Here is a 57671-nt window from a genome sequence, read left to right on the forward strand (position 1 = left end):
TGTCGGAATGAGGCAGTGTGGCGACCAACGGTAGAAGGCAAGCCGACCGCGCCGCCCCGGCGACCATCTACGATGTCGCGCGGATGGCGGGGGTCAGCCCTTCCACGGTGTCACGTGCCCTGAACAAGCCGGGCCGGATCAACGCGAGCACGGAGCATCGGATCCGCGAGATCGCGGAGGCGATCGGGTACCGGTTGAACCCGCTGGCGCGCGCTCTGCCGACCGGCCGGACACAGACACTCGCGCTGACCCTCTCGGACATCACGAACCCGGTCTACTTCGAACTCATTCGTGGCGCGGAACGCGTCGCCGCGAGCCGTGGCTACATACTCATCCTCGCGGAGAGCCAGGAGTCGGCTGATCTGGAGAACGAAACCGCCCAGCGCTTGCTGAGCTCTGTCGATGGACTGATTCTCGTCGCCGCACGCCTGGACAATTCTGACATCGTCGAACTCGGGAAACGCAAACCGATTCTGACCGTGAACCGCAAGGTGCGCGGTATCGGCAGCGTTGTGGCGGATGTCCGGCCGGGCATTCGGGACGCCCTTGACCATCTGCAGCGGCTCGGCCACAAGAAGCTGGCCTACATTGCGGGGCCTTCGTCCTCCTGGATGAACCGGCTGCGAGATCGTACGATCTCTTCGGAGGCCGGAGACCGCGGGATGAAGGTCGTCACCTTGGGTCCTCACGTTCCTACCGTGGCGGGAGGCGCCGCCGCGCTCGAAGCCGTCCGCGAGAGCGGTGCCACCGCCGCACTGGCCTACAACGACCTCATGGCCATCGGGCTCCTCAAGGCGGGACACGAGGTCGGCATGAGAATACCCGAGCAGTTGAGCCTGGTCGGCTTCGACGACATCTTCGGATCCGACTTCACGTCCCCGCCCATCACCACGATTCGCACTCCCCACGCGCTTCTCGGAGAACAGGCGGCGCTGCGGCTCATCGCAGAGCTGAACAACGAGGCGGCGCACAGGCACACCGTGCCCAGAACCGAGTTCCTGCAGCGATCTTCGACCGATCGCGCACGCCTAGGCCGTTTCTGACAATCCGCTGGCGAGCGAGCGGGGATCAGCGTGGTGGCTCGCCAGGCGGAGGAAGGCCCTCGCAGGCGGACCGTACTTGGGCCTTCCGACGACGCATGCCCCGGGCGCGGGTTCCCCGCACGAACCGAGCGCCGCGCTGGCCCTGCGCAGCCGGCAACGGGATTGTCAGACACGGCCTAGACACGGCCTGGCGGGCAGGTCTCGCTGGCCCGCACTACCTTCCGGGCCGCAGACGGCTACGGCCCAGCGATCACGTGGGCGTGACGACGACTACTTCGAACAGTCCGAGAGGCGGCAGTTCGACGATCAGATCGTCCCCGTCGGCGGTGCTGGCGAGCGATTCGCCCGCGAGCAGGGCCTCCGCCTTGAGGGCATCACCGGCTCGTCCGGCGAGGCGGAGCCGCCCGCCCGTGACCGGAATGTGGGGACCGTAGGAACGGCGGCGCGCACCACTGTGGTTGATCACGTGGACGACGGTCTGATCGTGGTTTCGGCCGGTGACGATCTCCGCGGAGTCGTGCAGGTCCGCGGAGATCGACGGCTGGACGATGGAGCGAACGATGTCCACGGCGTGGTCGCGCACATCGGTCTTCGCGTATTCACGGTAGGTGCGCCCGATCGTCCATGGCACCTGCACGACCTGTCCCTTGCCATGGGAGAAGCGCACGGCGTCCGGGTCGCCGCTGGTGACGTGACCGTAGGCGACTTCGGGTGGAGCGAACGGCGCACGAGGCAGCACTGTTCCTTGCTTCGCGGCACCCGGTTTCCAGACGAACTGCTGGTATCGCCCGGAGACGGGGATGAGCGGGCCGGCGTAGTGGAACTCGTCGATGCGCGGCTGCGCTCGCAAGGCCACGTAGGTCGAGCGCAGAGCGGCGCCTTCGAGGGCGGGCGCGGACACGCGGAGCGCCGGCGAGCATGCCAACTCGATTGCCCCGTCTCGGCTCAGCCCGGCCGACCCGGTCAGCAGAAGGTTCCCACTGTCTCGAACGTAGTCGTCGACCGTGGAGGCCTGCCCATCGATCCCGCCCACATCGGGCAGGATCAGTAGCGAGTAACGCGCGAGTGCGCCCTGCCCCGCGAGCGTGCGGAGCCGATCGATCGGCACGACGTCGAACGGGACATGCTTCTCCAGCAGCGCAAGGTAGAGACCGCGGAACTCTTCGAGGACGTCCCAGTACTTCCCAGGGGCCGCCGAGCCGTGGTCTGGGCGCACGAGGGCTACCTGCGCGGCCGGCCGCAGGCCCTGGTAGAGCTCGCGGTGTCGTGCCCGAAACCGCATCACCTCACGGCCGAGCGAGATCGCCGGTTCCACGGGCAAGCGCCCCGGGGCGCCGAAGTAGTAGGCCGACGGGCTGCCACCCCGCGCGATCGCCTGCACCAGATACTGAGCGAAGTGCTCGGGTTGCTCGTTGGCCATCCGGTAGCCGCTGTCGATGAACGCGCAGCAGTTGACCAGCACCGCCGAGTCCGGGCGCGTGGATGCGTGGGCGCTCACCGCCTCGGCCGTCGCATGTGGCCAGAGCTCCTTGCCCGGCATTGCCCGGTAGGCGTTGTTTCCCTCGACGTACTCGATCGGCGCACCGCGCCGCAGTACGACACCGACATCCCGTCCTCGGCCCTCGACGTGGTCGACGATCCTCGCCGTGAGGTCGGCAAGCGTCGTCGACACGTACTGGCGCCACCGGCCGAATGCCGGCGAGGTCATGTCCCGCGGCAGCTCGTCGCCACCGCTGAACTTCGCGAAGCCCTCCACGCAGGCCCCGCAGTGACACGGGCCGTGCACGACCTCGTCGTAATCGCGCTCGTTGAAGTTGAACCAGTTGAGGAAGATGCCGTCGACCTCGTACCGGTCGAGGACCTCGTCGAGGACGTCGAAGACTCGCGCCTGGTAGTACTCCCCCGAGGGACACACGCTGTAGAGGGTGTTGTACACCTGCGGATCACCGTCAGGTGAGCGGTACAGCCATTCGGGGTGTTCCGCCGCGATTCGCGACGAGACCTTCGACATGTCGAACCGGGCGATCACTTTGAGGCCACGGCGCTTTGCCGCGGACATCGCGTCCCCGAGCAGATCACCGGACGCGCGCCGGCCGAGCATGGGGTTGCGGGTCTGGAACGGCAGATCTGTCGGGTAGAAGGACAGGATCCCGCCGGCGTTCAGGAGCCAGGTGTCGGCGCCGTACTCGACGACCGCGTCGGCGGCGGCCTCCACATCCATCAGCGCGTCGATGTCCTGAAGGTTGGTCTGCACAGCGCCGAATGGCTCCCGCCACTTGCTGTGAGGCGGCAGGTCGCGCTCTGGGGTCGATGGCCTCGTGGACATGGTTCACCTATCGGTCGTGAAGTCCGCTTGTTTGCTTGCTGGTGGAGAAGTACGTGTCAACGCACGCCGGCTCCGGTCTCCATCGAACCGTTCTCCGCGAGTCGTTTGCGTTCCTCGCGTCGCCGACGCTGTTCGATCGGGTCCGCGACCGGGGCCGCAAGCAGCAGTCGCCTGCTGTACGAATGCTCGGGACGGGACGTGACGATCTCGGCCGGACCGGTCTCCACGATCTCTCCCTGGTAGATGACGGCGACGCGGTGGCTGATGTGCCGAACGACTGCGAGATCGTGCGAGATGAAAAGGAACGCCACACCCGTCTCGCGCTGGATGTCGATCAGCAGTTTCAGCACGAGTGCCTGAGTGGAGAGATCGAGCGCCGAGACGGGCTCGTCGCACACGATGAGCTTCGGCTGAGGGGCGAGCGCCCGCGCGATCGCGACGCGCTGCCGCTGTCCGCCGCTGAACTCACGAGGCAGTCGTTCCGCCGCGTCGGCCGGCAGGCCGACCTGGTCCAGGAGCGCCTTCACCCTGGCACGGGCATCGCGCGTGGTGGAGCCCTGTATGACGAGCGGTTCGCTGAGGATGTCGCCCACCGTGAGCGCGGGGTTCAGCGACGAGTACGGGTCCTGGAACACGACTTGGATGTCACGTGCCAGCTCACGTCGGCGCCGCGGACCGACGTGGGTGATGTTCTCGCCCTGGAATCGGATCTCTCCGCCGCTGGCCTTGACCAGGCCGAGGATCGCGCGTCCGATCGTCGTCTTGCCCGATCCGGACTCGCCCACGAGCCCCAGCACCTCTCCGTCATCAATGGTCAGGGAAACCCCGTGAAGGACTTCGTGAGGCTTGGCGCGAAATCCCCGTCCGGGGAACTCGACGTGGAGGCTCTCGACCTCGAGCAGCTTCTCGGCCATCAGTTGATGCCCTCCGACGATTCGCCTGCCAGGACACGGTCGTCGTCGCGGACGACGCTCTCGTCGAGGATCGAGGCGAGGAGCTTCTGCGTGTAGGGGTGCTGGGGATTCCGGAAGACCTCTGCGACGTCACCTGTTTCCACGACGCGCCCGTCCTGCATGACGGCCATTCGCTCGCAGATGTCCGCGACCACTCCGAAGTTGTGGGTGACCAGCAGAATCGCCATGCCCATCTCCGCCTGGAGGTCGCGCAGGAGGTCGAGAATCTCGGCCTGGATGGTCACGTCCAGAGCGGTGGTGGGCTCGTCGGCGATGAGGACACGGGGACGGCAGGCGACCGCGGTCGCGATCAGCACACGCTGTGCCATACCGCCGGAGATCTGATGGGGATACAGGCGCATCGTTCGCTCCGGATCCGCGATGCCGACGTGGCCGAGCAGCTCGATGGCTCGCTTGCGCGCGGCCGACCGGGACACGGAGGAGGCCGCACGGAGACTCTCGACCATCTGCGCGCCGATCGTGAACGACGGGTCCAGGTTCGACATCGGCTCCTGGGGCACGTACGCGATGTCGCGCCCCCGGATGCCCCGCAGCTGACGCTCCGACAAGCCGATGAGCTCGCGTCCGTCAAGTTTGATCGAGCCCTCGGGGATGGAAGCCTCGCCTGGCAGGACGCCGAGCGCGGCGAAGGCCGTCTGGGTCTTGCCGGATCCCGATTCCCCGACAAGGCCCATGGTCTCTCCTGGCCGCACGGCCAGCGAGACACCGTTCAGCACGGGCTTCGGCGTTCCGCTCGGGTCCGGATACGTGAGGTGCAGGTTCTCGATGCTGAGCAGGGCGTCGGCATCGCCGGGGTTCTTCGGTGCCTGCTCGTGCCGGGCCGGACCCTTCGAGCCGGCGGACTTGCTCACCGAGGACGCCTTGGGCCGTGCTCCCTCGAGCGCGTCTCGCAGCGAGTTGCCGAAGAGCACGAACGACGCGGTCATGACACCGAGCATCAGCGCCGGCCAGACGAACTGCAGTGAGTCCACGTACAGGTTCGTGAAGCCATAGGCGATCATCGCGCCGAAGCTCGGCACCTCGGTCGAGCCGACACCGAGGAACGCGAGGCCGGATTGCACGCCGATCGCCGACCCCATGAGGAACGCGGTCGAGATGATCACCGGCCCTTGCACGACCGGCATCACGTGGCGGCCGAGGATCCTGAGGGTGGAGAGCCCGGAGACCCTCGCCGCGTCCACGTACAGTTCGTTGCGCACACCGACGGTGACGTTTCGCACCAGCCGGTAGATGCCGGGTGCGAGCAGGACACCGTAGATCAGCATCGTCACGCGGAAGTCGCCCTTGGTGAGCGGCATGAGCACGATCAGCAGGAGGATGCCGGGCAACGTCATGATCAGGTTGAAGACCCACTCGATGCCACCTCGGATCCGTCCACCGAAGTATCCACCGATGAGACCACACGTCAGGCCGATGCTGATGGCGACCGCAGCGCCGATCAGCGCGGAGACCACACTCGTGTTGATCGAGTAGAGCAGCCTGGAGAAGATGTCCCGGCCGTTCTGATCAGCGCCCAGTGGATAGTCCGGTGCGCCGACGGGGGCGTTCACCGCGGAAAGCGCGGCGTCGTTCGGTCCGTGTTCGGCGATCCACGGCGCGAAAATCCCGAGCAACACGATGATCAACAGCACCGCGGCGGAGATCACCGCCTGGGGGTCCTTGAGCAGACGCCGGAACGACGAACGACGTGCTGGGACCGTTGTCGGTTCGGATTCGGCGCCCGCCGCTTCGGTACTCAATAGATCCTCGCCTTCGGGTTGAGCCATCCGTTGATCAGGTCCGTCAGCAGGTTCACGCCGACGACAAGCATGACGCTGAACACCGTGACACCCATGATCACAGGGATGTCTCCCTGAATGGAGGAGTTGAACGCGAACGAGCCGAAACCGGGCAGTGCGAACACGTTCTCGATGATCAACGCTCCGCCGAACATCGCGATGAACTCCAGCGACAGCACCACAAGTGCCGGAGCGGCGGCGTTGCGCAGGGCGTGCTTGTAGACGATCGACCACGTCGGCACCCCACGGGTGCGCAACGTCCGGACGTAGTCCTTGCGCAGCTCACCGATCATCGTGCCGCGGATCTGTGCCGACATGTTGGACACGCCGTTGATCACCAGCACGATGACGGGGATCGTGATCGACGCCGCCCACCGGAGCGGGCTCTCACCGAACGGGGTGTACCCCGTGGCGGGAAGCAGCCGGAGATTGATGGCAAAGACCACGACCAGCACGATCGCGATGAGCAGGTTGGGCAGCAGCAGGCCCAGCAGGGACACTCCCTGCGAGACGCGGTCGATGACGCCGGCCCGGCTCGCCGCGAGCACTCCGAGGATGATGCTCACGACGACACTCAGGGCGAGGGCGATGAGCACGATGGACAGGGTGACGCCGAGCCGGGACACGACCGCATCCGTCACCGGTTCGCTCGTGAAGAAGGAAACGCCGAAATCACCGCCGAAGACGCCGCCCAACCAGTCCAGGTACTGCACGATGAGCGGCCGGTCGAGCCCGAGGTCGGCCTTCAACGCCGCCACCGCTGACGGCGACGCCGCCGGCCCGAGCACGTTGGCGACCACGCCGTCGAAGGAAAAGCTCAGCAACCAGAAGGTCAGGAAGGTGACCAGCACGCCGAGCACGGCGCCGGTGAGGACGCGTCGAAGGATGTAGGCGAGCATCAGCCCACCTCGACCGTGCGGGACAGATCGTCAGCGAACACCGGGTCGCTATCTGGGAGGGGTGGCCCTTCGTCCCAGCGGACCTGCTGCGGCGTCTGCCTCGTTGCAGAGCAATCGTGCATCGCGTTGACCCCTTTGTCGACCAGCCGGGCATCGCGCACTCCGATGCTGCGTGAAGTCGGGCTTTGGCCCGGATCCATCAGTCGTCGGGCCGCGGACCCCGGTCAGTAAAGCACAGCTCCACCAGTCCGACAACCGGTTGCCGAGAGTTGCGATTCGCGCGAGCAGCCGTCGCGGCAACCGATTGTCGTCCGGAGGGTCCAGCGACCTTCGACAGCGGAGGCGAAGCAGCAAATCAGTCAGTTCCGGGCGGCGTCGATCGGCGCGATCAATGCCGGCGGAGTCCAGCAGCCGGTGGTCAGGCTCCGCGTCGGCCTCGACGTCGATCGACCAATCGCCCTCGCATCCGCGCGGAGTCGGCGACGCCATCCCCACAGGGATTCCCCACGTTCGGCCACGCGGGCACGTCACCCGCTTCCGGCCCATACCCGGCGCGATACTGCGCAGAACATTCAGCAACCGGTTGACACGCGGTCGCCGATCAGCGCATCGTATTCACGCTGTCGTGCTGAGCGCCCGGCAGTGGATACGAAGGAGTCCACACCGATGTCCCAAACGCAGCGGCCCCGCGAGATTCGCAGCGTCCTGTCCACGGTCCTCTATCGACCGGAGGACGTGGAGCAGCTGCGGAATGCGTTCGCGCCCGCGGAGTTCGTTCACCTGCACCCGGGTGACAACGCCGGGATCGAGGCCGCGCTGCGGCACGCGGACGTCGCTGTCCTCCCACTCGACCTCGACGAGCGGTTTCTTTCGGCCCCCCATCTTCGCTGGGTGCATTGCGACCATTCCGGACTGACTCGCTCCGCGCGTCCCGAGACCTTCGAGCGCGGGCTCATCGTCACCGGGTCCGCCGGACGTTCTGCCCCCGCTCTCGCGCAGCACGGCTTCTTCTTCGCGCTCAGCCTCACGTTCGCCGCGCGACAGCTCTTCGAGATGCAGGACGCGCACCTCTGGCGCGGCATCCCCGACTACCACAATCGCCTCGCCCTGTGGGGAAAAACGCTCGGCATTGTCGGGTTCGGACACACCGGTCAGGCCATGGCGGAGCTCGGAAAAGCCTTCGGGATGAAGGTCATCGCCTCGCGCCGCAAGGCCGGTGACGCGCACCCGTCGGTCGACGTGATGCTCTCCACCGACGCCGGCGACTCGCTGGACCCGCTCATTCTCGAATCCGATGTCATCATGATCGCCGCCGCGTTGACGGACGAGACCTACCACCTGTTCTCGACGGAGCAGTTCGCGGCTATGAAAGACGGCGCTTACGTCATCAACATGGCGCGGGGACCGCTCATCGACCAGGACGCTCTGATCGAGGCGCTGCGCGCGGGGCAGATCGCCGGCGCGGGTCTCGACGTCACGGACCCGGAACCGCTACCGGAGGACTCGCCGCTGTGGGACATGCCGAACGTCGTGATCACCCCGCACATGACCCCGATGCTGCCCGATCGCACGCAGCGCTCCATCGACCTGATCACGGAGAACATCGCCCGGTACCGTCGCGGCGAACCACTGCTGAACATGATCACCCCACGCGATGTGTTCACCAAGAGCAGGCCGGCGTGATCTCCCCCATCCCCCATCAAGGCACTGCAAGGCAAAGGAGCCTGACATGCCAGGCAAAGTCCACGTCACCGTGGGCGCCATCGCCGGCGCGATAGCGCTCACCGTCTCCGGTTGCGGCACCGCCGGCGACTCCTCCACCGGGAGAACCCAAGGCGATGCGACGCTGGCGTTCGCGGTGCAGAGCGCGCCGAACTCGCTCGATCCCGCCCAGCTCCACGACGGCACCCAGCGGTACGTGTGGGCGTCGTTGTACGACACGCTGCTCTACATCGACAACGACGGCGAGATCCAGCCCAGCGCCGCGAAGAGCTGGGAGTATTCCGACGATGCGCGCACTCTGACCCTGAACCTGCGCGACGACCTGACCTTCAGCGACGGCGATCCGGTGACCTCGGACGCGGTGAAGACAACACTGGAACGGACACGCGACACCCCGGGACCTCAACAGGGCAACCTCAGCGCGATCGAGTCGGTCGGCACTCCCGACGAGCACACTGCCGTGCTCAAGCTGAGCCAACCGGATCCCAACCTGCTGGTCTCCCTCGCCTACGGCTCCGGTGTCATCGGTGATCCGGACACGATCAACGACAAGCGGACCGCGCTCAACCCGATCGGTTCGGGCCCCTATGTGCTGAACCGCGAGGAAACGGTCGATGGGTCCAAGTACGTTCTCGAACGGCGGGACGACTACTGGAACGTCGACGCCTACCCCATGAAGACAGTCACGGTCAAGGTGATCCAGGATCGGACGGCACTGTTCAACGCACTGCTCACGGGTGAACTGGACGCCGGCACCGTTGACCCGACACAGGCGAAGCAAGTGTCCGGGTCGGGCTTCACGCTCACCAAGGTCGACGGCGTCACCGTCGGAGGGATCGTCATCGCCGACCGCGAAGGCGTCGTGGCGCCGCCTCTCGCCGACGTCCGGGTCCGCAGGGCCATCAACCTCGCGATCGACCGTCAGGGCATCGTCGACGCGATCCTCCGCGGACAGGGACAGCCCACGACGCAGCCCTTCAACCCGAGTTCCCCCGCCTATCAGGCCGATCTCAACGACGACTACCCATATGACCCAGGCAAAGCGCGGCGGTTGCTCGCCGAGGCGGGGTACCCCAACGGCTTCTCGATCACCATGCCGGCCACCGTGTACGTACAGCCGCTTCAGCCCACGCTCACGCAGGCGCTCGCCGACGTCGGGATCAAGGTCGACTGGGAGCCCGTGCCCGCGCAGCAGTCCGGACAGACCACGCGCTGGGGCATGTACTTCAACCTGGGCGGCGTGGCACCTCCGTCCCGGACCACCGAGCTCTACTTCTCCGAGTCCGGGTCGCAGAACCCCTTCGGCACTCGTGATCCCGAACTCGACGCCCTGCTGAGGAAACTCGCTCCCGAAACCGACCTGGACAAGGCGAACCAGCTCTACCGCGAGATCAACGACTTCGCGGTGAAGGACGCTTGGCTCGCACCCTTCTTCCTGCAGAGCACGACGTGGGCGACGGCAAGCGGCATCAAGTACGTCGGCGGGCCCGAGTCGCTCAACGACATCCGGGTGTTCGGTGTCGGCGACTAGTGCCCCCCGCCGGAAGTGCGCCACATAATTCGGCGGCCCATCTTCCTGCTGGCTGCGTTGCCGGTCCGCCCAAGTACGGCCCAGTACGAGGACGGACCGGCGCCTTGCCAGCGGAAACCTGGATCCACCGACTCAAGCAACAGACTTCCGGCCTAGTGCCCACAAGTACTCGAGATCGCCGGAGCACGGCGCTGGTGAAGGGAACCGATACCGTGACAAGGCGTAAGCCTGACGTGGTCCGGACGTGGACGGGAGACGAGCGGCGCGCAGGTGCGGACATCATCTTCGTCAACTCACTCGCCACGACCACCAGCATGTGGGACGGCGTGGTCAGATCGTTGCCCCCTGGTATCGCGACCATCAGGTACGACCAGCGGGATCGCGATCTACCGGCAGGGCAGCCCTTCACCCTGGACGATCTGGTCGACGACATGTTCGCCGCCATGGACGTAGCGGAGGTGGAGACCGCACACGTCGTCGGGGTCTCACTGGGTGGTCTCGTCGCCCTGCGGGCGGCCGCGGTCGCACCGACCCGGGTGCACCGGCTCACCGCGATCTGCTGCGCGGCCAGATTCCGGCGCGACGTCTGGGTCGAGCGCGGCCGGCTCGTCCGGGACGGAGGCTTCCAGTCGCTGGTTCCCGGGATCATCGACCGATGGTTCACCCCAGAGTTTCAGCAGGCACACCCTGACACCGTCGCGAGCTTCCGCGCTGAACTGGAGTCGACCGATCAGGCGGGCTATGCGGCCGCCTGCGACGTACTCGCGACGGCCGACGTGAACGAGGACCTCGCAGCGATCCGGGCACCGACCGTCGTGGTCAGCGGCGAAGCCGACACGGCCAATCCGGTGGCTGATCTCGAGAACATCGCGCGAGCGGTGCCCGGATCGCGTCACGTGGTGCTCCCGGGCACCGCACACCTGGCACCCGTCGAGCAACCTGAGGCGATCGCCGCTCTCCTCCAGTAATCACCAAACGCACGCCACCGAGACAATGAGGTCACACGTGAACACCCTGGAACAGATCAGCAACAAACAGTTCTCCCGACGAGGATTCGTCGCGATTGCCGGCACCGCGGTTCTCGCGTTGAGCGCGTGCGGCTCCCCCACGGGGGACCCCTCGACCGGTGACAGTGCGAAGCTGACCATCGGCATCCTGGCGGCACCGCGCTCGCTCGATCCGGCGCAGCTGGACGGTGGAACGCAGTCCTACGTCTGGGGCGCCATTTACGACACGTTGGTGTACTACGACAACGCGGGAAAGCTGCAGCCGAACGCGGCCGAGAGCTGGGAGTACAGCGACGATGCGCGCACGCTGACGTTCACCCTGCGCAAGGGGATGAAGTTCAGTACAGGTGCCCCCGTCACCGCGGACGCCGTCGTTGCGAACCTCAAGCGGAACAAGGCGACTCCCGGGCAGCAACAGTCCAAGATGAGCGCCGTCGATTCCGTCGAGGCACCGGACGCGAACACGGTCGTCGTGCGCTTCTCCACACCCGATCAGTCGTTCATCTACAACATGGCGTTGGAGGCCGGAGTGATCGCCGACCCGGCGACCGTCGACGAGTCGCGCACGCCGACCAATCCCGTGGGTTCGGGCCCGTACGTCCTCGACACGTCGGCCACCGTCAACGGATCCTCTTATGTGCTGAAACGAAGGGACGACTACTGGAACGCCGACGCCTATCCCTTCGCGACCATCACCGTACGCGTCATCGCCGACCAGGCGGCGACGATGAACGCGTTGCGCTCGGGTGAGATCGACGCCTCCGTCGTCCCGGCCAGCCAGGTCGACTCCTTCAGTCCCACCGAGTTCAACGTCGTGTCGAATTCCGCTTCGTCGGCGGGCTATCTCAATCTGGCCGACCGCGAGGGCACACGCCTCAAGCCACTCGGCGACGTGCGTGTCCGGCAGGCGATCAACATGGCGTTCGACCGGGAAGAGATCGTGGACAAGCTGCTTGCCGGCGCCGGTTCTCCGACGAACCAGCAGTTCGGCCGCGCAGGCGAAGCATACGATCCCGAACTCGAGCGCCTGTACGAGTACAACCCGCAGCAGGCAAAGAAGTTGCTGGCCGACGCTGGATACCCGAACGGATTCAGCGTGAACATGCCCAGCACTCCCATGTCGCTGCCGTTCCAACCGACGATCAGTCAGGCACTCGGCGACATCGGTATCCGGGTCAGCTGGGATCCCGCACCGGCGCAGAACGCGACCGCCTCGGTCGCGGAGGGCAAGTACCCGATGTACTTCTTCCTGGTCGGGAACGATGTGGCGCCTCGCGAGCTGCAGCGGCAGTTCCACAGTTCCTCGCAGAACCCCTTCAACTGGTCGTCGCCCGAGTTCGAACGTTTGGAGAAGGAGGCCCACGCGGAGACGGATCCGGACCGTCGAGCCGAGATCTTCAAGGAGCTGAACGCCTACGTCGTCGAGCAGGCGCTCTTCGCTCCCATCTTCTTCCTGCACTCGACCATGGTGACGACGAAGGACGTCAAGTTCCTCGGCGACGGTACGAACGGGTTCCCCAGCATCAGGACGTTCGGCGTCGCCGGAGGATGACCTGGCGCCCAGATAAGGAACAGAAGTCCGCATGACCCCTGACCGACACCACGTCGACGTGCACTGTGCCGACGCTCGCGTCGTGGACCAGGCGCCCGTCCCGTGGGCCCTCGCTCAGTTGACCGATGCCGCGCGACGCGCGTTCGGGACAGGTTCGAACGCTGATCTCCTCCGGGTACTGCTCGTCTCCGCGGACGATCACGCCACGCTCCGGAGGGAGGGGCTGGACAACCCGCCGGGCGTGTCCGAGGCGTTCACGTTCGCCGTTCAACCTCAGCCGGATGGCGTACCGCGGATCACGGTTGCCGCGAACGACGCCCGTGGGTACGCCTACGCTCTCACGGAAGTGGCGGAGCGCCTTCGACATGAGGGCGCTTCCGCGCTCGAGCGGGCTCAGGTTCAGACGGACCGGCCCGCTGTGCCGGTCCGCGGCATCCAGCGCTCGTTCTCCAGTGCGCACGAGGACACTCCGTGGTTCCACGATCGCGCGTTCTGGACCGCGTACCTGGACCACCTGGCCCTGCAGCGGTTCAACCGGTTCCAGCTCGCGCTGGGAATGCAGTACAACTACGGCACCGGAACGGAAAGCCGGACAGCGACCGACAACTACCTGTGCTTCCCGTACCCCTTCCTGCTGGACGTGCCGGGCTACGAGGTTCGCGCGCAAGGGGTCACCGACGCGGAGCGCGATCGCAACCTGGAGTCGCTCGCGTACATCGCGCAGGAGACGCGGCGGCGCGGGATGACGTTCCAGCTCGGGCTGTGGAACCACGCGTACGACTTCGGTTACGACTCGCCCCACTGGTATCCGATCCTCGGGATCAGCAGACAGATCCATGCCTCCTACTCCGCCGCGGCGCTCGCGAAGCTCCTTCGGCTGGTTCCCGAGATCGACGGGCTGACGTTCCGGGTACACCACGAGGGCGGCGTTCACGAGGAAGGACACGAGCACTTCTGGAACGAGGTCTTCCAGGCCGTCTCCGACATCGGCCGTCCCATCGAGGTCGACATGCATGCGAAAGGGGTCGACAGCGCACTGTTGCGGGCCGTGGACAAGCCCAACATTCGCCCGGTGATCTCGGCGAAGTACTGGGCCGAGCACATGGGGCTGCCCTACCATCAGGCCTCCATCCGCGAACGAGAGCTGACTCCCCTCACGTGGGCGGGCATGGACCGGTCTGTCACCGGGGTGACGAACGGGGAACGAAGGTTCACCCGCTACGGCTATGCCGACTACCTCTCCGAGGACCGCACGGTCGACGTGATGTTCCGCATGTGGCCGGGAACCCAGAAGCTCCTGCTCTGGGGCGACCCGGAGATCGCCGCGGGATTCGGCCGATACGCGACCCTGGGCGGCTCCCGCGGACTGGAGTTCTGCGAGCCGCTGTACTTCAAAGGCCGAAAAGGCACCGGGCGGCCGTACGGTCGTGACCCGTACCTCCGAAGCGACCTGCGGCTCGACGTGCATGACTGGCGCAAGTACCGGTACACCTACCTCCTGTGGGGCCGGCTCCTCTACAACCCCGACGCGCACCCGGACACGTGGCGGCGATTTCTCAGCAGCGAGTACGGCGTGGCAGCCCCGCACATCGAGCGCGCGCTGAGTGCGCTGAGCAAGATCCTGCCCCTCGTCACGGTCGTGCACGGGGTCTCGGGCGCCAACAACTTCTACTGGCCCGAAATGTATGTGGACCTCGCGATCTCCTACTGGAAGCAGGCGACCCACTATGCGTTCGACACGGCGGAGCCGCGCACCTGGGAGGGCGTGAGCCCGTTCGATCCGACCATGTTCTACGCGGTCGGGGAGTTCGTTGACGACCTGCTGAGCGGCCAGGTGAGCGGGAAGTACACGCCTGTCGAGGTCGCGGCATGGATCGACTCCTTCGTGGCGGACGGTGAGCGCGGGCTCACCGCGACAGCGGAGGCGGGAAGCCAGGCCCCCCAGACCGAACGGACTCTGGTCGATCTGCGCGTGCTCGCCGAGCTCGGGCGCTTCTTCGCCGGCAAGCTGCGAGCCGCGGTGGACTACGCGATATTCCGGCGCACTGCCGATCCGACGGCGCTGGAGCGCGCTGTCGAGGTGCTGGGCGAGGCTCACGCCGCGTACGCACGGATACCCTCCGCGGTCGCGGGCGTCTACCAGGACGACATGGCGTTCGGAGTCGGTGTGTCGGAGCGCGGCCACTGGTCGGATCGGCTCATGGCGATGAGGGAGGACCTGCATCTGCTGAAGCTCGAGCTGAGCCAGGCTCGATCGGCGGCGTCCGCGAGTAGTACGAAAGCCCAGCCGGTTCCGGCCGCGGCGCTCGTGCGAAGCAGCACCCGGGCACGCGTCGAGACAGCGGACAGGTTCGAGCGCGGCAGTGCCTTCCCGGTGCGCCTGCGCGATGCGGAGGGATCGGTCGACCGGGCAACGCTGCACTACCGGCGGCTGAATCAGGGCGAGCGCTTCCAGACCGCCGAGATGCGGCGGTGCGACGGCGGCTTCACGGCGTCGATTCCCGCCGAGTACACCGCCGGCTCGTTCCCGCTCGTGCTCTTCGTGGAGGCGCAGACCGCCGGCGATCCGCCCGTGATCCTCCCGGGCCTCGAGCCGGGTCTGGCCAATCAGCCCTACATCCTGGTGCACAGCACCTCATGGAAAGGAGCCTGAACCGCTCCGGACTCGCATGACCTCGCCCATGACGCGAGCCGGATCCGGCCCCGGTGACGGCGAGAGGTCGCGCGATGACCAGGTCCTCAACCTGACCGGCGGCGGGATCGACAGCGATCGGCTGCTGTCCCTGCCGAGCCCGTCCGCCGGCCCAACCGAACCAGAAAGCATGCCTTCATGACCTCCGTCGTCTGCAACCCGATGGACCTTTCCTACCGCTACCAGGACCTGCGCCCCATGGCCGGCGGCCGGACCGTGCACCGTGAGGCCGCCGACCCGTCGGTGATCCGGTACGGCGGCCGGTTCTACCTCTTCGCGTCCATGTCGGCCGGCTTCTGGCACTCCGCGGACCTGCGCACCTGGGAGTACCGGGCCAGCACCAAACTCGCGCCGCTCGACTACGCCCCCGACGTCCGCGAGATCAACGGCGCCCTCTACGTCTCGGCGTCCCGGCAGACCGACAGCCCGTTCTACCGCAGCGAAAACCCCCTTGCCGACGACTTCACCCTGGTGAACGGGGGTTTCCCCTTCTGGGACCCGCACCTGTTCCAGGACGACGACGGCGCCGTCTACTTCTACTGGGGCTGCTCGAACAGGCAACCCATCACCGGTGTCCGGGTCGACCCGGACACGATGGACCGCATCGGCGAACCGGTCCCGCTCTTCGGCGGCGACCCCGACCGGCACGGCTGGGAACAGGTCGGCGAGAACCACGTCAAAGCCGAACCCACGACGGAGCTGGCCAGAAGGATCGCCGAGCACCTCGGCGACGGCCCCTTCATCGAAGGGGCCTGGATGACCCGGCACGCCGGAACCTACTACCTGCAGTACGCCGCACCCGGCACCCAATGGAACACCTACGCGGACGGCTACTACACCGCATCCTCGCCCCTGGGTCCCTTCGAGTACGCGCCGGACAGCCCGTTCTCCTCGAAGCCAGGCGGGTTCGCCACCGGCGCCGGCCACGGCAGTACCTTCCAGGACGAGCACGGCAACTGGTGGCACGCCTCGACTATGCGCGTCTCGGTGCACCACAAATTCGAACGGCGCGTCGGGCTCTTCCCCGCCGGGTTCGACACCGATGGAATCCTGTTCTGCAACCAGAACTTCGGGGACTACCCGACAATCGTGCCGGACCGCCGCGCCGATCCCTGGACCGAAACCTTCGCCGGATGGATGCTGCAGTCCTTCCGCGCGAAGACCATCGCCTCCTCATCCGCCGAAGGACACGGACCCGAACTCGCCGTCAACGAGGACATCCGTACCTGGTGGACCGCCGCAACGACGCAGCCGGGCGAATGGCTCCGCGTCGACCTCGGCGAAGAACGCACCATCAACGCGATCCAGCTCAACCTCGCCGACCAGGACCTGGCCGCGCACGCCCCCGAACTCCCCGATGTCGCGGAAGCCGCCGGAGAGCGGCGCGCGATCTACCCCGATGCCCACCCGACCGAGACCCTCATCGAGATCTCCCCGGACGGCGAGCAGTGGCACACGGTCTCGGACAACCGCGGATCGAACGAAGACGCTCCACACGCCTTCGTAGTGCTCGAACCCTCGCAGCGAGCCCGATACGTCCGGGTCACCGCCGGGCGAATGCCCTTCGACGGCCCGTTCTCGATCAGTGGGCTGCGCGTGTTCGGCATCGGTGACGGTCAAGCGCCCGAAGCCGTCACCGCGCGAGCGAACCGAGTCGACGACCGGACGGCACGCATCGAATGGGAGGCCAGCGCAACCGCGCAGGGCTACAACGTCCGCTACGGCATCGCGCCCGACAAGCTCTACCACAGCTGGCTGGTCTACGAACAGAACGACCTCGACCTGCGAACCCTCAACGCGGGAGCCGACTACTGGGTCGCCATCGACTCCTTCAACGAGAACGGCATCACCGCGGGCCCGGTCACGAAGATCGCCTGACTCGCCCCGATCCCGCCCTACGCCTCGTTGAAGTCGGGAAGCAGACCGCGACACCGCCTCAGCGCAGTCGCGGCTGCGTCACCGACTACGGTTCGATCCACAGTTCCTCGGGCAGCGGTGAGCCGGAAGCCGTACATCGCGGCACCGTGCACGCCTGGCGCCAGCTCGACCGCGGGCGAGGCGCGTGTAGAAGATGACGGGGACGAGCTCGGCCAGCCGCTCCTGCACCACCCGGTCGGCGGCCTTGCGCTACTCGGCGGACTCCAACGTCCTCCCGTTCTGCAGTGCGTCATTCAGCTTGCCGGTCGTCGATCCCGGACGCATTCGCCGGGGACCGGCCGTGAAAGGCCGCCCACAATTGAGGTCGGAATCCAACCCTTGCCGTTGTACACGCTGCGTCGGTGGCGTTCAGGTCCAGCGCCGCAGCCACGGCCTGGCGGGCCCGAGCACCGCGTCCGGTCCGACCCGGGAACTCACGCGGTCACGCCGGGCCGGGTACCGCGCAGCCAGCCCTGGACGATGTCGATGAACGTGCCCGGGTACTCGTCGGGCAGGCGTGTCGCCTCGTCGAGCCGCTCCAGCACGTCCGGCGGGATGGTCACGTCCAGCGAGGCCAGGTTGTCATCGAGCTGGGCGAGGGTCCGGGCGCCGATGATCACCGAGGTCACCGGGCGCGTCCGCTGCCACGCGAGCGCCAGTTGCGCCGGCGTGCAGCCGATCTCGGCCGCCGCCTTGCGCACCTGTCCGGCCACCCGGAACCCGTGCTCGTTCTTGACCAGCGCGTCGAAGGCGACCTCGCGCTGCCCGAGCCGGGTGCCCTCGGGCCGCTCCCCCGGCGTGATCTTGCCGGTGAGCATGCCGGCGGCCAGCGGGCTCCAGGAGACGAGGCCGAGTCCTTCCTCCGCCAGCAGCGGGAGGTGTTCGCGCTCGAGGGTGCGCACGATGAGGTTGTACTGACCCTGCAACCCGACGAACCTGGCGGCGCCGAGCCGGTCGGCGACCGACAGCGCCTTCATCAGCCGGTAGGCGCGGAAGTTGGACGCGCCGACGTGCCGCACCTTGCCTTCCCGCACGAGCTCGTCCAGCGCCTCGACCGTCTCCTCCAGCGGTGTGGCCTCGTCGTCGACGTGCACCCAGTACACGTCGATGTAGTCCGTGCCCAGCCTGCGGAGACTGCCCTCGCACGCCGACCGCAGGTGAGCACGGCCGCTGCCCCGGTCGTGCCGGCCGGGCCCCACCGGGAGCCCGGCCTTGGTGGCGAGCACCACCCGCGACCGGTGTCCCCGCACCGCCTTGCCGCAGATCTCCTCGGACCGGCCGTAGGCGTTGGCGGTGTCGAGGAAGTTCCCTCCCGCGTCGAGGTAGCGGTGCACCAGCGCGATCGCTGTGTCCTCGTCGCAGCCCCAGTCCTTCATGCCGAAGGTCATCGTGCCGAGCGCCAGCTGGGAGACGGAAAGGCCGCCGGGGCCGAGACTTCTAATGTCCATTGTGGTCACACCGGGTCCACGGACTGGTCGATGACCCAGCGGACGCTGCGGCGCATCGGTTCGGTCCCGTCGTGGGGGAGGCCGACGGTCTGATCGGGATCGGCGGCGGCCTGCGCCGAAAGCGACGCGCCGAGCGGCAGGGTGCGCTGCACGCCGTGCAGGGCCAGGTCGTCGCGCAACCGTTCGCGCAGCCGCTCCGGGTAGATGCCGACAGTCTGGGTCGCCTCACTCACCCAGCGCGGCACCCGGCTGATGTCGGCGATCGGCACGAGGTTGACCACGCGGTTGGTGAGGCTGTCGGCGAACTCCACCGGCTCGTCCGTGCGGGAGACCACCACACCGGCGCTCGCGGTGTCGCCGATGACGCGGTAGAACTCGTCGTCGAGGGCGACGGCCCGCAACTCGTCCTCCAGGCCGGGATCCGGACGTTTCGGCGCGGTGGACTCGTGCGGGGGCAGGCCAAGGAACGCCTTGTGTACGGCGATGCCGAACTCCTCGAGCCGGTCCAGGTCGTCCGGGTCCGTGCCGCACTCCACGTAGACGACGCGGGTGCTGGAACAGGCGGTCTGGTTCATCCGTCCCGCCATCAGCGCGACCCCCAGCGCCGCTTCCTCCCGTGCGGCAGGGTTCTCGAGCGCCTCGTGACCGACGATGGAGATCGACAGCTTCGGGTTGGCACTGATGAGCTCGATCCCGGGAACCAGGTACCTCTGGATGTGCTTCATCGACGACATGCCGCCCCACGCCGTCAGCTTCTCGATCCGCGAAGGGCGGTAGATCTGCCGCTCGACCTGCTCGTCGCCGCCCTTCCAGTAGGCGACCGCGAAATGCCGGGTCACCGGATGGTCCGGATCGAGGTCGATCATCGCGCGGACGATGGCCGCCGCGGTGAACGGGTCGTTGGACGGTGTCTTGATCAGGCAGTCACCCTTGGTCAGAGCGGCGCGCTGCACGGTGAGGGCCGCCACGATCGGCACGTTGCCCGCGATCACGTGGACCTGCCGCGTGCCGATGGCCCGCATGCGCATCGTGGACGCGCCCCGCCGTCCCAGCTCCACCCAGCCGTCCAGATAGGACTTTCCGAGCATCTTCTCGACCTGGGCGCTCATGCGGGAACGCCGGAACATGCCGGGCAGCTGTTCGTAGACCGGCCGCAGCACCGGCTCGGTCAGCTCCCCCGCGTCCAGGCAGAGCCGGAAAGCCGTCTGCAGCAGCGGGTTGCGGTCCAGGTCGAGACGTGGACCGAGTTCGGCGAGGAAGTCGATGATCTCGTCGATCGGGGTCTCGTGCAGGTCGGTGAGGTCACTGGCGTCCCGGAGGACGAGATCGGCGGCATGGTTGCGGGCGTCCGGGCAGCGGAACCGCGCCCCGCCGCGACCGCCGAACTCGATCGCGTCGTCGCCCGGCTCGATGACGCGGCCACGGATGATGATCGGGATGTCGATGACGGACGTTCCGGGCTCGGCGGTCACGGTCATGTCAGGCCTCGCTCACGTAGTCCATGAAGTCGTTGTACGCCTTGGCGGTACCGGCGCAGGTGATCTTGTCGTCGCAGCCGTCGAGCTCGCCGAACCGCACGATGTGCCGTTCGATGCGCGGCCCCTTCCAGCCGCACTGGCAGTCCTCGTCCCAGTGCATGGTGACGCGGTCGCCGGAGATGAATCCGCCCCAGTAGGTTTCGGCCAGCAGGTCGAACAGCGCGAGCCGTCCCGTTTGGACACCCTGGCGTGGGAGCGGGCGGGCGTCGGCGTCGAGCACGATCGGGATCGTGTAGGGCAGGAAGTGGAAGAAGCCCATCTCACACAACGGCGCCGTGCCCATGCACTCCGACATGCCGTACATGCTGCGGATCCGGTCGATGCCGAAGAACTCCTTCAGCAGCTCCTCCCAGTTCGAGGGCGCGTCCTTGAAGCCCTTCATGCCGCCCCCGGCCATCAGGATCGAATCGGGGGCGAAGTCGCACACGATGCCGGCCTCTCGGCCCTTCAGCGCGATCCGCACCAGGTCCGCGGAGGTGCCGCCGATCCGCACGCGCTGGCCACGGAACTCCTCGGCCAGCTCGGCAAACCAGCGCCGCAGGTCGTCGTCACGGTGCCGGCTCGCCTCGATCAGCTGCTTGCGCTCGTCGAGAATGCGCGGGTCGATCTGCAGCTCGTCCAGCTCGCCGCGCTCCTCGGCGGTCTGCAGCCGCCCTGCCAGCGACAGCAGATCGGACGACAGCGCGTAGTCGTGCAGCGTGCGCCGCGCCGCCTCGCCCCCGGCCTGCTCCTGCGCGAAGAGCCTGCCCATCTTCGTCATCATCTGATGCCCTGAGCGGTGCCCGGTCGCGAACGACGGGATCCGGACCGTTCGGGTGTCCACGCCCGTCGCGGCGTGCAGCACGCTGAAGTAGGCGGCCTTCCAGGCAGGCCACTCCGTGCGGGAACGCGGGATGAAGCTGAGCTTGCCGGTGGTGCCCGTCGAGTGGCCGACGATCATGCCGTGCTCGTCGAGCCGGTCGAGCCAGGAGTCCACCGAGTTCGCCCCGTCGAGCGACGCCTGGGTCAGGTCGTGCCGGGTGAGCCGGTCCAGCCACGCCGTGAGACGCGGGAACTGCCGCTTCTCGATCAGGCTCAGGGGATAGCTCTTGTAGACCCGGTGATCGAACAGGACCGGGATCACGTCGTCGATCGCGTCGACGCGGTCGACGCCCTGCCGTGCCGCGAGCTTGTCCAACGCGGCGACCGTCGGCCGCAAGGTCTCGAAGGCGCGGGCGAGTGCCACGCGTTGCGGCTCCTCGACTTCGGCCAGCGGCAGGGCCAGCAACACCTCGAACGGATACTCCGCCCAGGAGGCCACGTTCGCGGGATCCAGCGACACTGCTGAGGTTCGGCTCATGGCGCAGAAATTACACGCGATCGTTTACTTAAGTCAACGCCGTCCGTATACTTCCCGTCGTGGCAGCGAAATCGACCGGGCGAACCCGGGCCGGACGACCCACGCAAGCCGAGGCGGCGAAGCTGGGCGAGCGGATCCGGCGAGCGGCGCTCGACGTCTTCCTGGATCGAGGGTTCGACGGAACCACCATGGAGGCCGTCGCGCAGGCGGCCGAGGTCAGCAAGCGCACGCTCTACGGCAAATACCCGGACAAGCGCGCGCTGTTCCTCGCGGTCGTCCAGTGGGCCATGGCTCGCCAGCAGCACGAGGAGCCCGCCGTCGACTCCACGCCCGATGACCTCGGCGAGGCGCTGCTCGCCATCGCGCGCTCGACCCTGGCCAGGGCTGTCGACCCCGACCTCGTCCGGCTCAGCCGCATCGCGATGACCGAAGCCGTGCGCTTCCCCGAGTTCGCCCGCGGCGCCCAGTCACTGACCTGGTCGCCACGCATCCAGACCATCATGGACGTTCTCCGTCGTCACGCCGAGCAGGGCACGGTGGCCGTCGACGACCCCGAGATCGCCGCCGAGCAGTTCCTCGCCATGGTCGCGGCCGTGCCGGCCCGGCTCGCGGCCTTCGGCGTCACCAGGCCGCCCGAGGTCGAGGAGCGGCACCTCCGCCACGCCGTGTCCCTCTTTCTGCACGGGGTGCTCGCGCGCCCGGACGAGCGCCGATGAAACGGACCGACCTCACCCTCGATGTCACCGGCGTCGCCGGGCTCGGCGAGACGGCCACTATCGCGGCGACCGTGCACCTGCCGACGCCGGACAAGCTCGGCGCCCCTCCGATCGTGTGCTTCGCCAAGCCCGGCGCGAGATTCTCGCGAGAGTACTTCGCTCACCCCCTACCCGGCGGCGACGTCAGCCAGGCGGAATGGCATGCCGACCGCGGCTGGGTCTTCGTGTCGATCGACCACCTCGGCGCCGGGGACAGCAGCACGCACGAGTCCCACCGGCTCGACTACACCGCGATCACGACGGCGAGCCTGGCAGCGGAACGCGTCGTGCTCGACCGGCTCGAACAGGGCACTGTGGACGATCACTTTCCTCCGCTACGGAATCCCGTCGTCCTCGGCATCGGCCAGTCCATGGGCGGCAGCCTGACCGTGGTGCAGCAGGGTCGCCATCACTGCTACGACGGCATCGCCGTCCTCGGCTACAGCGTCGTGCACTCCCATCCACCCGCCCCGCCCGGAGCGACACCGCTGGTCCGGCCGTGGCGCCTGCGCGACGTGTCTGCCGGCCGGCCCCCGGTCGTCCTCAACGCGGAACGCTACGAAGCCGCGCGCCGCGCGGCCGCCACACCCGAACTCGCCTCCGCCAGCAACCACTGGCTGTTCTTCTACGACGATGTGGACCTTGACCCCGCCCAGGTCCACAGCGGGCCCTGGGCCTCGCCGACCGTTCCCCTCGGCGTCACGGACTCGGTCCTGACCCCCGGCGTGATCGCCCCGGAAGCCGCGGCCGTTGAGGTCCCCGTCCTCGTCGCCATGGGTGAACGCGACATCATCGCCGACCCGAAGGGCGAGCCCCGCGCCTATCTCTCGGCCACGTCGGTCGACCTCTACATCTGCCCGCGGATGGGCCACATGCACAACTTCGCCGGCACGCGCGAGCGGCTGTGGCACCGCATCGACAGTTGGGGGTCTTGGGTGGCGTTCTCCAGTGCCGCAGCGGAACCCGGGGGTTAGTCGAATCCGACGCTCCCGAATCCGGCTCCGTCGAGCACGCGAATCGGTGAGGCCGGGAGGAGGGTCCAAGCCGACCGCGGGCGCGCGACAGCAGCGTTTCGTCCTGGCGCGCCGGCTGGGCCCGCGGCCGTGTTCAGTGGCGGGCCAGGAGGTAGTGGAAGGCGCGTTCGGCGCGGTCGGGATCGGCAGGCTAGCCAGGCGGAACGATGCCTCCGAGTGGCCATCGTCGCGCTGTGTCGCACCAACATGCTTGAACTGGTGCGACACAGCGCGTCACCCACTCCGGCAGGGTCGTGCGGAGACTTCCGGACGACCTTCAGATCTGGCACAACCGACTGCGCCGCCACAGCGGACTCGGCGTGCCCAACTCAGGACACTGCAAACTCCCGGCACAGACCAGCTGTCCCCGAGGCGCCGAACGCCATGGATCAAGATGTCCGGCCGCGAGCGGTCCACCAGTGACTCGGCGGTGTCTCCCGCGCTCAAGCGGATCGCGCCGACGATGACTACTTGTATCCGTTCTGGTGCAGGAAACCGCGAACGGCCTCGTTGAACTCGAACGGGTTCTCGATCATCGGGTAGTGGCCCGTGCCGTGAAGCACGGCCACCTGGCTGCCCGGGATGCGGCTCTGGGTCGCCTCGACCTGTTCCTTCGAGACGAGCCAGTCGGCCTCGCCCCTCAGCAGGAGCACGGGCGCCTCGATCCGGCCCACGTGCTCGCGCAGGTCGAAGCCCGCGTAGCCGATGAGGTCACCCGCCATCACCTCGGGAACGTTGCGCCGGATCTGCCAGACTGCCTCTCTCGCCCGGTGTTCGGGCGTGCGCGCCCCGGTGAGGGACTCGCAGAACGTCTCGACGATCTGCTGCCCGTTGCGGAGCAGCATTTCGAGCAGGAACCCCGACATCGTCGGTGTGTAATCCGCACCGCACGACGAGATGACCGCGGCATAGGCCTGCGGTCGCCGGGCGGCGAGCTCGAGGACGAGGTTGCCGCCCATCGAGCAGCCCATGATGGACGGCTTGCTCAGGCCGAGCGCCTCCATGAAGGCCTCGTTGAACTCCGCGTGCCTCGTGAGGCTCTGGAATGGGCCGTCAGCGGGCAGGTCGGTCTTGACGTGACCGGGCGCGTCGACCGCGATGACACGGTACTGATCCGACAAGCTGTCCAGGACGTAGCGATACATCAGAGAGTCCTGGCACGCGGCGTGGAAGCAGACGATGGCCGGTCCCTGGCCGGCTTCCTCGTAGTAGGTGCGGATACCGTCGACGGTGATGTACCTCCCCACGGTGGGTTCGCCGGACGGGCGTGGATCGGGGGACGGCGCCGGGGCCGGCGCGGGACGCCTGCCGACCCGCGCCATGACCTTGAGCAGAAGGTGGACGACACGGATGTTGTCCATGGCGAGAACGGTGTCACCGTCGATCTCGAGCCGGCCGAGGCCAGGGGTGGTCGCCTTCATGAAGTCGGACTCCCTGGCGACGATGCGGTCCCACTCGTCACGGGGCGCACGGAACACGACATCGGCACCGCGCGGCGCGGGACCGTCCATGACATCGAGGACGCGGCCGCCCGCGACGAGGAAGCTCGTCACACCAGTGCCGTAGTCGATCTGAATGCGTCCGTGGAAGTACTTGGCGGCGTCGTTGAAACGCGTGTCGTGGTTCGCCTCGCTGGCGAAGGCGTCCCACCATGCGGAGGTCAGTGTCTCGGCCATTCGATTCAACTCCTGTTCGTTCTCTGGCAGTGGTACTTGCCCTGCGGGCCTACGGCAGCCGCTCACTCGGCCGCCTGCGGGCGGGTACCTCGATCGCCTCGAGGTGGATCCCATAGGTGTCCTCGAAGTCGAAGTACGCGAAGCCGCCGTCGCCATCCAGGCCGTAACCCGAGCCGGACTGGATGGTGGGGTGGCCCGCCGCCTCGAACTCCGCGACGGCGTCGGTGAGTGAGGGCACGAAGAATCCGAAGTGGTGGAGGCCGTAGCCGTGCTGGTCGATCCAGTCGTGGTAGATGCTCGGCCCGGCCAGCGGCTGGATCAGCTCGACCTGGGGGCCTGCCCCGACCAGCGCCAGCCTCAACGCGAACCTGCCGGGCTTCCCGCGGTAGGTAAGGTTCTGGACGTTCGCCGGGTCGTAGGTGTAGACGCGCCATTCGTCGTCGCGGTACAGCGCGCTCCAGCGTTGGACGGCGGTGTGCAGATCCTCGACCAGGAAGGCGACCTGATCGACGCGCCCCGCACCGATGGCACGTTCCATCGTCGCGGCCAGGCTGTCGACGTCGTGGGTGTTCACGTGGCGCTCCTTTGCTGTTCGCTGCGCGGATCCGGCGGTGTTGGTCATGGGCGCTGCCGCCCGAGGACGCGGCGGCTGGTGGTGCTCAGCGCGACGGCCGCCAGCAGAACAAGGCCCTGGACCAGGTAGAGGACATAGGACTGTGCCCCGAGGATCGCCAGCCCGTTGCCTGCGATGCTGACGATGAGAACGCCGACGAAGGTGCCGAGGATGTGGAACTGCCCGTCGCGAATCACCGACGCCCCGAGGAAGGCGGCGGCGAAGGCGCTGAGGAGGAAGCCGTCGCCTGCGGTGACCATTCCGCTGCCGATCCTCGACGACAGCAGCACGCCACAGATCGCCGCGCATACGGCCACCGCGACGAAGGCGGCCAGCGTGACGCGTCCGACCTCGACCCCGGCCAGGCGTGCCGCCACGGCATTCGATCCGGTGGCCTGCAGATGGTGTCCGAGCAGTGTGCGGTTGAGGACCAGCCACAGGATCACGAGGATCGCGGCCATGGCGATCACCGGAATGGGAATGCCTGCCGGCCTTGCTCGCGCGATCTCGGTGAATCCTCCCTCGCCGAGGGTTATCGGCGCGCCGTTGCTGTACAGGAAGTTGAGTCCGAGCAGGACCGTCGATGTGGCCAGCGTGGCGACGATGGCATGGATCCGCACGTAGGCGACGAGGAAACCGTTTACGACACCGACGAGGATCGCGGCCAGCAGCGCACCGCCGATCGCCAGCGGAACCGGCAGACCGCTGCGTTCCATCAGCCCGACGCACAGAATCCCCGAGAAGCTGATGACATTGGCGAAGCTGAGGTCGAACTGGCCCGCCACGAGGACATAGGTGAGGCCGCCCGCGACGATCGCCAGCAACGCGCTCTGGTTGAGCACATTGATCAGATTGCGTTCGCTGAGGAACTCGACGGGGCGGGCGATCCCGAAACCGAGGATCATGGCTCCGAGCACGATCAGGGTGCCGTAACTGGCGAAGAAGCCAAGTGCTCGCCGCCCGGTGTCGGCAGCGGGCCCTGCGTGCGCGGTCACGGTGGAAGTCATGTCAGCTCCCGGATTCCGGCCAGTGGTAACAGAGACGGAGCATGTCCTTGACGGTGATCGAAGCGCCGGTGAGCTCTCCGACGGTGGCGCCGGCGCTCATCACGACCACCCGGTCGCACTCGAGCAGCTCCTCGAACTCCGAGCTGATGACGATGACCGACATACCGGCCCTGGCGAAGGAGCGGATCCGGCGATAGATCTCGTCCCGTGCGCCGATGTCGACACCCCTCGTCGGCTCGTCGAGGAGAAGGACGGCCGGCTCGGTCTGCAGCCAGCGCCCGATCACGACCTTCTGCTGGTTCCCACCGCTCAGGCCGCCGATCGGCTGGCGGACGCCGCCTTGCCTGAGCACCACTCCCAGCTCCTGGGAGACCTCGGCTGCCTGGCGTTCCGCTCTGCGGGAAGAGGTGAACGGAGTGAAGCGGATTCGGTGTTTGCGCCAGGTGTTGACGTAGAGGTTGCCCGTGACGGAGAGATCGAGAAACAACGCCTCGGCACGACGCTCCTCGGAGACGAGCCCGATCCGATGACGGATCCCGTCCGTGATCGACCTGGGCGCATACGGGCGGCCGAACAGCCGCATCGTGCCCGAATCGATCCGGTCGGCGCCGAAGATGGCGCGAGCCAACTCGGTGCGGCCGGACCCGACGAGGCCGGCGATCCCGAGCAGCTCGCCTTCACGCAACTGCAGGGTGGCGCCCGTGAGCGCCCGGCCGCGCCGGACATCGGAGACCTCGAGCACGACGGGTCGGTCGTCGTTGGCGACCCGCGAGGCCGGCCGGGATGGGGCGGCCTCGTGACCGACGATCGCTTCGACCAGTCGCCGCCGGGTGGCCTCCGGTCGTTGCATGGTGGCCGACACCCCGCCGTCCCGGAACGCCGTGACCCGGTCGCACAGCTCGAGGACCTCGTCGAGGCGGTGGCTGATGAACAGCACCGCCACGCCGTGATCGGCGAGGTCGCGCGCGACCTTCAGCAGACGCGCCGACTCCTCCGCGCCGAGTGAGGCCGTGGGCTCGTCCATCGCGATCAGCCGACAGTCGTGCACGAGAGCGCGTGCGATGCTGACCAGCCACTTCTGGTGGACCGTCAGGCGCGCGACCGGCCGATCGAGCCGGAAATCGATCCCGAGCATCGTCGCGACGGTCCGGGCTGTGGGGTGGACGCCATCGATCCGACGGTAGGCCAGCGCAGCCCCTTCATGGCTGCCGAGCATGATGTTCTGCGACGCGGTGAACGTCTCCACCAGGTTGAGCTCCTGGTGGATGAAGGCGAGACCGAGCTTGGTCGCGGCGGACGGATTCGGGATCTGCGTCTCGACGCCGTCGATGCGGATCGAGCCTGAGTCGGGCTGTTCGAGGCCGGCCAGCGAGCGCACCAAAGTGGACTTGCCGGCGCCGTTGGCGCCCACCAGGCCGTGGACCTCGCCTCGGCGGAACGCGATGTTCACACCCTTGAGCGCGCGGATGGCGCCGTAGGTCTTGGTGAGCGCTTGCACCTCGACGAAGGTGGCCGCCGAGGTTGGCCTGCGCTGGCCGGGCGGCACAAGCTCAGTTGCGTTCATCGTGCTGCTCGAGGAAGTCCGCGACGTTGTCCTTGTCGACGATCTGCGTGGCACCGCCGATCACCTCCTGCTCGACCGATCCGGGATCACCGACGTGGGCGATCAGACGCTTGGCGAGTTCCTCGCCCTGACCGGGACCATCGATCCACAGTGTCGCGGTGAGCTCGCCTTTCTCGACGAGCTTCACCGCCGGTGCCGTGCCGTTCAGGCCATAGCTGAGAACGTCGCCGCGACCGGCCTGTCTCAATGCGGAGACCGCTCCGGTCGCCGGGTCGTCGAAGCAGGACCACACCGCCAGCGGCGTGTCGCCCTTCGGGTGGGACGCGAGCCAGCCGAGCGTGGCCTCGGCCGCGGAAGTGGCCGCGCCCGGGATGGTGATCTGCTGCTTGCTGACCCGGATATCGGTGCCCGCGACGGCCGCGTCCATCGACTTCTCGCGGTCCTGGCACGGCAGACCGGGACGGTAACCGAGCACCAGCAGCTCGCCCTTGCCACCCATGTCGCTGACGACCCGCTGCGCGATCTCGTCCCCGAGTGCGGTGTCCGCCGCGAACAGGACGCCGTCAGCCAGCCCACCGCCCCAGTTCGCCACCGGAACGTCCGCCTGCCGGGCCGCCGCGACACCGGCGCCCAGCGCCGAAGACGGGAACACGCTCACGACGATGGCATCGACGCCGCGCGTGACCAGGTTCTCCATCATCGTGTTGGCGCCGTCGACCGAGCCCTTGGCATCCACCGTCACGGTCTGCCAGCCCTGCGACTCGGCATAGTCGGCGGCGCCCTCCAGCGCCCTGTTGGAGTAGACGTCGTCGCCGCTGAACTGCACGATGCCGAGCGTTTTACCGGTCCCGGACGACGTCGCCTCGCCGGAGCAGGCCGCGATGCCGATCGCGGCGGCCACTGCGGCGACACCCCGCGCCCATGGTCGAGTTGTCTTCACTTCATGCACCTCTGCTTCCTTGCGAGGTCCGCTGCTGCCGGGCGGCACCGATCTCCGCCGTTCTGGTGACGCTCGTGATGGGATCCACATCCTGAGCCCCGCCGGAACCGCTGTCAAGCATTTGGGATCCAATAACTGCCCAAAAGCGCGCAAAAACGCTGGTTGATCTTCGAGTTGGGACATGATTGGATTCATTTAGCCACGAGCACGCGGGGTTGGTACGCGACCGGGGCGTCCCTGGGCGCCACCGCGGGCCTCCGCTCGCCCGCACCGCCGAGCCGCCCCGCGGCCACACCCTGGCTCTCCCCCGCATGCCCTCTACCAGCAGTTCGGATCCATTTCAGAGGGCGAGGGCTTGGAAACCGCTCGAAGTGGCGTCGACTTCACCGCAGAGCGGTTGCGATTGTGTCCAATCGCCAGTAGCGTTCCCCCGCGACGAGAGAGGAGCCGCGATGCCGGCGCATGGACCCGTGGTATGCGGCAACGACGGCGGCCGGCCGCACACTCGGCAGACAGGAGCCGGACGCCGGTGCGCCATCCTGAGCCCATGAGCGACCAGCAACCCAGCCAGGATGCCCCCGAGGGCCTCGAACCCGCGAAGACCGGCGTGAGCAGTCGGCGGATCGCCGACTACCTGCGCACTGCCATCCTCAACGGAGAGCTCGCACCGGGCACGCGGCTGCGTCAGGAGGAGATCGCCGAACGGCTCGGCTCCAGCCGGATCCCGGTCCGGGAGGCCCTCCGGATGGTGGAGGCCGACGGGCTCGTCGTCGTCAAGTCCTACAGCGGCGCGAGGGTGGCGAAACTCGACTTCAACGAGTTCGACACGGCATATCGGATCCGCGAGCGCATCGACCCGCTGGCGCTCACGCTGAGCCTTGAGGGGATCACCGACGAGGACGTCGCCCGGCTCGAGGCGCTCGAAACCGAGGTCGAGGAGACCACGTCGCCGGACCGGTTCGTGGCCCTCGACCGGGAGTTCCACCTCGCGACCTACGCAGGCTGCACCGACAAGCAGCTCTTGGAGACCGTCACCCGGTTCTGGAACACCACCCAGCACTACCGGCGCGCCTACGCGCAACTCATCGATGACCGAGGCCGGTCGATCATCACGTATGAACACCGCTTGCTCATCGATGCGATCCATCGCCGCGACCCGATCGACGCGGAACGATTCCTCTCCGGACACATCCGCCGGACCAGGATCACTCTCGCCGAGCATCCCGAGCTGTTCGACTAGAGACCGAAAGGCCGCCATGGCTCACGGGGCGGCAGGGTCCTGACGAGCTTCCCGCCGGATGCGTGCACCTGCTCGCCAGGCACGATGTGCGACGGCCTCGTAGTGGCCGGGACCCGGCTCAGTGAGATCACCACGACCAGGGCATGCCAGTGCCGGGCACGGTCGGTGCGGGCCGGTCGATGCGCGCCCGAGGGCGAATCGGCCCGCTGTGCGTCGAGGCGGCGCTCGCCCCGCAGGCACGAGCCTTTCGGACTGCCCCCGATCCTGATTCAGGGCGACGAGGCGAGGCCATGCCAAGCGGGCGATCCGGGCGCCGAAGTCGCCGGTGGGCCTCAGCCGCTGTGGCGCGCAGCTACGACGCCGCGACCCGATCGACCGTCGACACCTCGTATATGCGCCACGGCGCGGACCGGCTCCACGAGGCCGTCGCGACTGCGCGCGCTGACGCGTAGGCTTCGGCCGCGGCGACGGCGACCTCGGCCGAGCTCCGCGGAGCGCCGCATGGCCCTCGGGTCCCGCAGCCGATCACCATGCGCCACTCGGTGCCGGCCCCGGTCCTCGGCGGGTCAGGCAAGGATCTGCAGCGGGTGTTCGATGATGCCGGTCAACTCGCGCATCCATTCGGCCGCCGTGACACCGTCGACAGGACGATGGTCGACGGAAAGGCACATCCGCATGATGGTCGCGACCCCCAGCTCGCCGTCCACGACGTGAGGCTGCCGGCTCGCCGCGCCGACGGCGAGAATGGCCGCGTGTGGCGGATTGATGATCGCCGCGAACTCCTCGGTGCCGAACATCCCGAGGTTGGTGACCGTGATGGAGCCTCCCTCGAGCTCGTGCTGCCGCAGCCTGCGGTCGTGTGCTCGCCGAATGAGGTCCCGCGTGCGTTCGGCCAGCGTCCCGATGGGCATGGTGTCGACACCGCGGACGACCGGCGTGACGAGCCCGTGCTCGGTCGCCACGGCGACCGCGATGTCGGCCTGGCGGTACTGGCGGACGGAGTCACCGTTCCACCGCACGTTCAGGCCAGGCACCCGGGAGTGCGCCACGGCGACCGCCTTGACGACGAGGTCGTTGAGCGAGATCGCGGCCTGGGTGCCGTCGTTGAGCTCGCGCCGCACATCCAATAGGCGGTCGACGCGGACGGTTCCCCTCAGGTAGAAGTGCGGCGCGCTGTGCTTGCTGTCGACCAGGCGGCGTGCGACGGCCTGCCGCATCCGCGAGATCGGCACGTCCTCGAACTCCGCCCCCGCGGTCGCGGGTTCGACAGCATGATCGGAAGACGGTGACGCGGCGGCGTCCGGACCACCGGCCGCCGCCTCCGCCGAACGGGCGGCCGCGAGCGCGGCTTCGACATCACGACGTCGGATGCTCTGGTTCGGGCCCGTGCCCACGACAGCCGCGAGATCCAGACCGGCCTCCGCCGCCAGCTTGCGAGCGATCGGGCTGGCAAAGATTCGGCCGCCGTTGGCGGGCGACGCCGCACCGGCTCCGCGATCGGCGACGGCGGACTCGGCGGGTACCGCCTCCGCCCGACGTTCGTCGTCGGAGCCGGCACCAGTGGTGATGCCGGTCGGGAGATCGAGCGTGGCGACCAAAGCGTCGACGGCATCCGGGGTCTCGCCAGGGCTGCCCCAGACCGCGATCGGTGAGCCGACGGCGACCGTCTGGCCTTCGTCGGCGAGCAACCGGAGCAGCGCTCCCTCGGTTTCGGCCTCGATGTCGACGGCGGCCTTCTCGGTTTCCACCGTCACGATCGCCTCGCCCGCGGCATAGGGCGTGTTGAGATCGACATTCCAGCTCGAGACGACGGCCTCGGTGGTGTTGGCCGCAACCTCGGGCATACGCAGGATCTCGGGCACGGGAATCACACCTCGGCAATCTGGCGAAGCTTGGCGGCGACTTCCTCGGTGCCGGCGACGGCGGCGCGCTCGAGCACCTTGCTGATGCTCGGAGACGCCTCACCTCCGGTGACGCGCTCGATCGGCGCGTCGAGCCAGTCGAAAAGGCGGCGCTGGATCTCGTCGGCCAACCAGCCGCCGTAGGAGGTACCCCTGGCCCCCTGTTCGGCGATGAGCACGGTGTTGGTCTTCTGAACGCTCGCCGTGATGGTGTCCCAATCGAGGCTCGCGCGGTCGAGCCATCTCAGATCGATCACCTCCGCGTCGATGCCGACGTCCTCGACCGCTGCCAGCACGTGCTGGGTCATCGCGAGATAGGTGATGATCGTGATCGCGGATCCGCGACGCCGGACCGCCGCCTTGCCAACCGGAAGGTAGTGGTCGTAGTCATCAGGGACGTTGGGTCCGCTGGACTGGTAGAGGTCGACGTGTTCGAGGACCATGACGGGGTCATCACATGCGAGGGCCGTGTTCATCAGTCCGATGTAGTCGAACGGCGTCGAAGGCGCGACGATTCTCCAACCCGGCGCGGTTGCGAAGACCCCGGCCGGGTCCATGGAGTGTTGCGAGCCGTAGCCGGTACCCATGGCGACCTTGCTCCGCAGCACGAGCGGCACCTTGCCGGTGCCACCGAACATGTGTCGAGCCTTGCCGATCTGGTTGAACAGCTGGTCGGCCGCGACCCACATGAAGTCGGCGTACATGAACTCCACGATGGGCCGGAACCGTCCATCCATGGCCAGACCACCACCGAGCCCGGCGAAGGCGTTCTCGGAGATGGGCGTGCCGAGGACCCGGTCTGGGAACCGTTCCTTGAGCCCACGAGTCGCACCGTTCGTCCCACCGTTGAGGCGATGCACGTCCTCGCCCATGACGACCACGCGGGGGTCCGTCTCCATGCGGCGCGCCAGCACACCGGCGATCGCGCCGATGAACGACGACTCAGTGATCTCACCGGGATGGTTGTCGAGGTCGGTGAAGGTCATCCCCGCGAGCTCGCTGAGATCACCGCGAACACCCTCGTCGACGAAGCCGGGATCCGGCCACTCCTCGGGTTTGATCCGCTGCTCCTTCGGCTTCCCACCGGGTTTTGGTTCCAGGATGACCTCTCCGAGCTCCGCCATCAGCGCCTTGGCCTGCTCGATGCAACCGGCGACGTCGTCCTGAGCGAGAATTCCCCGGCGCACAATGTGTCGAGCAGTCGTGTCGAGCGGGTCCCGTCGGCGCCACTCTCGCTCCTCCTCCTTGGTGCGATAGCGAAACGCCGAGCCGGGAAACGGCCCGTTCTGGTGGAAGTACCGGTACACCTCAGCCTCGATCAGTGCGGGACCCTGGCCTGAGCGCAGGTGCTCGAGGGCTTCCCGCATCGCCAGGTGAACCGCCAGCGGATCCATCCCGTCGACCTTCCAGCTGCGGATGCCGAAGCCGGGGCCACGGCCGGACAGCCGGGTTTCCGCGGTGACCTCGGCGATGTGTGTCGACACGGCGTACTGGTTGTTCTCGACGAAGAAGCACAGCGGCAGCGACCACGCTGCGGCGAGGTTGAACGTCTCCAGCACCGAGCCGATGTTGATCGCACCATCGCCGAAGTAGCTGACGGCCACGGCATCCGTTCCGGCGTGTTTGTGCGCCCACGCCGATCCCGCGGCGAGCGGAACTCCCCCACCGACGATCGCGTTCGTTCCGATCGCACCAGCTTCGTTCCACTGCAGATGCATACTGCCACCGCGACCGTGGCTGAAACCGCGGTCCAGGCCGCAGATCTCGCGCAGGGTACGCAGGAGCGCGTCACGGACATCGTCCGGTACCGGCTTCGTCGGATCGATGCCATCGGGGTGCAGGTGGGTGAGGACCTTGGCCAGAAACTGGTGATGGCCACGGTGGGAACCGTTCACGGTGTCCGCTGATGTCAAGGAGATGCAGGAACCGACCGCTCCCCCCTCCTGCCCGATGCTGGAGTGCGCCGGACCGTGGATGAGGCCCTTCGCAGCGAGGTCCAGAACGAACTCCTCGAAGGTTCGGATGAGAACGAGCTGGCTCAGCATCGCGGTCAGGAGCTCGGCGGGCGCGGCGTCCCAGTCAGCGTCGGTCACGACGAGCTCGGTCCACGCGGCGGCCGGCTCTATCGCCTTACGGCTAGGCATCTCGGTTCCCTTCGGACGAGTTCTCCCCGGAAGGTGACATCGGCGAGCATGATCGGCCGCTCTCGGCCCGTCCGGCCGATGCCGGGCGCAGCGTGGCGTGCCTGCTCCGTCACAGCGTCACACCGTAGCGGCTGCATCCCACCGAGGCAATCGTTTTGGATCCAATCATCGGCAGATAGCCTCGATAATCCAACCTTGCCCCCGGTGACCGCTTGTCAAAGTATCCAATCAGTGTCAAAGTGGCACAGTCGCACAGCGGTGGGCGAAAGCCCACGGCCGGCGATGCCGCGACAGAGACGAGAGGAGTCAGCGATGACCAGCGCGGGTAGGATCGCTGTGGCGGACGGGGAGCTTCACGTCGAGGACACCGGGGAGGCCGATCTCGTCCCGGTGGTGTGCCTGCACTCGCTTTTCCTGGACGGCCGCCAGTTCGATGGGTTCACCGAGGCCGCCTCCGGCCGGTTCCGGGTAATCCGCCCAGACTTTCGCGGACAGGGACGAAGCAGCGGGGCACCCCGCGACATCATCAGCGTGGAGAGCTGCGCCGGTGACATCCAATCCCTGCTCGACACGCTCGGAGTCACCCACGCGCACTTCCTCGCCTCCTCGATGGGCGGCGACGTAGGAGTCCGGGTTGCGGCCAACCGCCCCGATCTCATCCGGTCCATGGTGATCACCGGCTCGTCCGCGCGCGCGGAACCCCCCGGACAGCTGGAGGAGTTCCTGCAATGGGTCGACAACGTCGGCGAGCGCGGATTCGTAGACGACGTGCTCGCGACCACGATGCGGATCATGCTCGGCGAGACGACGCTGAACGACCCGGCCAAACGCGAGATCGTCGAACTCTGGACCTCACGCATCGCCGCGCTGACACCACAGCTCAAACCCGCGATGGCCGGCGTGATCCGACGACGGTCGGCCCTCCCCCTCCTCGAGGACATCACAGCCCCCACGTTCGTCATCTCGGGCGAGGAATGCATCGCGAGGCCACCCGAATGGGCGGAGGAACTGGCGAACGGCCTGCCCAACTCCCAGCTCTGGATGCTGCCGAAGATCGGGCACAGCCCGCTTCTCGAAGCCCCAGAAGTGGTCCTCCCCCGGGTACTGGCCTTCTTCGACGAGCACTGACCGCGGGATGAAGGCCCGCGGAAGGCGCCAGGTTCTGGCTCAGCCTGCCCACCGGTAGCGAAAGCCGACGCGTCGGCCACGTGTGCATGGTGGTGGTGCGCGACGAGCCGCGTGGGGCTTGCCCGAGGCGACCCCCACGGCGCGGGAACGCGCGATCGTGCGGGCCTGCGGGAGGCACCTGTCCGCCACACCTTCCGCTCTGCCTGCCTGAAGTACCGGGCCGCACTGGCCCGCGTCCCTCGAACCGGTCCACCCCGCGCCGACCGAGTCCACCGCCAGGGAACGCTGCGTTTCCTGGGCTACGACGTCGAGCTCCATCCGTGCCGTCTGCGGCACGGATGGAGTCGTCAAGTCCGCGCCGGGCTCGCGTCGGCGCTGGTGGACCGGTGCCCGCCGGAACCGTCCGGCCGACAGGCCGTCGGGAGGGTGTGGCTTGACCGTGGCCCGCGCTGGCGTAGAGGCACGCCCGGCTTGTTCGACGAGTCCGTGTGCCTGGCGGCGAAGTCGCTCGTCGCGGTGGCGAAGACCGCGACCTGGAACCGCGCCGGCCTTGATCCGCTCATGGCGCAGCCGCACGACTCGCCGGGGCGGCCTGCCGACCACCCACACGGGCTCGCGGCGCACTGAACAGGAACGGCCTGCCGTCCTCGTTCCGCCACAATGCCCTGTGCCGGACGGTCACACAGTAGGACCGCACCCACACCCGCAGCCGGGCCGCGCTGAACACCTGCCTGGCCACCCGAGCGCTTGATGGTGCCGGCTGGTACGTCTGCACCGCCGGAGAACCCGCGTTGTTCTTCCACGTAGCGTCAGCAGCGGCGTCGCGGCCTTCAACGACGATGCCGACGACGCCGAAACCTACGGCGAGCACTGCCCACTGACGAGCCTCCCACCGGCGCAGGCGTGTTCCACCGGAAACGAACGGTACGCCTTGACGACGGTCGACACATGTCGTAGGTTCCTCTCACTTGAGATTGATGTCTTAGTTTGGGAAGTGATCGGCTTGGCTGCCACCACCGGCTCGGCCGCGCCAGCCTCGACCAGCCGGTTCGCTACCTCGCCGGTTCTCGGGAGCGCCGGCCGCTGTTGTCGCGTACCCGACGCTGATTCGACACCGATCAGTTCGCGCCTTTTGACTTCCGCCACCAAGTGACAGGCGCACACGGTCCACAGCCATGCACGCAAGGAGGCTGCATGCTACGCATATGGAAGTACTATCGTGACACGTCACTGATAGTAAAACTGGCCGCTGGATTTGTTCTGGGACTGATCGTAGCGGCTGTTTTCGGATCGTCCGCCAGTGCGCTTTCCCCGCTCGGCGAGCTGTTTCTGCGCCTACTGCAGATGATCGTCATACCACTGGTTGTGGTAACCCTTATCGGGGCGGTCAACATGGGTTCGCCCGGCAGTCTCGCCCGCATTGGACCCAAGGCGATTCTGTACTACCTGTCGACCACCCTGGTCGCGGTGGTCATCGGACTGGGCGCCGCGTCACTCGTCGACCTCGGCGCAGGCATGTCGTTGCCCCAGGAGAAAATAGAGAGTCCCGAGACGACGTCCGCCGCCGATGTACTCCTCGGCATTGTTCCCGAGAACATCGTGAGCGCTCTCGCCAACGCGAACATGCTGTCGGTGATATTCGTCGCGATCATCGTCGGGCTCGCGATTTCAGCAATGCGCCACGCGAACGACTCGGTTGTTTCGGGTCGAGGTGAAGGTCTGCTGAATCTTGTTTCCGGGGCGAAGGACGTGACCTATCGGATCCTGGACGGGATCCTGCAGTACGCCCCAGTCGGCGTGTTCGGACTCGCGGCCTCGACGATCGGCGGCCAGAGCCTCGACGCGGTCGTGACGCTGGGCACGCTCATCGGAACGTACTACGGGTCGATAGCGGTCCACATCGCACTTGTCTACGTCCTGCTGCTCGTGCTGTTCCGGGTCAACGTCCTTCGCTTCTTCAAGAACTCCTCCGAGGCCTTGGTGACGGGTTTCACCACGGGGAGCAGCTCGGGCACGCTGCCGGTGGCGCTGAAGTGCGCCCGGAAGGCCGGGCTTGCCGAGAACGTCAGCGGTTTCGTTCTCCCGCTCGGGGCCACCGTCAACATGGACGGGGCGGCGCTTCGTCTCGGCGCCTATGCCGTGCTGGCCGCGAACGTGGTGGACAAGGACCTGTCATTCACCGCCATGGCGGGGCTCGTGCTCACGGCGACCTTGGTGTCGATCGGTGCCGCTGGGATTCCCGGGGCAGGTCCGGTGGTGCTTTCCATCATGCTCACGCAGGCAGGGCTTCCCTTGGAGGTCGTCGGGATCGTGGCCGGAGTGGACATTCTGCTGAACAGCGTGTCGACGATGTGCAACGTGACCGGCGACATGGTGGGCGCCCACATCATCGACAAGACCGAGAAGAGGCGTCAAGCCAAGGACGGAACTTCGTCCACGGCAGGATCCGCAAGCCAGAAGGCGACCGACTACGGGCCGCCTTCGCCGGGCAACGTCTAGAAGAAAGCCAGGTTCACGAATACATGTTCATTTCTGCGGCAACGGACAACATCAGGGTCGCGCCCACATGGAAGAGACCTGATCCCGATCTCCTCACACCCTTCGGCGCCGTTTCGGTTGCCAACGTGGGCGACGTGCTTCAGCGGATGACCGTGATGGACGGCGGAATTCGGTTGCTGACGGGGAACGATGCCCTGGTCGGCCACGCACTGACCGTCGATGTACGCCCGGGGGACAATCTCGCGATCCATCGGGCGCTGGATGAGGCGCGACCAGGCGACGTGCTCGTGGTGAACGGGCGCGGTGACAGCACGCGTGCCCTGATCGGTGATCTGATCGGTGAGATCATGATCTCGACCGGAGTCGTCGGCGCCGTGATCGACGGCGCCATCCGGGACGTCGCCACCCTGTCCCGGCAGGGGCTGCCGGTGTACGCCCGCGCGGCGACGCCGGCGGGCCCGTTCAAGACCGGGCCCGGCGCGGTCGGGGAACCGGTGGCCGTGGGCGGCGTCGTGGTCGGGCCCGGTGATGTCGTCGTCGGTGACGCCGACGGTGTGGTGGTTGTGCCTCAGGGCCGTCTCACCGAAATCGGTGCGAGGCTTGGCGCGGTAGCCGACGCAGAGGAAGGCCTGCGCGCGCGAATCCTGGCGGCCAGGGCGAATGCCTCGACGGGGGCAGGCCGATGACGGATCTCGAGCACTGGACGCTCGCCCCCCGAATTCGGGAGCTGAGGCGCCGTTCCACCCGGCCTGCGCTCGCCCCGGCACGCCCCGGCGTCGTCTCCTTGGCGATGGGCGAGCCTGACTTCCCGACCCCGCCCGGAATCGTTGAGGCCGCGGTTCGCGCATTGCGCGACGGGCACACGCACTACGCTGATCAGAACGGCCTTCCCGAACTCCGCGAGGCGATCGCCGAGAGCCTTTGCGGCGACACGGGGCGCTGGTCCGCCGCGGATGTGCTGGTGACGCACGGCGCGACGGCGGCCTTGTCGGCGGTGGTGTTCGCGGTGGTCGGGCCAGGGGACAGAGTGGTCGTGCCGGAGCCCGCGTACTCCCTTTACGCCGACCTGGTCACCCTGGCGGGAGGTGTCGTCGACTTCGTACCGCTCGACGAGTCGCTGCACTGGGATCTCGGCCGGCTCGCCGAAGCCCTCCCGGGTGCGAAGATGGTGATCTTCTCGAATCCCGCCAACCCCACCGGTGTGGTTCACGGCGAGCAGGAGCTCACCGAGCTGGGGCGGCTACTCGACGGCACCGACACCCTCGTCGTCGCGGACGAGGCGTATCACCGTCTCGTCTACCCTGGGTACGCCTTCCGCTCGGCGCTGGAGATCGAATCGCTTCGGGGTCGCACCGTCTACGTGCAGACCTTCTCGAAGACCTACGCGATGACCGGGTGGCGGGTCGGGTTTCTCGTCGGGCCCGCCCAGGTCGTGTCGGCCGCCGCACACGCCCACCGGTCCGGCAACGGATCGATGAACACGGCGGCGCAGCACGCGGCACTCGCCGCACTGCGGCTGCCGCCGGACGCGATCCAGCCCATGCTGGACGCGTACCGAGCTCGCCGGGATCTCGTCGTCAAGGAGCTCGCCGAGGCGCCCGGTCTTCGTTTCTCGCCACCCGAAGGCGCGTTCTATGCCTTCCTGGGTTACGACGCGGAGCTGTCCGCCGCCCAGGTGACCGCGGAGCTGGCGGAACACGGGGTGATGGTCCGCGCGGGAACGGAGTACGGCCCGACGGGTGAAGGACATGTTCGGATCTCGTTCGCGACCGCCGAGGCCGAGCTGCTCACCGGGCTCGATCGCCTTCGCGCCTACGCCGGTGAACGACTTCAGATCCGCTGAGCGAGAGCAGCGGCGCGGGACGTCCGAGATGAGGCATGTTGACTCATCTGAGAACGTCTTGTTAACTGAGTTGTGATTCTGCGTGCTGGGATAGCCGAGGTGGTCAGGTGAGCGTCTGCGGAGACGCGGGCAAGTCGGGTCCGCCACGGCGGCTTCGTAGTGACACCCGGCGAAACCGTCGGAGGCTCCTCCAGGCAGTTGGCGAGGTGGCCCGTGAGACGCCCAATGAGCTGACCATGCAGGCGATTGCCACACGCGCCGAGATCGGTCCGGCCACGGCCTACCGGTACTACTCGACCATCGAGGATGTCCTGGCCGCCTACAGCCTCGGTGTCGTCGGAGAGCTCATCGAATACAGCGAGGAATGTGCGCTCAAGGGACGCTCGCTGTTCGAAGCCGTCCTCGGGAAGTGGCTGGAGTTGCTCGAGGAGCACGGTGCCGCCCTTACGCAGCTGCGCTCGCGCCGTGGTTATCTCGAACGGCTCCATGCCGGTGCGGACACGATCGTCGCCACCGAACGCGCGTGGCGTCGGCCGGTCAGCAGCCTCCTCGACGAACTGGGGCTCCCGACCGATCAGCTCGAGTACGCCCTGTTCTTGAGCAACATCATCTTCGACCCCCGCGAGATCGGCGACCTTCGCAAGGAGGCAAAGCTCTCCCAGTCCGAGATCGCCGCGCGCCTGACCGCCAGCTACATCGGCGCGCTGCGGGGTTGGTTCCAGGGCTAGCAGCCCGCGCGGGAGCGTCACAACTCGCGCGGGCAACCGCTCCACGTGCGCCTGTCCACGGGTGGGCCGACCGGTGAAGCGGAAGGGCTGCGTGTGTCCGGCGTTGCCGAAGCACAGGCCGATGACTTCACCGCGGATGCGTTCGACGCCGCTAGCGGGGACTTGCCAGCGGGGCATCAAGCCTGGGGCGCTTCAGCCTGCCACCGTTCGATCGTGACCTGTCCTCGGCCGCGCCCGCGTCATCCGCATCGTCGATACCCGGCGTTTTCACGCCCAGGCTGGTGAGCGACCAGAGAGCGCGTCCGGCGCGGTGGCCGCAGGGCTCCTCAGCCCAGCTCGTCGCAGGACTAGCCGCGCGTCTTCGAGAGGTCACGGCGCCCTCTCCGCTTACTTGATTTTAGATGTATAAACTCTTCGGCGATCGTACACCGATATCCTTGTCTCGGCTTGAGCCTAATTCCCTAGTAACTCTAGGGCATGTATAGTTTCTACTATGAGGTCGACGCCTGACGCTCACCGAGACGCTGAGTTCGAACTGGTCGTCAGCACGCGGCGAACCGTCGCTGACCGGGTGTGCGTGCTCACGCTGAGCCGGCCGGACGGATCCGCACTCCCCCGCTGGTCGCCCGGAGCGCACATCGACCTCGTTCTCGGCGCGGGCCTGGTGCGGCAGTACTCGTTGTGCGGCGACCCGCACGATGCCGCCTCCTGGCAGGTGGCCGTGCTACTCGAAGAACAGTCACGCGGTGGGTCCGCCACCGTGCACCGCGAACTCACCGCAGGCACCTCCGTGCGAGCCCGCGGTCCACGTAATCACTTCCCCCTCGTGAGCGCGCCGCGGTACCTCTTCGTGGCGGGAGGGATCGGGATCGCGCCGTTGGTTCCCATGGTCGCGACGGCCGACTCAGCCGGGGCGGACTGGCGACTCGTCTACGGCGGGCGACGACGATCCGCGATGGCTTTCGCGGATACGCTCGCCGAGTCCTACGACGACAAGGTCCACGTCTTACCCGAGGACGAGACCGGCTTGCTGCCGCTCGAGCCGGTCGTGCGCGCGGCTGACGACAGCACCGCGATCTACTGCTGCGGGCCGGCAAGCCTGATAACCGAGGTCGAAAAGCTCCACGCCGACGCCGGGAAAGGGACGTTGCACGTCGAGCGATTCGGTCCGCAGGCCGCCGTCGAGCCCGAGGGACGCGGAACGTTCGAGGTCGAAGCAGCGAGGTCGGGCACCGTCGTGACGGTCGGCCCGGACACGACCGTCCTCGAGGCCTTGAGATCCGCAGGGGTGGACGTCCTCAGCGCCTGCACGGAGGGAATCTGTGGCACGTGTGAGGTGAAGGTCCTGGCGGGTACGCCCGAACACCGCGACTCGATCCTGACCGAGCAGGAACGGGCGGCCGGCGACACGATGTTCGTGTGCGTGTCCCGCTGCCTGTCCCGCCGCCTCCTGCTGGACGTCTGAGCAGGTCTCGGTCAGAGCAGGTGTTTGGCCACCCTCGCCACGATCCCATCGACCGAAGGGATCGCGGCGTCCTCCAGGACTCCGGCGTGCGGCAGCGGGATGTGCGGTGTGGTGATCCGGATCGGTGCGCCGTCGATGGAGTCGAACGCCTCCTCCACCACGATGGAGACGATCTCGGCACCCCAACCGCACAATCGCGGATTCTCCTCGACCGTGAAAAGCGCGCCGGTCCGGTGAACGCTCTCGAGAATCGTGGTCATGTCCAACGGAACCATCGAGCGCACGTCGATCACCTCGACGTCGAGCCCGTGCCCGGTCAGCGCCTCGGCCGCTTCTCTCGCCCGGTGGACCATCATGCCGACCGCGACGATGGTGGCGTCCTTGCCCCGGCGGACGATCCTGGCCTTGCCCAACTCGTCGACGATGTCGCCATCGGGGACCTCGCCCTTGGTGGCGAGCAATCCCTTGTGCTCGATGAACATGACCGGGTCGGGATCACGGACCGCGGCCGCGAAAAGGCCGATGACATCCTCCGGGTTGGACGGCGCCACCACCTTGAGACCGGGGATCGCCATCAGCCAGTTCTCCACGCTCTGCGAGTGCTGTGCGCCGAACCGGAGGCCACCGCCCGAGCCGAACCGGATGACCAGCGGGAGAGTCAGCTGCCCGTCGCTCATGTAGCGCGCCTTGGCGATCTGGTTCGCCACCATGTCCTGGGTCACCATCACGAAGTCCGCGAACATGATCTCCGCGATCGGCCGCAGCCCGGCGGCCGCGGCGCCCATCGCGGCACCCACGATGGCCTGCTCGGAGATGGGCGTATCGAGCACGCGCCGCGGGCCGAACTCCTCGAGCAGCCCACCGGTCGTCTTGAAAACGCCGCCCGCCTTCGCGACGTCCTCGCCGATGAGGAACACGCTGTCGTCGTGACGCATCTCCTGCCGGATCGCGCGGGTGACAGCGGACCGGTACGTCATTTCCGCCACTGGGAACCTCCATCGGCCCACACGTTGGTGTCCAAAGTGCTCACATCAGGCAGCGGAGCGGCCACGGCGTACGACGCGGCTTCTTCCGCTTTGGACCGGCTCTCCCGCTCCATCGCCTCCAGCGTGGCCTCGTCGACGCCCGTGCCGAGCAGCCGCTCACGATAGATCGAGATGGGGTCGCGCTTCATCCAGCTGGCCACCTCTTCCGCCGGGCGATACTTGCCCGGGTCGGAGCTCGCATGGCCGAGATGCCGATAGGTGAGCGCTTCGATGAGAGACGGGCCACCACCGCGCCGGGCACGATCGATCGCGTTCGCCGCCGCGACGTACATCGCGTCGGCGTCGTTGCCGTCGACGACAATCGGTTCCAGTCCGTACGCGGCGGCCCGATCGGCCGCGGGTCGCGGAACGGCCGTGACCTCGGAGATTGGCGTGTACTCCATGTAGTGGTTGTTCTCGCACACGTAGACGACGGGGAGCTCCCACAGCGCGGCGAGGTTCAACGCCTCGTGGAACGCGCCGATGTTCGTGGCGCCGTCGCCGAAGAAGCAGACGGTCACCTTGTCCTCACCGCGGTACTTCGCCGCGAGCGCGGTGCCCGCCGCGACGGGAAGATGGGCGCCGACGATGGCGTAGGAGCCCATCATTCCGTGCTCCACGCTGGTCAGATGCATCGATCCGCCCTTGCCGCCGTTGATCCCGGTGGACCTGCCAAGCAGCTCGGCCATCGTGCCCTTCATCGGGACGCCGCGAGCGAGGGTGTGCGCGTGGCCGCGGTACGTGGCGTACGTCGTATCGCCTTCACGGGCCTGCACACCGAACGCGGCGGCGATTGCCTCCATCCCGATGGACGAGTGACCGGGTCCGGTCTTGCCCGCGAAGAACAGCCGGGTCCAGGCTTCTTCGAAGAACCTGATCTCGAGCATCAGGCGGTGCATTGCGAGCCGGTCGTCGAGCGGGACGACGGTGCCGGCCCCGGCTTGCGAGGAGTGCGTCTGCGTCATGGTCGTTCTCTCGTTTCCTCAGCTTCCCGGTGGGCTGGGAACTGGAGCGATTGCGGGCTCAGGTACTCGGCGATGCCGTGGCGGCCGAGCTCGCGACCATAGCCGGACTGTTTGAACCCACCGAAGGGCGCGGCGGCGTTGAACGGCGCGCCGTTGATCGATACCTGTCCGGTACGGATGCGCCGCGCGATCGCGACAGCGCGTTCCTCGTCGGCGGACCACACGCCGCCCGAGAGGCCGTAGGGCGAGTCGTTCGCGACCCGGATCGCCTCCTCCTCATCGTCGACCACGTGGACGACGAGCACGGGCCCGAAGATCTCCTCCTGGGCGATCGTCGCCTTCGGGTCGACGTCGGTGAAGACCGTCGGCAGCACGTAGTGGCCATCCTGGAACTCGGCAGGGAGGTCGAGCCCGCCGGCGAGCAGCCTGCCTTCCCCGCCGAGCCCCTTGCGGATGTAACCCTCGACGGTGCGCCGCTGCGCCGCGCTCACCAGCGGGCCCACCGTGGTCTGCGCGTCGCGGGGGTCGCCGACGACCTGCGCTTCGACTTCGGCGGTCAGCCGTTCCTCGACTTCCGCGGCCAGAGAGCGCGGAACGATCAGCCGCGTCAGCGCGGAGCACGTCTGCCCGTTGTTCATCAGGAAGTACCGAACCGCTCCCGGAATCGCGCGGTCGAGGTCGGCGTCGGCGGCGAACACGTTCGCCGACTTGCCGCCCAGCTCCAGCGCGACCTTCTTCACCGAGCGGGCCGCGACCTCCGCGATCCGCGAACCGGCGGCGGTGGATCCGGTGAAGCTCACCATGTCCACCAGCGGATGGTCGGCGAAGGCTTCGCCGACCACCGGGCCACGGCCCTGCACGACGTTGACCACGCCCGCCGGGACCCCGGCGTTCTCCAGCTCAGCCACGAGGTCGTACACCGTCAACGGTGCCTGCTGTGGCGGTTTGACGACCACCGTGCAACCGGCGGCCAGCGCGGGCGCGAGCTTGCCCATGATCTGGTAGAGCGGGTAGTTCCACGGCGCGATGGCCGCTACCACCCCGATAGGCAGTCCCTGCACCCGGGAGGTGCCGATGTCTTCCACCTCGGCGATCGCGTCCATCGCATCGATCGTGCCTTCGAGCGCCCGGACCGGGAGCCCGGCCTGCACCCGCAGCGAGAACGCCGACACGCTACCGACCTCCGCGGTGGCGGAGTCGGCGATGCGCTGACTACGGCCTTGCAGGCCGGTCATGAGCGCTCGCAGGATGTTCTTACGTTCCGCGAGCGTGGTCGCCGACCACGCCGGGAATGCCTCGTGGGCGGCCCGGACAGCCGCCGCGGCCTGCTCGGTGCTTCCGAGGCTGACTTCGCCGACGGTGGTGCCGTCCGCGGAGTCGGTCACGGTGACGGCCTCGTCGCCCATCTGCCACGTGCCCCGGATGTAGGCGGCAGGTAGTACGTCCATCTCGTGTCCCGTCTCGTGGGTATCGGTCGGTGTGCTCACCGTTCGCCGGACATGTCGACGACCCGGCTGGTCCGGTGATGGTTCTTCGGCCGGGTGCGCGACATCCAGATGCACAGCTCGGGATCGGCCTCGAAGAGCGGACCTTCGACGTGCTCGCCGACCGGGGTGAACCTGCCCCAGCGCGAGCCCATCGTCACCAGCACGGTGCCGGTGCTTTCGTCGAAGACATACGCGGCCCGCGGGTTCCACGGGTTGCGGATCGCGCCCTGCGCGACGTCGTCGCTGGCGAGGTCGGCGTAGCGCGGCCTTGCTGCGCTCATCGCGCATCACCGTCTCGGTGTTTACCGACCCAATCGTCGAGCAGGTCGTGCCGCCAGCAGATCATCGCCTCCTGGTAGGTCGACATCGTGGCGTGCGACCGGCGGCTGGCCATGAGCCCTCGCTGCACCGCCTCCATGTTGAAGCAATCCTGGTCGATGACCATCCCGAGCGTGGAGAGCTCGGTTGCCTTGGTTGCCGACTCGTCGAAATCGACCCACGTGCACTCGGCGGTCTTCGGCCGTTCGCCCCGGTACGGCGTCAGGAACATGACCTCGAAGATGCACTCGTCGTGCCGGTCGCCGTTCGGGCGGAAGCGGTACACGATCCGGTTGTAGCCACCCCATGGATGCAGGTTGGGGAAGATCGCGTAGTTCCAGTGGTCGAGCAGCTCGGCGTCGGAGATCTCGTCGACCTCGTCTCCGAGGGCGGCCCGCCACCGCTCGCGCGCGGCGGCCGACATGCTGCTGCGCGCCGTCGAGTCCTGCTGGAACGGGATGGGCAACGGCTCACCCTCACGGACATCGAGCATGCGCTTGATGATGTCCACATCGGTCACCTCGGCAGGCAGGTCCTCCACGGGCGTGCCGGACGGACTGATCTGCCGTGCCCAGTTGCCGTAGACGTCGACCGCGGCGTTGATGTCGCCGACGTACGGTGACGACTGCGGGTGGGTCGCGCCGAGGTGCAGCCCCTCGTCGAAGGCCTCTTGCGCGACCTTCCAGTTGCAGCGAAGCTTCTTCGCGACGTGCGCCTCGAGGTAACGGTGTTCGAAGTCCCAGCGTGCGAAATGGTTCGGCAGGTCGCCGAGGAAATCCTCCAGCGGTTCGGCGTCCGGGTCCGGGTTGATGAAGACGAAGCCGCCCCAGGTGCCGACCCGCGCCTCCGGCAGTCGCCAGCGCGGGCTGTCCTCCTTGACCGAGGGGAATTCATCGCGGGCGGGCGCCGATCGCAGCGAGCCATCCAGGCGCCAGGTGAAACCGTGGAAGCTGCATCGGAACTCGCTGCACCGGCCGTCGTAGTCCTTGAGCACGCGGCCCCGATGCAGGCACACGTTGACGTAGCACCTGATGCCGTCTCGCGTGCGCACCACGAGGTAGCTGTCGCCCGCGATGTCGTAGACGATGTAGCTGCCGATGTCCGGCAGATGTTCCTCACGGCACGCCACCTGCCAGACCTTGCGCCAGAGGTGCTCCTTCTCCAGCAGGTGCCACTCCCGCGACGTGTACCGCTCGATGGGGATCTCGGTGTTACGCGGGACGTAGTGGTGTGCCTCGCGCAAGTACTCGGGCACGGCCACCGCGTCCTGGTGGACGAGGTCGTACCACGGCACGGTCTTGTTGGCTTCGCCCGGTTGCCGTGCGTTCGACGGCCCGGTGGTCGTCATACGAACTCCTCCCCTTCGACCCGGAAGGGTCACCGATTTCCGGATGCCGCGTGCGGCCCGGTGTGGTCTGTCTTGCCGTCTGGTCGTCTCGCCGGCTACCGCAACGTGGCCACGATCTCGGTGAGCCGGTTGAGGAACCTCAGGTGCACCGCCGTGCCGATCGCGAGCAGGTTCGGCGTCGTACTCACTCCTTCGGTGAAGATGCGCAGCGCGGTGAGATTGACGCAGGCGCCCTTGAGCTGGTTGAAGGCCTCCCAGGCGAGCCAGTCGCGGTCGTCGATCTCGACGTCGGCCTGCTCGGCGAACTTGGCGCGCCACGTGGCGACGTCGTGCATGCGCCGTGCCCTGATCGCGCCGAAGTATGTCCAGTCCTCCGCGGGGTCGCCGTAGTGCGCGAGTTCCCAGTCGGTCAGCGCGGTGATCTCGCCGTCGACGTGCAGGAAGTTCCCCGGCCCTGGGTCACCGTGCACGATCGCGGTCGGTCCAGTGGGGCGGAGGTGCCGGCGCAACCATTCGGCCGACTCCTCCAGCAGCGGGATGCGTACGTCAACCGAGTCGCGGTAGATGCCGAGCCAGTGGTCGATCATCGCGGAGATTGCGGCCTCCGGTGTGGCGGGCACCGGCCCGAGCCCGTTCTCGACGAGCGCCGGGTCCAGCTGGTGCAGTTCCTGCAGCCGCCGGATGTAGGTGTCGACGACCTGTGGATCCTCGATGACCGGCGAGCCAGGCACCCGGTCCATCACGAAGAACGGTTGTCCGAGCACCTCGGGATCGGTCACGATCCAGCGCACGCGCGGCGCGGGATAACCCGCCTCGGCGAGCGCCCGCATCACCTTGGCTTCGGAAGTGCCTTCGGTGCCGAACATGCCACCTTGCTCGATCCGGACGATCAGGTCGTACGCCACGCCGTCCGCGGTGACGCGCACGCTGAGCATCCGGCGCGAGTGACCGCCGACCATCACGGACGCGGTGAGCTCGACGGGCGCGCCGAGCACATCGGCGAACCACGCGCGCAACGCGGGCGCCTCGGGCACGTCCACCTCGTCGTCCGGAATGTCCATGGGTGCGTGGCCGGAGAAGGTTTCCAGCAGCGGCGCCGCTTCCGCGATGTCCTCTTCGAGAATGCTCGTCAGGTGCGCGCGGACCGTGTCGGCGCGGTCCCGCACGACCGGATCGTCGGGTGTGGAGATGGCGTCGACCAGCAGGTCGGCCGCCGTGCCGAGCAGCCCCGGTAGGTCGGCGGCCTCGGCATCCGTGGGGCCGACCACCGTCGCCAGCTTCTCGGCGCGCCGGTCGGTGACGTCGTCGTGGCTCGCCTGGGCGTAACGGCACAGACCGACCAGCTGACGGGCATTGTCACGCTCGAACCCAGGCCGCAGCGCCGGAATGATCAGCTCTTCGAGCGTCGCGGCGACCGAGCGCCACAGCACCGACTCGTCAGGGCGACCGGTGGAGGTCATGGCGACACCCCCAGCCGCTCGGCGATCTCCGCCTCGTATTCGAGATCGAAACCTTTGCCCCACAGTGGGTCGGCCAGGGTCGTGGAGTTGGCCAACGGCGACTGCTGGAACCATTCGTAGGTCAGTTCGTGGCCGCTGCGAAAGTCGCGTTCCGGCGGTACACCGAGCACGTCGTGCAGCTTCTGCGTCGAAAGAACGCCGTGGTGGCGGGCACGGAAGAGCCGGCAGAAGGCGGGCTTGTCCAGACTTTCGACCGTCTCATCGGGCAGCGGCACCACGCGCGGCTCGGCACCGACGATGTCCGCCAGCGTCTGGACGTATGCCAACGCGGTGACACCACTCCCGGTGACGTTGAAGATCTCGCCAACGGCCGCCTCGTGGGACGCCATCGTGGTCAACGCGGCCACGAAGTCGTCGACGTAACCGAAGGAGCCGGTGACCAGGCCACCGTGCGGGAGGAGGATCGGCAGTCCCCTGCGGAGCCGGATGAACATCGCCGACTCCATGTCGAAGATGTTGTTCTCGGGCCCGTAGATGGCCGCTGGGCGGGCAACGGTCGCAGGCAGGCCGGTAGTGCGGTACCGGTCGAGCAGCAGGTTCTCGGCGAAGACCTTGAAACCGCCGTAGGTCGTCGGCGGCTCGTCACGTTGCGCGAAGTCCTCCGTCCAGGGGAAGACCCCGGACTGCTCGTAGGCCATCACGGAGGAGACGAAGACGTAGCGGCCGACAGTGCCGTCGACCAGATCGACGAGCGCGCGGAAGTTGTCCGCATCGGTCGCCATGATGTAGCCCGAGACGTCGTAGACGGCGTCCCACTCGGTACCGCTCAACGCCGCCTTCATCGAATCCACGTCCCGGCGGTCAGCGATCAACTGGTGGACACCCGCGCGGGAGCTGCCCGACCGGCCGCGGTTGAGCGTGGTGACCTCGTCGCCGTTCTCCAGCAGCTTCCTGACCAGTCGTCCGCCGACGAAGCTGGAGCCACCCAACACCAGTGTGCGCATCCGATTCCTTCGCAGTGTGCTCGTCCGAGGCAAGTACTCGGCATACCTACGGCCATCGAGATTTTGTAGTCCGTCTAGCTTAACTCTCCACCAGCCGCAGGGGAACAGAACTCGTCCCACTTTTTTTAGTGCCGCTCCACTTATCACCCCTCGCGGCCGTCGGCGGGCCGGTCGCGCACCGGTCGACTGACCGGGACCAGACTCCAGTGGAAGCACGCGAAGAGCTCGAAAGCGGCGCGGAGACGACTGAGCCCACCGAGCCGGGTTACTATACGTTGAATACAGTACGTCCAGCGATGCTGAAAGCCACGCGACGACCTGACCATCCGACAAGGGATGGACCGGGAAACCATGCGCCCGTGCTGCACCTCCGCAGGCGCGCGCCGTCCCAGCATCGCGGTGACCCCGGAGGCGAACCGGCCGAGGCAGGGTCGTCGGCCCCGTTGTGGTCGCCCGGTTCTCGATTCCACTCGCACCGTGTCGAACGCCGAGTGCGCCGCGCCCATCACCGCGATCGGCTACCAGACGGATGCTGAGCGTGCGGCCGGTCGTTCGGGTTCGGCTCCCGCCGCTCTTGGACCGGCGAACGGCGGGACCAGCCGGTATCCGGCTTTCCTTAAGTGCGATGCAGTAACCGTGACTCGGGGTCACGCGGCGTGTTCATCCGCCGCACACCGGGGATCACCGCTCGAGGTGTTTCCACCAGCTTACGACCCTGCAGTCAATCTGATCATCAGGACGAGGATCCCGGCCCGTCACCTGCTCACCTCGACGCACTATTTCAAGCTGATATATAGAAACTGTTGACAGGCTCAGATGAGTTACTCAACACTGACACCATCTTTACCCCGGCTACAGGAGGCTCCCGATGAAAGTTCGCAACGGCGTCCGCGCGGTTGGCGCGGTGTTGGCAGTAACACTGCTGCTGTCTGCGTGCGGTGGCGCCGGCGACGCAGCCGACGAGGGAGGCGCTGCGGAGCTGAAGATCGGCCGCGCACCAGCATGGGCTCAGTTCCCGCTGTTCGTCGCCGAAGAGGAGGGCTTCTGGGGTGACCACGGCATCAAGCCCGAGTTCATCGGCATCAAAGCAGGGCCCGAACAGACCGCCGCTCAGGTGTCCGGGGAGCTCGACGTCGTCGACAACGTCCCGAACAACATGCTACCGATCATCGACAAGGGCACCGACCTCGTCGCGTTCACGGAGACCGTTCGGGCATCACAGTTCGACATCATCGTCGACAAGGACTACCCGATCAGCGCGGAACAGGGAGACTGGCGCGGCGCCATGCGAGACCTGAAGGGCGCCAAGGTCGGCGTTATCGCGCGCGGCACGGGCGCGGAGGACATCGCCCGCACCCTCTTCAAGGAGGCCGGGGTCGATCCGGAATCGGCCACCTACATCGCGACCGGTCTCCCGTCGACGACCATGGCCGCGATGGACAACAATCAGATCGACATGGCAATTACCCTCGAGCCGGGGATCGCTCAAGCGGTCGAGAGCGGTCTTGCCAAGACTCCCTTCTCGGTTCGCGCCGGTGAGGCGCCGGATAACCTGATCTGGCCGGGCGTGGTGACCACCGCGACGCGTGAGTTCGCCGACGAGAACCCTGACTTGCTGCGGCGGTACATCGACGTCATGAACACCACGCTCGATTTCATCCGCGACCCCGCCAACAAGGACCGGGTGATCCAGTTGATGCAGCAGACGTTGTCGACGCCGCCGGAGACCGCGACCTACCTGTACGAGAACCACCTCGACGACTTCCCGGAGAGCGCGGCGCTGAGCGACGAGGAGATCCGGCAGCTCGACGCGGCCGCTCAATGGGTCCAGAGCATCGGCACGGTCGGCAAGCTCTACCCCGCCGAGTCGTGGACCGTCCAGCCTTGAGCCGTGCCCTGCCCGATCAGCCGCCAGAAAGCGAGACGGCGATGACAACAAGCGAAAGCGCGCTGACGGATGGCGGCGTCGACCCCTATGACCCCACATTGCAGCAGTGCCCGGTTCCTACCTACCACGCACTGCGATCGTCGGCACCGGTGTACTACTCGAAACCAGCGGGTGTCTACATCGTCACCAGATACGACCTCGTGGAAGCCGTTCTCCGCGATACCCAGACGTTCTCCAACAACTGCCCCCGCGAAGACCCCCCAAGCCAGGCGATGGAGCAGGAGATCGCCGGAATACGCGCTGAAGGCTGGCCCCACGTCCCCACGCTCGCCACGCAAGATCCGCCCTTGCACAGCCAATACCGCGCGGTGGTGACGCCGTTCTTCAGTCCGGCCAGAATACGCGCCTACGAGGCGCGCGCCAAAGAGGTCTGCGACCGGCTGCTCGATCGCTTGGCTGATCGAGCGGTTGACTTCGTCACGGAGCTGGCTGAGCCACTGCCGATCCAGGTGACGGCAGAGCTGATGAGCCTCGACACCAGCATGACGGATACCTATCGACGGTGGACGAAGGACGCGACCGTCGCGGTAGGCAACCACGTCGAGGAACAGCGGCGGCTGGAGGCAGAACGTGGGCTCGTCGAGATGCAGCGTTACTTCCACGACCGCATCGAGCAGGCGCGGCGCGCCCCTGGTTCTGACTTCTTCTCCGCGCTGGTCGAGGCGCGCATCACCGAGGGCGACCGCGAACGGCCGCTGTCGAACGAAGAGATGATCTCACTCAGCCGTCAGCTGTTCGTCGGTGGTATCGAGACCACGACGAAACTGCTCGCCGAGGCGGTGCGGGTCCTGGCAGAGGAGCCAGCGCGGTACCAGGAGCTGGCGACCGACCCCGAGGGCATACCCCGATTCGTCGAGGAGGTGCTGCGGCTGGCGAGTCCTGCCCAGGGCATCCCGCGCAGGGTGACGACCGATACTCGGCTCGGTGACGTCCCGATCCCGGCGGGATCGACCGTCATCATCATGTACGCCGCGGCGAACCGCGATCCGGAGTTCTTCGAAGGACCGGACGACTTCGACAGTGGAAGGCCGAACGTGCGCCGCCACCTGGCCTTCGGGAAGGGCACGCACTTCTGCCTCGGCGCGCCGATCAGCAGGATGGAAGCACGCGTCGTGCTCGACGGCCTCATCCAGCGCTTCCAGCGGCTCGAACTCGTGGCCGGCGCGAACGATTTCGCCTACGAACCGAGCTTCATCCTGCGGGGACTCACGTCCCTCTGGGTGCGGTTGTTGTCCAGGACAGACGAGTCAACGGAGGTGCCGGACCATGTCGGACGCGAGTGACCCTCGCCAGCTGGTAGTCAACCTGTTCCAGGCTTGGAGCAGCGGAGACCCGGACGAAGTCGCCGCCTTGTTCCAGCCCGACGCGGTGTTCTTCGACAATGTCAACGGCCGGTTCGACGGCAGGGCAGCGATCCGCCAGTTCTACGCGGGCAGTCTCGAGGTCTGGGACGACCTGAAAACGGCGCCCACGCGCATCTGGGTCGACGGTGACACCGCCGCCTGTGTGTGGACCATGACGGGCCGGATGAAGACCGACCGTTTCGGCGCGGGACTGGCAGGCTCCACGGCTCGCATCGATGGCATGGCCTGGATCCGGTTCGTCGACGGACTGGTCGCCCACGACGAGGAGTATTTCGACCGGGGCGCCCCCCTGGCTTCCCTCGAGGGACGCGGTTTCCTCACCCCGCAAACGGCACCTTGAGCAGCGGAGGATCGATGACTCGCACATGTCTGGGCCGCCGATACAGGTGCCGGCCCGGACATGTGCGAGGCCTGGCTCCCGGTCTGCTCGAGGCGACTGACGACGGCTCAGTCCACGTGCTGCGTGCCCGGCCAGGCCCTGAGTCCCGCGCTGAGCTGGCAGCGGCCGTCGCATCGTGCCATCCGCGCGGGACCCGGCTAGGCCTGGCGCGGTTACGCCCCGTCAGAGCCGAGGAATACCTCCCTGCGACGGCATCGCCGTGCGACATTTCTTTGCCCACCGCGGCAGACGACCGCATTCGGTACCCGTCCACGGTGGTCCGCGAAGCCCTGGGGCGAACCCGGCTCGGTCCGTGGATCCATGCCGTGAACACCGCAGGATGATTTGTCGATCGGGCACTGTCGTCGGACGCGCTCGCCTTCGCCGAAGTCGGCTGATACGCACGCAGGTGCTGGCAGACCGCGCGACTCATGCCCGACGATCGCCGACCTCGGCTCAGTACTGCGCGGTCCCGCCGTCGACAGACAGTGCCTGACCCGTGATCCCCGATGCCGCGTCGCCCGCGATGAACACCGCGAGTGAGGCCACCTCGTCGAGAGTGACGGGCCGCCCGGTGGCAGCTTCGCTGCTGTACTTCTCGACAACCGCGTCAACGCCGGCGAGCCCCTGACCCGCTCCGCCGCGGTCCGCGACCAGGTCGGTGACGACCAGGCCGGGACACAGGGCGTTCACCGTCACCCCGGACTTGCCGACCTCGTGCGCCACCGCCTTGACGAGGGTAATGATGGCCGCCTTGTTCGTCGCGTACCCCGCGATTCCCGGCCTCCCGCGCTTGCCCTCCACTGACGACATGCAGATCACGCGACCGGACGACTGGGCCACCATGTAACCCAGCGAGCGACGGAGACCCCAGAACGTGTGGTTGAGGTTCACATCGAGCTCGAACTGCCACTCGTCGTCTGTCATCTCGAGTATGGGAGCGGACTGCCGCACTCCCCCGGCGTTCAGCACGGCGATATCGAGCCTGCCGAACCAGTGATGGGCGGCGTCCACGAGCCGCTCGACGTCTTCCTGCCTCGTGACGTCCGTGGCAAGAAAGCGAGCCCGCTCACCGGCACCGAGCTCGGCGAGCATCTTGTCGCCCTTTACCTGACTTCGACTGCCGATCAACACAGCCGCGCCCTCGGCGAGAAAGGCTTCCGCGATGCTGCGGCCGATGCCCGCTGAGCCGCCCGTGACGACGGCGGTCTTGCCCTGTAGTGAACCCATATCGTTTCTGCCCTTACCTGTTCTGACTGCGGTCGTCCGGCACGCTGACACCAGCGCCGGCTACTCCAGTGCGAGGCCGATCTGGCGTGCTTCCTCGAGCTTGCGTGACGCCGCGTCGGGAGCGAGTTCCCCGGGCTCGTACCGAACGGCGCGCAGCTCGCCGCTGAACGGAAAAGTGCCACGCCGTTGTGCCAGGTCCCAGTCCACCGGTGAGCGAAGGTCCCTTCCGACGTCTATTCCGTTGAAGGGCAGGAAGCCCGCGAACTGCCGGAGGCCTGCGGCCTTGGCCTCCGGTGCCCCGTCCACGACGAGCGAGACGTCCCAGACACCACCGCCTGGCGCGCTGACGTCAACGATCACAGCGCCGCAGTGCTCACCCAGAGCCACGGACATCGAATGCAGGGCACCACAGTTGTTGTGGGTGAACACCAGTCGCCCGTCCTCGACATAGAGCACGTACCCCGACTCCTGACCACCGTGTGCGACGAGGACTCCCTCGTCGCCCTGATGGTAGTTCCACTCGACGACGATCCGGAAAGACCGGCCGGAGATGAGCTGGCTCGACCGCCAGCGCTCGAGTGTGGGTGTGCCTCGCGGGATACGGAGCTGCCCGGCGAATCGCTCGTGCGACGATGGCCGGTAGTAGTACTTGAGCCGGTTGCCCTCATCCAGTGGGAAAACCTGGTTGGCCCAGGCTTCCTCCTCCCACGTGGCCACCAGCCCGGCGAGCCGGTCGGGGTGCTGCTCGGCGAGGTCGCGAGTCTGCGTCGGATCCTGGGCCGTGTGGTAGAGCTGCCACCGGTCTTCGGAGAACGGTGTCAGTGCTTTGTGGACGGTCAGGGCCTCCCAGCCGTCGTCGTACAGCGCTCGGTTGCCCATGCACTCGTAGTGCTGGCGAGTGTGTTCGGTAGGTGCGTCGGGGTCGTCGATGGCGGGCCGGAGGCTGACCCCGTGCAGCGGCTCCGCCGGCCGTCCGTGACGTGCGGTGACCGGTGTGAGGCCGATCCAGTCCACCAGCGTCGGCAGGACGTCGGTGACGTGGGAGTACTGCCACCGCACTGGCTGGTCCCGCGCTGGTAGCCGGGCGGGCCAGGACAGCACCATCGGAACCTGGTGCCCGCCTGCGACCGTGGACACCTTATAGAGCCGGAACGGTGTGTTGCACGCCATTGCCCACCCGCGCGGATAGTGCGGCCAGGTGGTCGGCCCGCCGATCTCGTCGATCCGCTCCAGCGCCTCGCGGATCACGCTGCCGTCGACGTCTCGCGTCTGGCTTCCGCCATCCCGGAAGTACGCCGTCGTCCCCGTCGCCTTGCCTTCCCGGGACGCGCCGTTGTCGCTGGTGATGATGACGATCGTGTTGTCGAGCTCGCCGAGCTCCGCCAGCACGGCACGCAGCCGCCCTACGCTGCGGTCCACGCTCTCGACCATGGCCGCGTAGACCTCCATGTACCGCGGATACAGCGCCTTCTCGTCATCGGTCAACGAGTCCCACGGCGGCACGTCCTCACCCGGTTCGTCGTTGCGTGGCGGGAGCACGGTGTCCTCGGGCATGATGCCGAGTTCCTTCTGGCGCTGGAACCGCTCGGCCCGAAGCGTGTCCCAGCCCGCGTCATAGCGTCCCCGATGGCGGGCGATGTCGTCCGCCTTGGCGTGCAAGGGAGCATGTACGGCGCCATGGGAGTAGTAGAGGAAGAACGGCTTGTGCGGGTCGGCGGTCTTCGATTCCTTGATCATCCGCACCGCGCGGTCAGTGAGGTCGTCGGTGAGGTAGTAGTCGTCGGGAAAGCTTTCCGTCTGTACCACACTGTTGCCTTCGTAGAGGCGGTGTGGTTGATGGAAGTTCGTCAGCGCCTCGAGAAATCCGTAGTACTGGTCGAACCCGCGTTGCAGTGGCCAGGACTGCCGGTTTCCCGCCTCGGACATGTCCTGTTCCTTCGACAGGTGCCACTTGCCGACCATGAACGTCGCGTAGCCGTTCTCACGGAGCACCTCGGCCATCGACGGCTGGTTGGCGGGCAGTTCCGAGGCATAGCCGGGAAATCCGGGGTCGATGTGCGCGACGAAACCGACACCCGCCGCGTGCGCGTTTCGGCCGGTCATGAGGGCGGCCCTCGTCGGCGAGCACATCGGAGTGCTGTGGAAGTTGGCGAACCGGATACCCTCGGCGGCGGTGGCGTCGATGTGCGGGGTCGGAATCTCCGAGCCGAAGCAGCCGAGGTCCGAGAAGCCGAGGTCGTCGACGAGCATGACGATGACGTTCGGTGCTCCTTCGGGCGCCTCCGGTCGCGGCGGCCACCACGGTTGGGAGGTCGCGAACGTCGTACCGACTCTGCCGTGAAAACCGGCGTACGCTCCTGAGTCGCGCTGCTGCACTGTTCGTCTCCTCAGTCGGAATCGAGGGGTGCTGAGTCGTGCCACCGCTTATGGCGAAGTGGACAGCATCTGCTGCGGATGTCCGAAGTGCTTGAGCGCGGCGAGCGACCGCACCGCCATCGCCGCGGCGAGTTCGCGAGTGCGCTCTGCCTCGGCATCGGCGACCACGACCAGCGAAGCCGCCACCGCGAAACTCAACGGCAGGGCCAACGCGATGGCGCGGCGCAGCCTTTCCGTCGAGTACTCGACACCCGCCGCGGCCAGCCCACGCTGATAGCCCGCGAGCAACTCCTCACCATGGACCTCCAGGTCGGCGGCCGGGATGTTCTGGGCCAGGAAGTACGAGACGTCAAGGGCGCATGCGCCGCGGGAGAGGCTCTGCCAGTCCAGCAGCACGACCCACTCGTCGAAGAGGAGGTTGTCCAGGCGGACATCGCCGTGCAACAGCGTCTGCGGCTCAGCCGCCAAGGCCCCGAAAGCTGTCG

General features: G+C 67.3%; 44 protein-coding genes (1 of these 44 running past the window's edge). 20 read left to right on the top strand and 24 right to left on the bottom strand.

Annotated features, from left to right (window positions below; all coding sequences use genetic code 11):
• The first annotated feature begins 17 nt into the window (after positions 1 to 17).
• Entirely contained in the window at positions 18 to 1043 is a 1026-nt protein-coding gene (locus tag FCN18_RS15525; protein WP_137095436.1) for a LacI family DNA-binding transcriptional regulator, read from the top strand.
• Between the two features lie 250 nt (positions 1044 to 1293).
• Here FCN18_RS15525 and FCN18_RS15530 read toward each other — a convergent pair whose 3' ends face one another.
• From FCN18_RS15530 to FCN18_RS15545, 4 genes are read right to left on the bottom strand one after another with little or no spacing between them, the layout of a single operon-like run.
• Complete coding sequence (locus FCN18_RS15530; RefSeq protein ID WP_137095437.1) at positions 1294 to 3369, bottom strand: alpha-amylase family protein; 2076 nt, start codon at positions 3367 to 3369, stop codon at positions 1294 to 1296.
• Positions 3370 to 3425: 56 nt separating this feature from the next.
• Positions 3426 to 4283, bottom strand: a complete 858-nt coding sequence (locus tag FCN18_RS15535) for an ATP-binding cassette domain-containing protein (RefSeq protein WP_112267664.1) — start codon at positions 4281 to 4283, stop codon at positions 3426 to 3428.
• Positions 4283 to 6109, bottom strand: a complete 1827-nt coding sequence (locus tag FCN18_RS15540; protein WP_137095438.1) for a dipeptide/oligopeptide/nickel ABC transporter permease/ATP-binding protein — start codon at positions 6107 to 6109, stop codon at positions 4283 to 4285. The genes FCN18_RS15535 and FCN18_RS15540 overlap by 1 nt, the downstream gene beginning before the upstream one ends.
• Positions 6079 to 7020, bottom strand: coding sequence for an ABC transporter permease (locus FCN18_RS15545; protein ID WP_112267668.1), 942 nt, complete (start codon positions 7018 to 7020; stop codon positions 6079 to 6081). The genes FCN18_RS15540 and FCN18_RS15545 overlap by 31 nt, the downstream gene beginning before the upstream one ends.
• Positions 7021 to 7686: 666 nt before the next feature.
• On the opposite strand from FCN18_RS15545, the gene FCN18_RS15550 reads away from it, so the two are divergent.
• The 6 genes from FCN18_RS15550 (at position 7687) to FCN18_RS15575 (ending at position 17402) form a co-directional block, all read left to right on the top strand.
• Positions 7687 to 8703 (top strand): D-2-hydroxyacid dehydrogenase, encoded by a 1017-nt coding sequence (locus FCN18_RS15550; RefSeq protein WP_137095439.1) that lies wholly within the window; start codon positions 7687 to 7689, stop codon positions 8701 to 8703.
• Positions 8704 to 8749: 46 nt separating this feature from the next.
• Positions 8750 to 10273: an ABC transporter substrate-binding protein gene (locus tag FCN18_RS15555; protein WP_158303107.1), complete on the top strand. Its 1524-nt coding sequence runs from the start codon at positions 8750 to 8752 to the stop codon at positions 10271 to 10273.
• 212 nt (positions 10274 to 10485) lie between these two features.
• Positions 10486 to 11241 (top strand): alpha/beta fold hydrolase, encoded by a 756-nt coding sequence (locus tag FCN18_RS15560; RefSeq protein WP_137095441.1) that lies wholly within the window; start codon positions 10486 to 10488, stop codon positions 11239 to 11241.
• Between the two features lie 37 nt (positions 11242 to 11278).
• The gene (locus FCN18_RS15565; protein WP_158303108.1) at positions 11279 to 12832 is read left to right on the top strand and encodes an ABC transporter substrate-binding protein; all 1554 of its coding nucleotides are present in this window, start codon (positions 11279 to 11281) and stop codon (positions 12830 to 12832) included.
• A gap of 31 nt (positions 12833 to 12863) precedes the next feature.
• Complete coding sequence (locus tag FCN18_RS15570; RefSeq protein WP_137095442.1) at positions 12864 to 15485, top strand: hypothetical protein; 2622 nt, start codon at positions 12864 to 12866, stop codon at positions 15483 to 15485.
• 177 nt (positions 15486 to 15662) lie between these two features.
• A complete protein-coding gene (locus FCN18_RS15575) occupies positions 15663 to 17402 on the top strand; it encodes a family 43 glycosylhydrolase (RefSeq protein WP_137095443.1) in 1740 nt (579 codons plus the stop codon).
• Between the two features lie 473 nt (positions 17403 to 17875).
• On the opposite strand, the gene FCN18_RS15580 is transcribed toward FCN18_RS15575, so the two are convergent.
• From FCN18_RS15580 to FCN18_RS15590, 3 genes are read right to left on the bottom strand one after another with little or no spacing between them, the layout of a single operon-like run.
• Complete coding sequence (locus FCN18_RS15580) at positions 17876 to 18889, bottom strand: aldo/keto reductase (protein WP_137095444.1); 1014 nt, start codon at positions 18887 to 18889, stop codon at positions 17876 to 17878.
• A 5-nt stretch (positions 18890 to 18894) separates the two neighbouring features.
• Positions 18895 to 20367 (bottom strand): acyl-CoA reductase, encoded by a 1473-nt coding sequence (locus FCN18_RS15585; RefSeq protein WP_113641778.1) that lies wholly within the window; start codon positions 20365 to 20367, stop codon positions 18895 to 18897.
• A 1-nt stretch (position 20368) separates the two neighbouring features.
• The gene (locus FCN18_RS15590; protein ID WP_137095445.1) at positions 20369 to 21766 is read right to left on the bottom strand and encodes a hypothetical protein; all 1398 of its coding nucleotides are present in this window, start codon (positions 21764 to 21766) and stop codon (positions 20369 to 20371) included.
• Between the two features lie 59 nt (positions 21767 to 21825).
• On the opposite strand from FCN18_RS15590, the gene FCN18_RS15595 reads away from it, so the two are divergent.
• On the top strand, positions 21826 to 22482 hold the full coding sequence (locus FCN18_RS15595) for a TetR/AcrR family transcriptional regulator (RefSeq protein ID WP_112267688.1): 657 nt from the start codon (positions 21826 to 21828) through the stop codon (positions 22480 to 22482).
• Positions 22479 to 23495, top strand: coding sequence for an alpha/beta fold hydrolase (locus tag FCN18_RS15600; protein WP_137095446.1), 1017 nt, complete (start codon positions 22479 to 22481; stop codon positions 23493 to 23495). The genes FCN18_RS15595 and FCN18_RS15600 overlap by 4 nt, the downstream gene beginning before the upstream one ends.
• Before the next feature lie 506 nt (positions 23496 to 24001).
• On the opposite strand, the gene FCN18_RS15605 is transcribed toward FCN18_RS15600, so the two are convergent.
• Genes FCN18_RS15605 through FCN18_RS15625 form a run of 5 tightly spaced genes read right to left on the bottom strand, consistent with a single transcriptional unit; the run spans position 24002 to position 29517 of the window.
• Positions 24002 to 25210 (bottom strand): alpha/beta fold hydrolase, encoded by a 1209-nt coding sequence (locus tag FCN18_RS15605; protein WP_137095447.1) that lies wholly within the window; start codon positions 25208 to 25210, stop codon positions 24002 to 24004.
• Positions 25211 to 25259: 49 nt separating this feature from the next.
• Positions 25260 to 25784, bottom strand: a complete 525-nt coding sequence (locus tag FCN18_RS15610) for a VOC family protein (protein WP_199542667.1) — start codon at positions 25782 to 25784, stop codon at positions 25260 to 25262.
• A gap of 44 nt (positions 25785 to 25828) precedes the next feature.
• Entirely contained in the window at positions 25829 to 26830 is a 1002-nt protein-coding gene (locus FCN18_RS15615) for an ABC transporter permease (RefSeq protein WP_112267710.1), read from the bottom strand.
• Position 26831: 1 nt separating this feature from the next.
• The gene (locus tag FCN18_RS15620; protein ID WP_137095448.1) at positions 26832 to 28394 is read right to left on the bottom strand and encodes a sugar ABC transporter ATP-binding protein; all 1563 of its coding nucleotides are present in this window, start codon (positions 28392 to 28394) and stop codon (positions 26832 to 26834) included.
• Positions 28381 to 29517 carry a sugar ABC transporter substrate-binding protein gene (locus tag FCN18_RS15625; RefSeq protein ID WP_158303109.1) on the bottom strand — a complete coding sequence of 379 codons (1137 nt, stop codon included), beginning with the start codon at positions 29515 to 29517 and terminating at the stop codon, positions 28381 to 28383. The genes FCN18_RS15620 and FCN18_RS15625 overlap by 14 nt, the downstream gene beginning before the upstream one ends.
• Before the next feature lie 364 nt (positions 29518 to 29881).
• Between FCN18_RS15625 and FCN18_RS15630 the strand changes: the two genes are divergently transcribed.
• Positions 29882 to 30574, top strand: coding sequence for a GntR family transcriptional regulator (locus FCN18_RS15630; protein ID WP_112267716.1), 693 nt, complete (start codon positions 29882 to 29884; stop codon positions 30572 to 30574).
• 566 nt (positions 30575 to 31140) lie between these two features.
• Here FCN18_RS15630 and FCN18_RS15635 read toward each other — a convergent pair.
• Together FCN18_RS15635 and FCN18_RS15640 are read right to left on the bottom strand one after the other, a co-directional pair.
• Positions 31141 to 32436, bottom strand: coding sequence for a dihydrolipoamide acetyltransferase family protein (locus FCN18_RS15635; protein WP_137095450.1), 1296 nt, complete (start codon positions 32434 to 32436; stop codon positions 31141 to 31143).
• 5 nt (positions 32437 to 32441) lie between these two features.
• Positions 32442 to 34619, bottom strand: a complete 2178-nt coding sequence (locus FCN18_RS15640) for an alpha-ketoacid dehydrogenase subunit alpha/beta (RefSeq protein ID WP_137095451.1) — start codon at positions 34617 to 34619, stop codon at positions 32442 to 32444.
• A gap of 312 nt (positions 34620 to 34931) precedes the next feature.
• On the opposite strand from FCN18_RS15640, the gene FCN18_RS15645 reads away from it, so the two are divergent.
• The 7 genes from FCN18_RS15645 (at position 34932) to FCN18_RS15670 (ending at position 42282) form a co-directional block, all read left to right on the top strand.
• Positions 34932 to 35747 carry an alpha/beta fold hydrolase gene (locus tag FCN18_RS15645; RefSeq protein WP_112267720.1) on the top strand — a complete coding sequence of 272 codons (816 nt, stop codon included), beginning with the start codon at positions 34932 to 34934 and terminating at the stop codon, positions 35745 to 35747.
• Between the two features lie 471 nt (positions 35748 to 36218).
• On the top strand, positions 36219 to 36374 hold the full coding sequence (locus FCN18_RS39085; RefSeq protein ID WP_158303110.1) for a hypothetical protein: 156 nt from the start codon (positions 36219 to 36221) through the stop codon (positions 36372 to 36374).
• 567 nt (positions 36375 to 36941) lie between these two features.
• The gene (locus tag FCN18_RS15650; protein WP_112267722.1) at positions 36942 to 38246 is read left to right on the top strand and encodes a dicarboxylate/amino acid:cation symporter; all 1305 of its coding nucleotides are present in this window, start codon (positions 36942 to 36944) and stop codon (positions 38244 to 38246) included.
• 23 nt (positions 38247 to 38269) lie between these two features.
• Positions 38270 to 38932, top strand: coding sequence for an RraA family protein (locus FCN18_RS15655; protein WP_137095452.1), 663 nt, complete (start codon positions 38270 to 38272; stop codon positions 38930 to 38932).
• On the top strand, positions 38929 to 40089 hold the full coding sequence (locus FCN18_RS15660) for a pyridoxal phosphate-dependent aminotransferase (protein ID WP_137095453.1): 1161 nt from the start codon (positions 38929 to 38931) through the stop codon (positions 40087 to 40089). Before FCN18_RS15655 ends, FCN18_RS15660 begins: the two co-directional genes overlap by 4 nt.
• 206 nt (positions 40090 to 40295) lie before the next feature.
• Positions 40296 to 40817 (top strand): TetR/AcrR family transcriptional regulator, encoded by a 522-nt coding sequence (locus FCN18_RS15665; RefSeq protein WP_228713975.1) that lies wholly within the window; start codon positions 40296 to 40298, stop codon positions 40815 to 40817.
• A 493-nt stretch (positions 40818 to 41310) separates the two neighbouring features.
• Positions 41311 to 42282, top strand: a complete 972-nt coding sequence (locus FCN18_RS15670) for a PDR/VanB family oxidoreductase (RefSeq protein WP_137095454.1) — start codon at positions 41311 to 41313, stop codon at positions 42280 to 42282.
• An 11-nt stretch (positions 42283 to 42293) separates the two neighbouring features.
• Here FCN18_RS15670 and FCN18_RS15675 read toward each other — a convergent pair whose 3' ends face one another.
• The 7 genes from FCN18_RS15675 to FCN18_RS15705 all read right to left on the bottom strand — a co-directional run bounded on the left by FCN18_RS15675 (position 42294) and on the right by FCN18_RS15705 (position 49889).
• Positions 42294 to 43259 (bottom strand): alpha-ketoacid dehydrogenase subunit beta, encoded by a 966-nt coding sequence (locus FCN18_RS15675; protein WP_199542664.1) that lies wholly within the window; start codon positions 43257 to 43259, stop codon positions 42294 to 42296.
• Entirely contained in the window at positions 43256 to 44272 is a 1017-nt protein-coding gene (locus tag FCN18_RS15680) for a thiamine pyrophosphate-dependent dehydrogenase E1 component subunit alpha (RefSeq protein WP_112267735.1), read from the bottom strand. The genes FCN18_RS15675 and FCN18_RS15680 overlap by 4 nt, the downstream gene beginning before the upstream one ends.
• Positions 44269 to 45720: an aldehyde dehydrogenase family protein gene (locus FCN18_RS15685; protein ID WP_137095487.1), complete on the bottom strand. Its 1452-nt coding sequence runs from the start codon at positions 45718 to 45720 to the stop codon at positions 44269 to 44271. The genes FCN18_RS15680 and FCN18_RS15685 overlap by 4 nt, the downstream gene beginning before the upstream one ends.
• 35 nt (positions 45721 to 45755) lie before the next feature.
• Positions 45756 to 46040, bottom strand: a complete 285-nt coding sequence (locus tag FCN18_RS15690; protein ID WP_112267739.1) for a hypothetical protein — start codon at positions 46038 to 46040, stop codon at positions 45756 to 45758.
• Positions 46037 to 47425, bottom strand: a complete 1389-nt coding sequence (locus FCN18_RS15695) for an aromatic ring-hydroxylating oxygenase subunit alpha (RefSeq protein ID WP_112267741.1) — start codon at positions 47423 to 47425, stop codon at positions 46037 to 46039. The genes FCN18_RS15690 and FCN18_RS15695 overlap by 4 nt, the downstream gene beginning before the upstream one ends.
• A 95-nt stretch (positions 47426 to 47520) precedes the next feature.
• Positions 47521 to 48885, bottom strand: coding sequence for a phosphotransferase family protein (locus tag FCN18_RS15700; RefSeq protein WP_158303111.1), 1365 nt, complete (start codon positions 48883 to 48885; stop codon positions 47521 to 47523).
• Positions 48882 to 49889 carry an NAD-dependent epimerase/dehydratase family protein gene (locus FCN18_RS15705; protein ID WP_137095456.1) on the bottom strand — a complete coding sequence of 336 codons (1008 nt, stop codon included), beginning with the start codon at positions 49887 to 49889 and terminating at the stop codon, positions 48882 to 48884. The genes FCN18_RS15700 and FCN18_RS15705 overlap by 4 nt, the downstream gene beginning before the upstream one ends.
• Positions 49890 to 50757: 868 nt before the next feature.
• On the opposite strand from FCN18_RS15705, the gene FCN18_RS15710 reads away from it, so the two are divergent.
• The 3 genes from FCN18_RS15710 to FCN18_RS15720 are packed head-to-tail and all read left to right on the top strand — an operon-like array spanning position 50758 to position 53541.
• Positions 50758 to 51777 carry an ABC transporter substrate-binding protein gene (locus FCN18_RS15710; protein WP_137095457.1) on the top strand — a complete coding sequence of 340 codons (1020 nt, stop codon included), beginning with the start codon at positions 50758 to 50760 and terminating at the stop codon, positions 51775 to 51777.
• Between the two features lie 41 nt (positions 51778 to 51818).
• Complete coding sequence (locus FCN18_RS15715; RefSeq protein ID WP_158303112.1) at positions 51819 to 53120, top strand: cytochrome P450; 1302 nt, start codon at positions 51819 to 51821, stop codon at positions 53118 to 53120.
• A complete protein-coding gene (locus tag FCN18_RS15720; RefSeq protein ID WP_137095459.1) occupies positions 53104 to 53541 on the top strand; it encodes a nuclear transport factor 2 family protein in 438 nt (145 codons plus the stop codon). The genes FCN18_RS15715 and FCN18_RS15720 overlap by 17 nt, the downstream gene beginning before the upstream one ends.
• A gap of 495 nt (positions 53542 to 54036) precedes the next feature.
• Here FCN18_RS15720 and FCN18_RS15725 read toward each other — a convergent pair whose 3' ends face one another.
• The 3 genes in view from FCN18_RS15725 to FCN18_RS15735 are tightly spaced (at most 60 nt apart) and all read right to left on the bottom strand, a layout consistent with a single transcriptional unit that may run on beyond the window.
• Positions 54037 to 54810 (bottom strand): SDR family NAD(P)-dependent oxidoreductase, encoded by a 774-nt coding sequence (locus FCN18_RS15725; protein WP_137095460.1) that lies wholly within the window; start codon positions 54808 to 54810, stop codon positions 54037 to 54039.
• Between the two features lie 60 nt (positions 54811 to 54870).
• Positions 54871 to 57186: an arylsulfatase gene (locus FCN18_RS15730; RefSeq protein ID WP_137095461.1), complete on the bottom strand. Its 2316-nt coding sequence runs from the start codon at positions 57184 to 57186 to the stop codon at positions 54871 to 54873.
• 48 nt (positions 57187 to 57234) lie between these two features.
• On the bottom strand, positions 57235 to 57671 hold the 3' end of the coding sequence (locus tag FCN18_RS15735; RefSeq protein WP_112267755.1) for a phosphotransferase. Its footprint extends 664 nt past the window's final position; only the last 437 of its 1101 coding nucleotides appear in the window; the start codon falls outside the window, past its right edge; its stop codon occupies positions 57235 to 57237.

The organism is Prauserella endophytica (assembly GCF_005146945.1).
Classification (GTDB): domain Bacteria; phylum Actinomycetota; class Actinomycetes; order Mycobacteriales; family Pseudonocardiaceae; genus Prauserella_A; species Prauserella_A endophytica.

What these genes read in the sequence shown, in the direction of transcription:
- FCN18_RS15585 (WP_113641778.1), bottom strand. Translation starts at nt 20,367, where the DNA reads ATGACCGTGACCGCCGAGCCCGGAACGTCCGTCATCGACATCCCGATC.
- FCN18_RS15570 (WP_137095442.1), top strand. Translation starts at nt 12,864, where the DNA reads ATGACCCCTGACCGACACCACGTCGACGTGCACTGTGCCGACGCTCGC.
- FCN18_RS15630 (WP_112267716.1), top strand. Translation starts at nt 29,882, where the DNA reads ATGAGCGACCAGCAACCCAGCCAGGATGCCCCCGAGGGCCTCGAACCC.
- FCN18_RS15715 (WP_158303112.1), top strand. Translation starts at nt 51,819, where the DNA reads ATGACAACAAGCGAAAGCGCGCTGACGGATGGCGGCGTCGACCCCTAT.
- FCN18_RS15660 (WP_137095453.1), top strand. Translation starts at nt 38,929, where the DNA reads ATGACGGATCTCGAGCACTGGACGCTCGCCCCCCGAATTCGGGAGCTG.
- FCN18_RS15650 (WP_112267722.1), top strand. Translation starts at nt 36,942, where the DNA reads ATGCTACGCATATGGAAGTACTATCGTGACACGTCACTGATAGTAAAA.
- FCN18_RS15720 (WP_137095459.1), top strand. Translation starts at nt 53,104, where the DNA reads ATGTCGGACGCGAGTGACCCTCGCCAGCTGGTAGTCAACCTGTTCCAG.
- FCN18_RS15695 (WP_112267741.1), bottom strand. Translation starts at nt 47,425, where the DNA reads ATGACGACCACCGGGCCGTCGAACGCACGGCAACCGGGCGAAGCCAAC.
- FCN18_RS15705 (WP_137095456.1), bottom strand. Translation starts at nt 49,889, where the DNA reads ATGCGCACACTGGTGTTGGGTGGCTCCAGCTTCGTCGGCGGACGACTG.
- FCN18_RS15710 (WP_137095457.1), top strand. Translation starts at nt 50,758, where the DNA reads ATGAAAGTTCGCAACGGCGTCCGCGCGGTTGGCGCGGTGTTGGCAGTA.
- FCN18_RS15645 (WP_112267720.1), top strand. Translation starts at nt 34,932, where the DNA reads ATGACCAGCGCGGGTAGGATCGCTGTGGCGGACGGGGAGCTTCACGTC.
- FCN18_RS15580 (WP_137095444.1), bottom strand. Translation starts at nt 18,889, where the DNA reads ATGGACATTAGAAGTCTCGGCCCCGGCGGCCTTTCCGTCTCCCAGCTG.
- FCN18_RS15550 (WP_137095439.1), top strand. Translation starts at nt 7,687, where the DNA reads ATGTCCCAAACGCAGCGGCCCCGCGAGATTCGCAGCGTCCTGTCCACG.
- FCN18_RS15640 (WP_137095451.1), bottom strand. Translation starts at nt 34,619, where the DNA reads ATGCCTAGCCGTAAGGCGATAGAGCCGGCCGCCGCGTGGACCGAGCTC.
- FCN18_RS15605 (WP_137095447.1), bottom strand. Translation starts at nt 25,210, where the DNA reads ATGGCCGAGACACTGACCTCCGCATGGTGGGACGCCTTCGCCAGCGAG.
- FCN18_RS15680 (WP_112267735.1), bottom strand. Translation starts at nt 44,272, where the DNA reads ATGACGCAGACGCACTCCTCGCAAGCCGGGGCCGGCACCGTCGTCCCG.
- FCN18_RS15600 (WP_137095446.1), top strand. Translation starts at nt 22,479, where the DNA reads ATGAAACGGACCGACCTCACCCTCGATGTCACCGGCGTCGCCGGGCTC.
- FCN18_RS15655 (WP_137095452.1), top strand. Translation starts at nt 38,270, where the DNA reads ATGTTCATTTCTGCGGCAACGGACAACATCAGGGTCGCGCCCACATGG.
- FCN18_RS15675 (WP_199542664.1), bottom strand. Translation starts at nt 43,259, where the DNA reads ATGACGTACCGGTCCGCTGTCACCCGCGCGATCCGGCAGGAGATGCGT.
- FCN18_RS15690 (WP_112267739.1), bottom strand. Translation starts at nt 46,040, where the DNA reads ATGAGCGCAGCAAGGCCGCGCTACGCCGACCTCGCCAGCGACGACGTC.
- FCN18_RS15575 (WP_137095443.1), top strand. Translation starts at nt 15,663, where the DNA reads ATGACCTCCGTCGTCTGCAACCCGATGGACCTTTCCTACCGCTACCAG.
- FCN18_RS15590 (WP_137095445.1), bottom strand. Translation starts at nt 21,766, where the DNA reads ATGAGCCGAACCTCAGCAGTGTCGCTGGATCCCGCGAACGTGGCCTCC.
- FCN18_RS15725 (WP_137095460.1), bottom strand. Translation starts at nt 54,810, where the DNA reads ATGGGTTCACTACAGGGCAAGACCGCCGTCGTCACGGGCGGCTCAGCG.
- FCN18_RS15615 (WP_112267710.1), bottom strand. Translation starts at nt 26,830, where the DNA reads ATGACTTCCACCGTGACCGCGCACGCAGGGCCCGCTGCCGACACCGGG.
- FCN18_RS15545 (WP_112267668.1), bottom strand. Translation starts at nt 7,020, where the DNA reads ATGCTCGCCTACATCCTTCGACGCGTCCTCACCGGCGCCGTGCTCGGC.
- FCN18_RS15540 (WP_137095438.1), bottom strand. Translation starts at nt 6,109, where the DNA reads ATGGCTCAACCCGAAGGCGAGGATCTATTGAGTACCGAAGCGGCGGGC.
- FCN18_RS15700 (WP_158303111.1), bottom strand. Translation starts at nt 48,885, where the DNA reads ATGACCTCCACCGGTCGCCCTGACGAGTCGGTGCTGTGGCGCTCGGTC.
- FCN18_RS15530 (WP_137095437.1), bottom strand. Translation starts at nt 3,369, where the DNA reads ATGTCCACGAGGCCATCGACCCCAGAGCGCGACCTGCCGCCTCACAGC.
- FCN18_RS15620 (WP_137095448.1), bottom strand. Translation starts at nt 28,394, where the DNA reads ATGAACGCAACTGAGCTTGTGCCGCCCGGCCAGCGCAGGCCAACCTCG.
- FCN18_RS15685 (WP_137095487.1), bottom strand. Translation starts at nt 45,720, where the DNA reads ATGGACGTACTACCTGCCGCCTACATCCGGGGCACGTGGCAGATGGGC.
- FCN18_RS15555 (WP_158303107.1), top strand. Translation starts at nt 8,750, where the DNA reads ATGCCAGGCAAAGTCCACGTCACCGTGGGCGCCATCGCCGGCGCGATA.
- FCN18_RS15535 (WP_112267664.1), bottom strand. Translation starts at nt 4,283, where the DNA reads ATGGCCGAGAAGCTGCTCGAGGTCGAGAGCCTCCACGTCGAGTTCCCC.
- FCN18_RS15625 (WP_158303109.1), bottom strand. Translation starts at nt 29,517, where the DNA reads ATGTCCCAACTCGAAGATCAACCAGCGTTTTTGCGCGCTTTTGGGCAG.
- FCN18_RS15670 (WP_137095454.1), top strand. Translation starts at nt 41,311, where the DNA reads ATGAGGTCGACGCCTGACGCTCACCGAGACGCTGAGTTCGAACTGGTC.